Origin of the sequence: Verrucomicrobium sp. BvORR034 (assembly GCF_000739635.1) — a bacterium.
GTDB lineage: Bacteria > Verrucomicrobiota > Verrucomicrobiia > Verrucomicrobiales > Verrucomicrobiaceae > Verrucomicrobium.
The window spans coordinates 57,672-103,382 of sequence record NZ_BATQ01000012.1 but is presented as its reverse complement, the minus strand read 5'-3'; the positions used below and the strand labels follow the sequence as shown (position 1 = coordinate 103,382).

General features: G+C 61.0%; 43 protein-coding genes (1 of these 43 cut by a window edge). 32 read left to right on the top strand and 11 right to left on the bottom strand.

Translation table 11 applies throughout. The features are described from left to right. A partial coding sequence (locus tag BV034_RS02820; protein ID WP_265592549.1) for a peptidoglycan-binding protein occupies positions 1-672 on the top strand: 672 nt, incomplete at its 5' end. A 343-nt stretch (positions 673-1,015) separates the two neighbouring features. On the opposite strand, the gene BV034_RS02815 is transcribed toward BV034_RS02820, so the two are convergent. From BV034_RS02815 to BV034_RS02800, 4 genes are all read right to left on the bottom strand, one after another. Next, positions 1,016-1,585: a pseudouridine synthase gene (locus BV034_RS02815; RefSeq protein ID WP_050023920.1), complete on the bottom strand. Its 570-nt coding sequence runs from the start codon at positions 1,583-1,585 to the stop codon at positions 1,016-1,018. Beyond that, positions 1,579-2,673 (bottom strand): hypothetical protein, encoded by a 1,095-nt coding sequence (locus tag BV034_RS02810; protein ID WP_050023918.1) that lies wholly within the window; start codon positions 2,671-2,673, stop codon positions 1,579-1,581. Before BV034_RS02810 ends, BV034_RS02815 begins: the two co-directional genes overlap by 7 nt. A 5-nt stretch (positions 2,674-2,678) precedes the next feature. Beyond that, positions 2,679-3,167, bottom strand: a complete 489-nt coding sequence (locus BV034_RS02805) for a hypothetical protein (RefSeq protein WP_050023916.1) — start codon at positions 3,165-3,167, stop codon at positions 2,679-2,681. Positions 3,168-3,245: 78 nt separating this feature from the next. Continuing rightward, positions 3,246-3,992: an FKBP-type peptidyl-prolyl cis-trans isomerase gene (locus BV034_RS02800; RefSeq protein WP_050023914.1), complete on the bottom strand. Its 747-nt coding sequence runs from the start codon at positions 3,990-3,992 to the stop codon at positions 3,246-3,248. 252 nt (positions 3,993-4,244) lie between these two features. Here BV034_RS02800 and ilvC point away from each other — a divergent pair, with 252 nt between their 5' ends. Continuing rightward, on the top strand, positions 4,245-5,273 hold the full coding sequence (ilvC, locus tag BV034_RS02795) for a ketol-acid reductoisomerase (protein ID WP_050023912.1): 1,029 nt from the start codon (positions 4,245-4,247) through the stop codon (positions 5,271-5,273). Between the two features lie 121 nt (positions 5,274-5,394). On the opposite strand, the gene BV034_RS02790 is transcribed toward ilvC, so the two are convergent. The 3 genes from BV034_RS02790 to BV034_RS35565 all read right to left on the bottom strand — a co-directional run bounded on the left by BV034_RS02790 (position 5,395) and on the right by BV034_RS35565 (position 7,624). After that, a complete protein-coding gene (locus tag BV034_RS02790) occupies positions 5,395-6,117 on the bottom strand; it encodes a hypothetical protein (protein ID WP_050023910.1) in 723 nt (240 codons plus the stop codon). A gap of 127 nt (positions 6,118-6,244) precedes the next feature. Further along, entirely contained in the window at positions 6,245-7,159 is a 915-nt protein-coding gene (locus BV034_RS02785) for a DMT family transporter (RefSeq protein ID WP_050023908.1), read from the bottom strand. Positions 7,160-7,411: 252 nt separating this feature from the next. After that, positions 7,412-7,624 carry a hypothetical protein gene (locus tag BV034_RS35565; protein ID WP_265592548.1) on the bottom strand — a complete coding sequence of 71 codons (213 nt, stop codon included), beginning with the start codon at positions 7,622-7,624 and terminating at the stop codon, positions 7,412-7,414. 294 nt (positions 7,625-7,918) lie between these two features. Here BV034_RS35565 and BV034_RS02780 point away from each other — a divergent pair, with 294 nt between their 5' ends. The 6 genes from BV034_RS02780 (at position 7,919) to BV034_RS02755 (ending at position 14,226) form a co-directional block, all read left to right on the top strand. After that, positions 7,919-8,470 (top strand): GNAT family N-acetyltransferase, encoded by a 552-nt coding sequence (locus BV034_RS02780; protein WP_050023906.1) that lies wholly within the window; start codon positions 7,919-7,921, stop codon positions 8,468-8,470. A gap of 19 nt (positions 8,471-8,489) precedes the next feature. Beyond that, positions 8,490-8,969: a hypothetical protein gene (locus tag BV034_RS02775; RefSeq protein ID WP_050023905.1), complete on the top strand. Its 480-nt coding sequence runs from the start codon at positions 8,490-8,492 to the stop codon at positions 8,967-8,969. Between the two features lie 139 nt (positions 8,970-9,108). Beyond that, positions 9,109-10,380, top strand: a complete 1,272-nt coding sequence (locus BV034_RS02770; protein WP_050023903.1) for a DUF1552 domain-containing protein — start codon at positions 9,109-9,111, stop codon at positions 10,378-10,380. Continuing rightward, a complete protein-coding gene (locus BV034_RS02765; protein ID WP_050023901.1) occupies positions 10,377-12,995 on the top strand; it encodes a DUF1592 domain-containing protein in 2,619 nt (872 codons plus the stop codon). The genes BV034_RS02770 and BV034_RS02765 overlap by 4 nt, the downstream gene beginning before the upstream one ends. A 26-nt stretch (positions 12,996-13,021) precedes the next feature. Further along, positions 13,022-13,561, top strand: coding sequence for a heavy metal-associated domain-containing protein (locus tag BV034_RS02760; protein WP_050023899.1), 540 nt, complete (start codon positions 13,022-13,024; stop codon positions 13,559-13,561). Further along, entirely contained in the window at positions 13,558-14,226 is a 669-nt protein-coding gene (locus tag BV034_RS02755; protein WP_050023897.1) for a hypothetical protein, read from the top strand. The genes BV034_RS02760 and BV034_RS02755 overlap by 4 nt, the downstream gene beginning before the upstream one ends. A gap of 54 nt (positions 14,227-14,280) precedes the next feature. On the opposite strand, the gene BV034_RS02750 is transcribed toward BV034_RS02755, so the two are convergent. The 3 genes from BV034_RS02750 to BV034_RS02740 form a co-directional block, all read right to left on the bottom strand. After that, entirely contained in the window at positions 14,281-14,583 is a 303-nt protein-coding gene (locus BV034_RS02750; RefSeq protein ID WP_050023895.1) for a hypothetical protein, read from the bottom strand. 528 nt (positions 14,584-15,111) lie between these two features. Continuing rightward, entirely contained in the window at positions 15,112-15,642 is a 531-nt protein-coding gene (locus BV034_RS02745; RefSeq protein ID WP_050023893.1) for a hypothetical protein, read from the bottom strand. A 13-nt stretch (positions 15,643-15,655) separates the two neighbouring features. Continuing rightward, entirely contained in the window at positions 15,656-16,864 is a 1,209-nt protein-coding gene (locus BV034_RS02740; RefSeq protein ID WP_265592547.1) for a glycosyltransferase, read from the bottom strand. A 199-nt stretch (positions 16,865-17,063) separates the two neighbouring features. On the opposite strand from BV034_RS02740, the gene BV034_RS02735 reads away from it, so the two are divergent. The 6 genes from BV034_RS02735 (at position 17,064) to BV034_RS02710 (ending at position 25,165) form a co-directional block, all read left to right on the top strand. Then, positions 17,064-18,029 (top strand): MoxR family ATPase, encoded by a 966-nt coding sequence (locus BV034_RS02735; protein ID WP_050023888.1) that lies wholly within the window; start codon positions 17,064-17,066, stop codon positions 18,027-18,029. Between the two features lie 66 nt (positions 18,030-18,095). Then, complete coding sequence (locus BV034_RS02730) at positions 18,096-19,454, top strand: DUF58 domain-containing protein (protein ID WP_050023887.1); 1,359 nt, start codon at positions 18,096-18,098, stop codon at positions 19,452-19,454. A gap of 30 nt (positions 19,455-19,484) precedes the next feature. Beyond that, positions 19,485-20,504 (top strand): stage II sporulation protein M, encoded by a 1,020-nt coding sequence (locus BV034_RS02725; protein WP_050023885.1) that lies wholly within the window; start codon positions 19,485-19,487, stop codon positions 20,502-20,504. Between the two features lie 44 nt (positions 20,505-20,548). Then, positions 20,549-21,325 carry an RDD family protein gene (locus tag BV034_RS02720; protein ID WP_050023883.1) on the top strand — a complete coding sequence of 259 codons (777 nt, stop codon included), beginning with the start codon at positions 20,549-20,551 and terminating at the stop codon, positions 21,323-21,325. 217 nt (positions 21,326-21,542) lie between these two features. Next, positions 21,543-24,164: a PVC-type heme-binding CxxCH protein gene (locus BV034_RS02715; RefSeq protein WP_050023881.1), complete on the top strand. Its 2,622-nt coding sequence runs from the start codon at positions 21,543-21,545 to the stop codon at positions 24,162-24,164. Positions 24,165-24,370: 206 nt separating this feature from the next. Beyond that, positions 24,371-25,165, top strand: a complete 795-nt coding sequence (locus BV034_RS02710) for a dienelactone hydrolase family protein (protein WP_050023879.1) — start codon at positions 24,371-24,373, stop codon at positions 25,163-25,165. A gap of 786 nt (positions 25,166-25,951) precedes the next feature. Here BV034_RS02710 and BV034_RS02705 read toward each other — a convergent pair. Further along, positions 25,952-27,955 carry a type II and III secretion system protein gene (locus BV034_RS02705; RefSeq protein WP_050023877.1) on the bottom strand — a complete coding sequence of 668 codons (2,004 nt, stop codon included), beginning with the start codon at positions 27,953-27,955 and terminating at the stop codon, positions 25,952-25,954. Between the two features lie 346 nt (positions 27,956-28,301). Here BV034_RS02705 and BV034_RS02700 point away from each other — a divergent pair, with 346 nt between their 5' ends. From BV034_RS02700 to BV034_RS02615, 18 genes are all read left to right on the top strand, one after another. Beyond that, a complete protein-coding gene (locus tag BV034_RS02700; RefSeq protein WP_050023875.1) occupies positions 28,302-29,969 on the top strand; it encodes a choice-of-anchor K domain-containing protein in 1,668 nt (555 codons plus the stop codon). 27 nt (positions 29,970-29,996) lie between these two features. After that, complete coding sequence (locus BV034_RS02695) at positions 29,997-31,070, top strand: ATPase, T2SS/T4P/T4SS family (protein ID WP_050023874.1); 1,074 nt, start codon at positions 29,997-29,999, stop codon at positions 31,068-31,070. Next, on the top strand, positions 31,057-31,926 hold the full coding sequence (locus tag BV034_RS02690; RefSeq protein ID WP_050023873.1) for a hypothetical protein: 870 nt from the start codon (positions 31,057-31,059) through the stop codon (positions 31,924-31,926). The genes BV034_RS02695 and BV034_RS02690 overlap by 14 nt, the downstream gene beginning before the upstream one ends. A gap of 29 nt (positions 31,927-31,955) precedes the next feature. Then, complete coding sequence (locus BV034_RS02685; protein ID WP_050023872.1) at positions 31,956-32,504, top strand: hypothetical protein; 549 nt, start codon at positions 31,956-31,958, stop codon at positions 32,502-32,504. Between the two features lie 32 nt (positions 32,505-32,536). Beyond that, positions 32,537-33,097, top strand: coding sequence for a hypothetical protein (locus tag BV034_RS02680; RefSeq protein ID WP_050023870.1), 561 nt, complete (start codon positions 32,537-32,539; stop codon positions 33,095-33,097). Next, positions 33,094-33,972 carry a hypothetical protein gene (locus BV034_RS02675; RefSeq protein ID WP_050023868.1) on the top strand — a complete coding sequence of 293 codons (879 nt, stop codon included), beginning with the start codon at positions 33,094-33,096 and terminating at the stop codon, positions 33,970-33,972. Before BV034_RS02680 ends, BV034_RS02675 begins: the two co-directional genes overlap by 4 nt. A gap of 1 nt (position 33,973) precedes the next feature. Continuing rightward, positions 33,974-34,930, top strand: a complete 957-nt coding sequence (locus tag BV034_RS02670; protein WP_050023866.1) for a hypothetical protein — start codon at positions 33,974-33,976, stop codon at positions 34,928-34,930. A 7-nt stretch (positions 34,931-34,937) separates the two neighbouring features. Next, positions 34,938-36,431: a hypothetical protein gene (locus tag BV034_RS02665; RefSeq protein WP_050023864.1), complete on the top strand. Its 1,494-nt coding sequence runs from the start codon at positions 34,938-34,940 to the stop codon at positions 36,429-36,431. Next, positions 36,428-36,868, top strand: coding sequence for a type II secretion system protein (locus BV034_RS02660; RefSeq protein WP_050023862.1), 441 nt, complete (start codon positions 36,428-36,430; stop codon positions 36,866-36,868). The genes BV034_RS02665 and BV034_RS02660 overlap by 4 nt, the downstream gene beginning before the upstream one ends. 23 nt (positions 36,869-36,891) lie before the next feature. Further along, on the top strand, positions 36,892-38,121 hold the full coding sequence (locus BV034_RS02655; protein WP_050023860.1) for a type II secretion system F family protein: 1,230 nt from the start codon (positions 36,892-36,894) through the stop codon (positions 38,119-38,121). Positions 38,122-38,314: 193 nt separating this feature from the next. Beyond that, a complete protein-coding gene (locus tag BV034_RS02650; protein ID WP_050023858.1) occupies positions 38,315-38,707 on the top strand; it encodes a type II secretion system protein in 393 nt (130 codons plus the stop codon). 90 nt (positions 38,708-38,797) lie between these two features. After that, positions 38,798-39,268: a type II secretion system protein gene (locus BV034_RS02645; protein WP_050023856.1), complete on the top strand. Its 471-nt coding sequence runs from the start codon at positions 38,798-38,800 to the stop codon at positions 39,266-39,268. 14 nt (positions 39,269-39,282) lie between these two features. After that, a complete protein-coding gene (locus BV034_RS02640; RefSeq protein WP_050023854.1) occupies positions 39,283-39,690 on the top strand; it encodes a prepilin-type N-terminal cleavage/methylation domain-containing protein in 408 nt (135 codons plus the stop codon). 25 nt (positions 39,691-39,715) lie between these two features. Further along, a complete protein-coding gene (locus BV034_RS02635; RefSeq protein ID WP_050023852.1) occupies positions 39,716-40,219 on the top strand; it encodes a hypothetical protein in 504 nt (167 codons plus the stop codon). Positions 40,220-40,258: 39 nt separating this feature from the next. Beyond that, positions 40,259-42,412: a GspE/PulE family protein gene (locus tag BV034_RS02630; protein WP_050023850.1), complete on the top strand. Its 2,154-nt coding sequence runs from the start codon at positions 40,259-40,261 to the stop codon at positions 42,410-42,412. Positions 42,413-42,422: 10 nt separating this feature from the next. Then, complete coding sequence (locus tag BV034_RS02625; protein WP_050023849.1) at positions 42,423-42,881, top strand: response regulator; 459 nt, start codon at positions 42,423-42,425, stop codon at positions 42,879-42,881. Between the two features lie 51 nt (positions 42,882-42,932). Continuing rightward, positions 42,933-45,443, top strand: a complete 2,511-nt coding sequence (locus tag BV034_RS02620; RefSeq protein ID WP_081887534.1) for a hybrid sensor histidine kinase/response regulator — start codon at positions 42,933-42,935, stop codon at positions 45,441-45,443. A gap of 100 nt (positions 45,444-45,543) precedes the next feature. Then, positions 45,544-45,711: the beginning of a DUF2721 domain-containing protein gene (locus tag BV034_RS02615; protein ID WP_050023846.1), read on the top strand. The gene runs 228 nt beyond the window's last position; 168 of the gene's 396 nt are visible here — the first part of the coding sequence; it begins with the start codon at positions 45,544-45,546; the stop codon falls past the right edge of the window.

The following is a 45,711-nucleotide window of genomic DNA, read 5'->3' as shown; positions in this document are numbered from 1 at the left end:
GCCGCGTCGCATTCCGGCCCTGCGGGAACTGCCAGCCCCAGCACCACGGCCCCTGTCGCGTCCGCGCCGACACCGGGAACGATGAGCCCGACCGCCCCCGCCGCGACGCCACCTCCTCTTCAAGATCTCACCTCGACGGGTTCCGTAACTCCTCAGGCCCCTGGCACCACCGCAGCCCCCGGCTCGGCCACTGCCATGCCTACGCCGGTGCTCTCCAGCCCGCTCGCGTACGGGACGCAACCGCCTTCCCATCCGGCACCGACCCTGCCACCGGATGGCTATTGGAATCTTGACCAGATCTTTACGGGTTCCTCGTTCAATGCCTATTCCAAGAATGGACGCGCCTACCTTCTCTTTGAAGCCCAGGCCGCGCTCAAACAGAAGAGCCACTACAAGGCCCCAGTGGACGGCAAAGTGGGTCAGGGCACGCACAAAGCCATTGTGAGTTTTCAGTCGGCCAATGGCCTCCAGCCCAATGGTCAGCTCGACAGTCCCACCGTTGCAGCCCTTGGCTTGAGCGGCATGGACGACAAGTCCGACTGGTCCGCCCCAGCCCGCAAACGCTCCTCCCGGAGCAGCGGCGGCGGTCAGAGCAGCGACGGCGACGACGATGAGCCCAACTGGTGGCGCACCAACGTAGCTGATCCGTTTAAGCGTGCGTTCCGCCGTTGAGTTGGATGCATCGTGTTGATTGTGGGTAGCCGGAAGGGCGTTGCGCATGGCAGATCGCCACACGTCCAATGGTGCCTTGCAAAAGCCAACCTCGCCCCTGACGCTGTAGGGCAAGCGCTCCGCTTGCCACGCTCCACCCCTGACTGAGGCAACCGAGGCGGTCGCCCTACAACCCAAGGCGGTTGGCCGCATGTTCGCAAATAGAGCATCCCAAGACCTTCGGTCGTTCAACTCCGCCCCTGACTCCCTGTAGCTTGCCTCGCCCCACCCCTGACTTGAGGCAACCGAGGCGACCGGTCGCGGGTTCTGGCACAGACCATTTACAGGACCCTGACACACTCCATCACGCTAGCAGAAGCTTGATCTGCCCCGCAGTCAGTTCCCGCCACTGCCCAGGCTCAAGATCCAACCTTGCCAATTCCAGCTTGCCCATGGCCGCCCGGATGAGGCGCAGGGTGGGATACCCTACGGCGGCGGTCATGCGGCGCACTTGGCGATTTTTGCCCTCCACCAGTTTCATGGCCAGCCAGGAGGTGGGGATGGATTTGCGCTCACGAATGGGCGGCACACGTGGTGGATACGGCGGCGTGGGCTCCAGCAACTGCACCTTGCAGGGCAGGGTGTGAAAGTCCGGCAACTGGACGCCCCGGGTGAGACGGGTGATCGCCTCCGGGGCGGGGATGCCCTCTACCTGCACATGATAGGTCCGCTCATGCCCTTTGGTGGGGTGAAGCAATTGCTGGTTCCACCGACCCTCATCACTGAGCAGAAGCAGGCCTTCAGAATCGGAATCCAACCGGCCAATGGGATACACACTGGCTGGCAACCCAAGCTCTGCGAGGGTCCGATGGGAGGGATGCTCTTTCGTGAACTGGGAGAGCACCCCGTAGGGCTTGTTGATGGCAATCAGCATGACTCCGCCGCAGAAAGGGACTTGGCAGAGCCAACCGAGCCAGTCCCCGGGCCAAAACGACGTCGCACCCAGTCCCCTGCCATCCACGCCCAGAACACCGGGTTTACGAACAGCACCAGAAGGAGCTGCTTGTGATAGAGGAAGCCCAGATTCATGACCTCCGTAACGGTCTGGTGGAAGGTGATGAGAGCCAGCCCGTACACCAGGGCAATGCGCCGGTTGAGCAATGCGAAGAACGCGAACAGCTCCAGCGGAAGCCCGGCCCCGAGAGCTATCTGGGCCACGAGAGGGTGGTCCACAAAATACTGCGCCAGCCAGACGGCATTGTCCGCCGGGACAAGATGCGTGTAGTACGCCATGTCCGTGGATTTGGCGATCTGCAGCCCGAAGTAGGGCGTGTCTGCCATCCAGTTGCCACCGCTCTCATACACCTTGGTCAGAGCGGAAGCTACATAGGTGGCCATGACCGACTGGCGGGCCCAGTCGAGCTCCATCTGGTCCTGACGCAGGCCATGGGGCCGTCGCCAGCCGAACACCTGACACAGATGTCCCCACACCGCCGCCAGCCAGATGGCCAGGAGAGTCACGGAAACAATCTGCGTAGTGTGACCAATGGCCCCCTGGGAGTTTCCAAGAACCCCATGCGCCACGCTCGCCACCAGGGCGGGGACAATGGTGATGACCGGAAACACGCCGAGAGCGTACAGCACCAGAGACAGCGCCCAGAACGTGAGCATGGTGACATCCCAGGCAGGAAGGCCCGGGAGGTCGAGCGTGAAGAGCGTGCCCTTGATGAGCTTTTCACTCCCGATCCACGTGAAGTCCAAGCCGGGAAGGATGCGGGTGAGGAAACTGCCCCCGTCTGCCGCCGTAAAATTCCACCCTGGCGCTGCCATGCCGTGCGGCACCGGCTGGCTGGTGAAGCGGGAGGTGCCACCGATGGTGGGCCAGACAATGAGCGCCACGCCCACCCGCATGAGGAAGGTCTCCCACCAGTGGTGCCGCATGGGCTCGTACCCAAACCAGTAGCGACGCAGCCTCTGCCATAGGCTGGCGGTCTCCGGGACGGTGTTCAGTCTCGCTTCCATGCCGTTCAGTTCTGCCCCACGAGGCTGGTTTCCTTCACAATCTTCCCGTGGTCATCGAGGGTGATGTCCACCTTGTAGAGCCGGAAGCCGGCGTGCTTCTTCACCTCGTCCGGATAGCGGCCGGTCTCAATGAGTTGTTTCAAAGTGGCGTCCCCGGCCGGGCGGGTTTCCTCGGCCGTAAGCTTCTTGGAGGGCTTCTTCAGTGTCTTGGCCTCAGCCTTGAAGTAGTTGTCGAAGATTTTCTTCACCCCGGACGTCCAGTTCCCAAAGGTGGGGTAGAGGGCCACGGGCCGGTCTTCAAGATCCGTGACGTACACGTAGTACGCCTGCTTCTCGAAGGAGGAGTACATCGGAAAGTTCGAGAACGGATACCACTCCCCGGGCTTGGCCGCATCCCGCGTAAGCCAGGGGATGAGCAGCGCCGTCAGGAGCACAAAAAACCAGTGGACCTTGTGGGGCAACCACAGGATCCACTGGTGAACTTTTTTGATCATGGGGAGGAATACACGCGCCATGCGTCTCTTCCAACCCTTCATCGTGAGCAATTCTTGCCGGACAAAGGATGCCGCAGCTTACTGCTCGGCACCGATCTTCAGGAGCTCCACTTCAAAGATGAGTGTGGAGTTTGGCCCAATGGCGCGGGGGGAACCCTGCTCACCATAAGCCAGCTTGGAGGGAACGAAGAGCTTGTACTTGGAACCCACGGTCATGAGTTGCAGACCTTCCGTCCAGCCAGCGATCACCTGGTTGAGGGGGAAGTTGGCCGGCTCACCGCGCTTGACGGAGCTGTCGAACTCGGTGCCGTTGATGAGCGTGCCCACATAGTGCACGGTCACGACGTCTTCTGCCTTGGGCTTGGCGCCTTCGGCTTTCTTGATCACTTCATACTGCAGGCCGCTGGCGGTGGTCGTCACACCGGGGCGCTTGCCGTTCTCGGCGAGGAATTTTTCACCTTCCTGGCTGTTCTTGCTGGCGGCCTCGCCCATTTCCTTCTGGATCTTGGCGTTCATGGCCTGCTCGAACTGGCCCATGGTGGCCATCAGTTCTTCACGGGAATACTTGGGTTCCTTCTTGTCGATGGCGTCTTTCACACCAGCGGCCAGGGAGTCCACGTTGATCTGCACACCCATTTCTTGGAACTGGCCACCCATCTGGGTGCCATAGAAATAGCTGACTTTTTCGAGGAGGGCGGCGTCAATCACAGGTGCAGGTGCGGCGGCAGTTTCGGCAGGTTTGGCTTCAGTGGATTTCGTTTCCTGAGCCCGAAGCGGAGCGGCCAAGGAAAGAGCGATGAGGGGCAACAGGAGGGAAACCTTCATAAGAGCGGAGAGCCTACGCTGGGCGGTGCCGGGGCGTCAAAGAGAAAGGGCACCGGGCGTGCAAATGTTTCGCATGTCGGTCGTCATCCGGGCCTCTCTGGGGCTGTTTTTGGTCAATTTTCGCGCAAGACTCCACCCCCTCCACCTCGATTCCCTGCCAAAAGCCCCTGTTTTCAGATCTGCCTTTCCGTTTGACGCCCCGCCTAGCATGCCGCAGACTACGCGCCCTTCTAATCCAAAACCACGACCATCATGGCAGCTAAAATCTACACGGAATCCGACGCCAGTCTTGAGCCGCTCAAGGGCAAGACCTGCGCCGTCATCGGCTTCGGCTCCCAAGGCCACGCCCACGCCCTCAACCTCAAGGAAAGCGGCGTCAATGTCATCGTGGGCCTCTATCCTGGCTCCAAGTCCCGCGCCGTGGCGGAACAGCGTGGTTTCAAGGTGGTTGACACCGCAGAAGCCGTGAAGGAAGCGGACGTCATCATGATCGCCGTGCCGGACACCGTGATTCCGAAGGTGTACAACGCCGACGTGGCTCCGAACCTGACCGAAGGCAAGACGCTGCTTTTCAGCCACGGTTTCGCCGTTCATTTCAAGACCATCACTCCTCCTGAGAACGTGAACGTGATCATGGTGGCTCCCAAGGGCCCTGGTCACCTCGTGCGCCGTCAGTACACGGAAGGCAAAGGCGTTCCTACGCTGATCGCCATCTATCAGGACAAGTCCGGCAATGCCACGGAAATCGCGCTCGCCTGGGCCAAGGGCATCGGCGGCACCCGCGGTGGTGTGTTCGAGACGACCTTCAAGGAAGAAACCGAAACCGACCTCTTCGGTGAGCAGGTTGTGCTTTGCGGCGGTACCACCGCCCTGGTGAAGGCTGGCTTTGAGACCCTGGTGGAAGCCGGTTATCAGCCGGAAATGGCCTACTTCGAGTGCTTGCACGAGTTGAAGCTCATTGTGGACCTCATGTTCGAGTCCGGCATCGCCGGCATGCGCTTCTCCATCTCCGAAACCGCCGAGTACGGCGACGTGTCGGTGGGTCCGAAGATCATCGACGAGCACGTGAAGGAAAACATGCGCGCCCAGCTCAAGCGCATCCAGAGCGGCGAGTTCGCCAAGGAGTGGACCGACGAATACAACGCCGGCCAGCCCAACTTCAACCGTCTGCGCAAAGAAGGCGAAGCCCACCAGATCGAAGAAGTCGGTGGCCGTCTCCGCAGCCTGATGAGCTGGGTGAAGAAGCGCGAAATCGGCGGTTCCCAGGCCAGCTACGAGTAAGAAGTGGGATCGGCCCGCCCGATCGCCCCTCTCTCTCACAAGACTCTCATTCATTGTTCAGCGCGAATCCGGCAACGGGTTCGCGCTTTTTCTTTGTCTCAGGAAGATCCGCCTGGCGAAGTCACTCGTCCTCACCTGCCGGGAAGGCTGAGGTCACACCGAGTTCTGCCTCGATCACCCGTACTTTCTGGAAGTCCACCACCAGCATGTCCCGGTCGCCATCCCAGATGATGGCCTCTTCCTGGACACAGGCGCGCAGGAAATTCAGATAGGACACCAGGCTGGGATAGAACTGCGCCCCATTCCAACCCCGCTCTGAGGAGGCCACCACCGCCCCGTACAGCGGGCTCTCCGCATCGCACTCCACGCTCACCGTTGCCACCAGGCCCGAGACCGGGACAAGCTGGCTCCCCTCGAAACCGGGCGCCCCAAGCAGCTCGGTTGACGTCTGCTTGGCAAGGTCCCGGACTCCTGCTCTTGAAAGGAATGCGGCCCCTGGCGGAAACTCCAAGGGACGTCGTACTTTTTCCGGCAAACCCAGGCCATCCATCCAGACGAACCAGCTGTGCACGGAAGGGTGAACGGGGCGTTGCAGGAGGGTCTCGATCGCCACCTCCCGGGGGGTGCTCACCAAAGCATCTCGCAGAGGGATGCCTGCGGCGTCACAGGAATCGAGCAACGCCGTCGCCGAGTCAGTCACCTCCTCGGGAGCCGGCTGGCTGATGCGATAGCGGTGAGCACTGCCGGGGCCTGAACCCGCGCCGCTGGCCCCGGAAGAATCCCGGCACCCCACCCCGCATGCGGACAGCATAGTCAGAGTGAGGATGCGGAGCAGGAACTTCATTTTATCCAGGGGCTTCCCCCACGCTGTGACTCGCACCCCGTCTCGTCAATCCTACATTGGCTGGAGAAATTTCTTTGCCAATGAAACAATTGGTTCGACGGGGCTGCGAATCGAACGCCGAGAAGGGTCAGGCATCTTCCATTCGACGGCGTGAAAGGCCCTTGTTGGCCGGTTTCGAAGCCAGGGACGGGGCACGAAACACGAGCACGAGGGCCACTAATATGGCCGCCAGCCCGGCCACAGCCCGCATCGGCATGCGGTTGCCCAGGATCAAGAAGTCCAACAGCGCCGTCGTGGCGGGCACGAGGTAGAAGAGGCTGGTGACATTGACCAGACTCCCCCGTTGAATCAGCCGGAACAGCAGCAACTGGGCCCCGATGGAGATGACCAGCGACAGCCAGAGAAGCGCCACCCACAGCTGCGGCGTGAACTCCACACGGACGGGCTGGAAAGGCAGCACGGCGGCACAAAGCACCAGACTACAGCCATATTGCAACGGCAGCACCTCCAGCGGAGCCTGATGAATCCTCTTCTGCAAGATCGAACCAGCCGTGATGCTCACCAGTGCGCCGAGGGCGTAGAACAGCCCGGTGCGGGACAGGCTGGCCGCATGCCAGCCTTGAGACACGACCAGAGTCAGCCCGGCAAAGGCCAGCAGCAATCCGACCACGCGCGCTCCAGAAAAGCCCCGCCTTTCCAGGAGGATCAACGTCAGAAGCGGCTGCACCCCCAACACGGTGGCGAGCACGCCCGGCGTCACGCCATGGGCCAGGGCGAGCAGGTAGCAGGCCGCATAACCACCGATCATGAGGAGTCCCGCAACGCCTGCCCGCTGCCGTGTCCCCGGCTGAGGCAACCAGCGCCCGCGGCAGGAACCGACGATCAACAAAACTCCCAGCGCCAGGGCGAACCGTAGCAGGAGGAACATGAAGGGCGAGGCATGCTCAAGCCCCAACCGTGAGAAAATGGCACCGCTGCTCCATAACAGCACAAAGAGGGTGGTGGAGCCGAAGGCGGCCCATTGTTGTCTGGCGAAATTCATGGATGTAATGCATCTGTCTAGGAAATAATCTTACCCCGCAGACAGGGAGCGGCCACGACGTGGCCCTGCGTCCCTGCTGACGGGAGTGGTTCTGGCCGGGCAGGCCCGCAAGTGAGGGACGCGAATCCGACGGACACGCCGTCAGGCTCCCCAACTCAGGCCCGCACTGCGGCCACTGGAGGCGAAATACCCGCCACCACGACAATCGGGGGCGGTGCGACAGATGCGATCACTGCCACCATGCCGACATCCTCACTCCACCCAGTCCGCCAATGCGGTCGAGGTCGGGAAAGAGAATGTGAAGCAGATGACATGAATGATGATCAGCACGATCAGGAAACGTGGGTGGATAACTCGAAGACGAAGAATTGTCAAGATGCGGCCAAAGCATCCAATCCCAAGATCCATCAGCACCGCTGCTTGCAAATGATCGCGAATCGGCGATAAGACGACATCGTCAACCAACTTCGATGAAGCGCCTCTGCACAGCCAGGCTCACGCCGCATCCGACCCGTTCGGAGCAGGTGTGTCATGCCCGCGTGCACGCGGCCGTGGTTGTCCCGGCCCTTCGTGATGGCCATGCCCATGCCGGGCCCGTCGCCATCAGCGCCTGACCGGCGGATGTCCGGGGCTTGAGCCCCACCCCATCCCCCCAAGCGCTTCGAGGCTGACCATCGCCTTCCCAGATCTCCGCCGAGGGGCCATCATGCCCCCGTGCGGCCATACCCAACAAAAAAATACCGTGCCAGTTGCTCCAACATGAACACGCCATCCCCCGCACTTGAATCCACCGCGTCATACACCTTTGCTCCGTTGTCCCCGGCTGACCGGGAGCCGGTGCTGGCCATCTTCAACCACTACATCGCGAACAGCATGGCAGCCTATGCTGAACAAGAGCTCCCACCGGAAGCCTTCGACGGCGTCTTGAAAATGTGCGCTGGTTACCCGGCAGTCGCCGCCCGGGATGAGACTGGAAACCTGGCTGGCTTCGCCATGCTGCGACCCTTCCACCCGCTGCCGACTTTCTCAGGCACAGCGGAGATCACCTATTTCCTACAACCCGAGGCCACCGGACGGGGCCTGGGCAGGCTGTTGCTGGATCAAATGATCACAGGTGCCCGGGAAAAGGGGCTGCGCACCCTGCTCGCGAGCATCTCCTCCCTGAATGAAGGCAGCCTCCGTTTCCACCTGCGCAATGGGTTCGAGGAATGTGGACGCCTGCGCCGGGTCGGCCTCAAACAGGGCCGCGAGTTCGATATCATCTACTGCCAGTTCATGCTCAACCCTGAAGACTCCGGTCCTCACACATAACACATAACTTCCACCTCGCATGCCCCTGCTCCCTTCCGGGCTCCGCTTCGCCCTTGACCCCACGCCTCTCTCCGACCTCATCCGGGCCGCCGATGGCACAGCCATCGTTCACCCCGTCATGGCCATCGAGCACGTCGAAGACCTGTGCGAACACATTCAGGTCCTCTACTTCCGCCCGCCCGGCGGCTCCGGCTCCGCCACCTTGCGTGAATTCGATGAGAACTCCGTGGATGCTCCCACCGACCTTGTGCCCTACGACAGCGGTCTCACCTTCCTGGACTTCCTGCAACAGACCGAAAGTCTGAGCGAGGAGGACCAGGACGCAATGGCGGCATTCCTGGAAGAACCCAGGACGGCCGCGTTTCTGGACGGGCAGCTGGATCTGGTCAAGCACGCCCAGGAGGCGCTGCTGGCGCATCCCCATCCGCAGACCCGAATGTTCGCCACCATGTGGCAGGCCCGCTGCCATCCCCTCCAGGAAGGCGGCACCTCCGGGTGAAGCGCGGGCGATGAGTTCGATGCACTAACGCGGCATCAAAAACCTCCCCGCCCTGATCCCACGGGTGTCCGGGTGAAATTTCGATGTGAGCTGGAGCGTACTTCCCTGCGCTCCCGTTCTCTCCTGCCAACGCGTCACCATGCACCCTCCGCGCCTAGCCCGCCGTTCCGGTCTCTCTCGCCGCGCTTTCCTGCGCGGGACGGGATTTTCACTCTCCCTGCCGTTTCTGGAGGCTATGCAACCGGCCTTCGCCCGAGCGGCAGAAACGGCTCCGGTCGGCGCCCCCCGACGCATGGTCTGCATCCAGACGAACATGGGCATCATGCCCCAGTTGTTTTTCCCCAGCGAAGCAGGCATAAGCTACACGGCCACGCCCTATCTGGACACGCTCGCCGCCCACCGCCAGCAGATGACGGTCTTCTCCGGCGTCAGCCATCCGGGAGTGACCGGGGGCCATGCCGCCGAGAGGTGTTTCCTGACCGGCACGCCGCACCCAGAACGCGGCGGATTCCGCAACTGGATCTCTCTGGACCAGCTCGCAGCGGAACAGGTGGGCAACCAGACGCGCTACCCTTCTTTGACCCTGGCCATGAGCGGCGAGGGCAATGCCACGCTCTCCTACACACGCAGCGGGGCGCCCATCCCCTCGGACAAGAGCCCCAAAAAGCTCTTCCAAAAGCTCTTCGTCCAGGGGCGGCCGGAAGAAGTGGCCGCCAGCGTGGAAGCCCTGCGCCAGGGACAGAGCACGCTGGACTTCCTGGGGGCCCAGAGCCGCCGCCTGAACCGGCTGCTGCCCAAGGCGGACCAGGATCGCATGGACCAGTACTTCACCTCCGTGCGGGAGCTGGAGCAGCGCCTGCACAGCTCCGAGGCCTGGGAGCAGAGGCCCAAGCCAGCCGTGGACGCGAAGGCCCCCGAGGACATTGATGACCAGCGCGAATTCGTCGCGAGGACCAAACTGATGTTCGAGGTCATGAAACTGGCCCTGGAGACCGACTCCACCCGCATCATCTCCTTCTTCATCGACACCACGGTGATCCACAACATCACCCACCACGGTCACCGGCCGGAGGTGATTGCCGAGCTGCAGGCCAAAGAGACGGCGCAGTTCGAAGCGCTCAACGATTTTCTCACCGCCCTGACCGGCACCAAGGAGCAGGACACCACGTTGTTAGACCGAACCATGGTGCTCTACGGCACGCCCATGGGAAGCGCCAACTCCCACTCCAATGTGAACCTGCCCGTGCTGCTCGCCGGCGGCGGATTCAAGCACGGCCAGCACCTGGCGTTCGACCAGCAGAACAACTACCCGCTGACGAACCTCTACCGCACCATGCTGCACCGGCTGGGCATCGCGGACGAGTCCTTCTCCACCTCCAACGGAACCCTGCGCGGACTGGAGATGGCATGAGGTTGCAACTGCCCCTCTGCCTGCTCGCTGGCACCACCCTGCCCGCCCTGTTGCATGCCGCAGCCCCTGCGCCGCTGGGTGCTTTCCTTGAATCCCACTGCCACGAGTGCCACGATGCGGATGTGCACAAGGGCGATCTGGATCTGACGGCCCTTGCCATGGACTTCAACCGTCCAGAGACCTTTGCCCGGTGGGTGAAGGTCTTTGACCGCGTACAATCCGGCGAGATGCCGCCGGCCAAGAAAGCGCGGCCTTCCCTAAAGCAGATGGAAGGTGCCCAGCTATGGCTCAAAGAGCAGCTCCTCACCGCTGATCGCACCCACCTGCAGAATCTCGCCCGTACCGGCGTGCGCCGTCTCACCCGGGCAGAGTATGAGAACACGGTGCGGGATCTCTTTGACATGCCGGGCATCGCCCTGGCGGGTGAGCTCCCCGCGGACGGTTCCGCACATGGGTTCGACAAGAACAGCGATGCGCTGGACATCTCCCACGTGAATCTGGCCAAGTACCTGGAGGCTGCGGACCATACGCTGGACCTCGCCATTGCCACCCGACCGGAACCGCCCACGGTGCAGAAACGTCGCATCTCCCTGGCCAACCGCGGAGGCTTTGTCGCCCACATCATCATGAATGGCGACGGGGTGCTGCTGAAGGACAAGAAGCCGGACCCAGACTTCCCGCCTGCCGGAGAGCAGGCCCATCTAGACCAGGGCGCGCATGAACGGATGGGCTCCTTCACCAACGGCTCCAGCGTGGGTCTGTTCCGGCATGAGGACGAATCGGTGAGCCCCTACTTCATGGAGCATGTCACCATCTACCCGGGGCTCTACCGGCTGCGCACCTCTCTGTGGAGTTTTCAATGGGACAAGGGAGTGGTGCTGCCCGCACCCGGCACCGGAGCCGCCCGGCTCTCTGTGGTGCAGCTCACGGGAGATGGCCGCGGTGGCCAGCATCCCAGCTATGTGCTTGGGTACTATGATGCCCCGTCGATGGACTCCCAGGTTCATGAGTTAACCACGTGGTTGAACCACAACGAGATCATCGGCTTCAACCCGGCCTCCCTCGCCCCGGTGGCCATCTACAGCCGCAAAGGCCGCGCCATGGCCTTCACCGGCCCCGGCATTGCCGTGGACTGGCTGGAGGTGGAGGGGCCGATCCACCCCCAATGGCCACCTGCGGCACATCAGGTGCTCTTTGACAACCTGCCGCTCACGGAATGGATTCCCGCTGAGCACGAGGGGAAGCGGGCTCCGGTGCGGAAAAAGATCCGGCAAATTGGTGCCGGCATGAACCGCCCGGATGCGGACAAGGGCCTCTGGACCGTCAGCAGCAAGGACCCGCTCCAGGATGCCGACCGCCTCCTGGCCCGCTTTCTCCCCAAAGCCTTCCGCCGCCCGGTGGAGCCGGAGGTGCGCCAGGAGTACCTCGCCCGGGTGGAGGCCCGTCTCAAGGCGGGGGATTCTTTCGAGTCCGCCATGCGCTACGCCTACCAGGCCGCCTTATGCTCGCCGGACTTTGTGTATCTCCTTGAACCACCCGGCCCGCTGGATGATTTTGCGACCGCCTCACGGCTTTCCTACTTCCTGTGGAACTCCCAACCGGATGACCGGCTGAGGGAACTCGCGAGCAAGGGTCAGCTGCGTCAGCCGGAAGTCCTGCGGAAGGAAGTGGAACGCCTCATCCAGAGCCCCCGGTTCGAGCGCTTCATCGAGGACTTCACCGGCCAATGGCTGAAGCTGCGATCCATCGCCGCGAACGATCCAGACAAGAAATTGTACCCGGAGTTCAGCCCCTATCTTCAGGACTGCATGGTCGCGGAAACAAGATCCTATTTCCATGAACTCATCAGAAGCAACCTGGATGCGGGGCATCTGGTGAAGTCGGACTTTGCCATGCTGAACCAGAAACTGGCGACGCACTACGGCATTCCCGGAGTGACGGGAACCCAGATGCGCAAGGTGGCGCTCCCCGCAGACAGTCCTCGGGGTGGCTTCCTCACTCAGGCGGCCATTCTGAAAGTAACTGCGAACGGCACCACCACCTCACCGGTACCGCGGGGCGCCTTTGTCATGGCCCGCCTGCTGGGGCAGCCTCCTGATCCCCCACCGCCCAACACGCCGGCGGTGGAACCGGACGTGCGCGGAGCCAGCACCATTCGCGAGCAACTGGACAAGCACCGTCACGAGACGTCCTGCGCCTCCTGTCACGCCCGCATTGATCCTCCGGGCTTCGCCTTGGAGGCCTTCGACGTCATCGGTGGTTTCCGATCCCGCTACCGCTCCATTGGCGAAGGCGACAACGCGCCACGCGGGGCCATCGATCCCCTCATCGGCATCTCCTTCAAACTCGGCCCCGCTGTGGATGCCTCCGGTGAGTTGCCGGACGGGAGAAAGTTCCAGGACATCCGTGAATTTCAATCCCTGCTGGTCACTCAGAAGGATCTGCTGCTGCGCAATCTGGCCCAGCAACTGGCCATCTATGCCACCGGCCGCGACCTCGCCTTCAGCGACCGCCCTGCACTGGAACTGATCGTCCAGCGCACCCAAGCCCAAGGCGGCGGCATCCGCACGCTGCTGCACGAGCTGGTGCAAAGCCCTTTGTTTCAGACCCGATGAAAGCCCCTGTCCGCCTTCTAGCTTGCATGCTGTCCGCCACGCTGATGCTGGACGGTGGTTCACTATGCGCCGACGAAGCCGCCCCAACTTTCAAGCATCGCGTCACGGGTCTTTTCTCGCCTGATCGCGAACAGGACTTGCGGGGCGTGCTGGAGCAACTGCCCGGCATCACCTTGCAGAGTCTGGACTACGCCCACGCAGAGGCCGTGTTTCAGTATGATCCGGCCGTCGTGTTCAAGGGCACGAAGCCGGAGGACATTGCCAAGCGGTTCGATGAAAAGATCCGCGCGGCTTCCAGCAACACCTTCGGCATCCAGCCCCTGTACCTGGTTCCGCATGACCAGTTGAAATCGGTAGAGATCGCGGTGGTCGGCCTGGATTGCAAAGCCTGCTCCCTCGCCGCCTATGAAACCGTGGCCAAGATCGAGGGTGTGACCCAGGCCACTGCCAGCTTCAGGGAAGGCAAAGTCACCGCGTTGATCGATCCTGCCAGAACGAATCAGGCAGCGCTGGAAAAAGCGCTGAAGAAGAAGCAGGTATCGATCCCATCCACCTCAAAGCCTTGAGCAAGAAATTCAGCCCGGTAGGTTGTGTCTTCAAACTGGCCGTCGGCATCCTGTTCGTCGGACTGCTCATGGGGCTGTCGTTGTATGCCACCAGCAGATTCCTGCCTGTCTCCTGGCAAATGCCGTGGGTCATAGGAATCGTCGGCTGCGCCGCCCTGGTCCTCGGGGTGGAACTGGCCACTGTGATCCTGAGCCCTGGAAACAGCACCCCCTTTGGTCTGCTTGGCCCGAAGCCAAAGGACCTTGATCTGCCCGTCTTGAAGTCCCGCGGACTGCTGGCTTCCACCCACCACCGCGCCCGGCGGGCATTTGAGGTGAGCGAAAGAGCAGATGAAGGACCAGGGTACTTCATCGAACTCGAGGACGGCCGCGTGCTCTTCCTGCAGGGACAGCACCTGTACGACTACGGTCCGATCGAAGACGAGGAAGAACCAGAGTCCAGCCAGGAACGGATGTTTCCCTGCACCGAGTTCATCCTGCATCATCACAAGAAATACCGCACCTTGCTTGGCATCGAGTGCATTGGAACGGCGCTGGAACCAGAGTGCATCGTGCCACCGTTCTCAAACGACCAGATGAAGCAGGGACTGGCACCTGAAGACGAAGACATCATCACCGATCAGAGCTACGACGAGATCAAGGCGAGGTTGCAGCGGGAAGAGTGAACCAGGTCGCGGGAAGGTGTTACCCCGCGGACCAGAAACCACTCTCCAGCACCATCAACTGCTCACGCCCGTCTTGTCGTCCTTGCTCCTGCCGAACTTGCTCCGCGCTCCGCACCACCACAACACCGCCGGCATCCAAACCAGCAACCCGCCCGCAAGATAGATGCAGGAGAACAACATCTGTTGCGAGTTCTCGGCAACAATGAGCTGGGAAAAGAAGATGTGCCCGAACCGCGCGGCGATAAGATAGAAGAACAGCCAGCCAAAATACCACATCCACGCTGGCCGGCGCATCAGCCCATAGCACAACACAAAGGCGACCAGGGAAAAACCAAGCAAGTAGGGGGTGAAGACCATGCCTAGAATGTGATCGGGAGATCAGCTCCTGCAATCAGCATTGCATGCCCAAAAATGACCCTTGGCGGTGGTTTGGCGTTGCTCATGGGAAAGTACCACGCCACGCCAACGGCGTGATACACATCTGCCGAAACCAGGTGCCCTCGGCGAGAAGGCGAGGCTCACAGACGCTTCAGCTAGTGCCTCCTCACGTCGACAACTACAGGGGCGCTGGGCGTTGGGCGTTGGGCGATCAAACACCAGTGGGTGGGAGTTGATGCGTGAGCCATCGGGGTGGATGCGGATACAGAAGGTGTTTGAGGAAGCCTTCTGCCGCGCGACCGCCAACACCGGCCGTAGTTGTCGACGTGAGGAGAACGGACCAACCGCGCGCGTTTTGGGGTGGCCGCCAAGGAACCGGTGCCATCCACTCGCTCAGTCAGAGCTCTTCCTCGAAGAAGATGCGGCCACCTGACTCTCTTGCCGGCGCAAAAACGAACCTGGCATCAGCATCTCTTCATTCCCCGCCTCCCACAAGGAGGGAAGGGATCATGAAACAACTGCAATCTTCAATCGCAACCCACATCCGGCACAAAATCGCCGTAACACTTCTTCCGGCAAAGGATGTCCCGATCCCTGCATGAGCACCACCGGTAATGGAGAATCCTGAAGAACCAACTCCACCTTAAACCCAGGAACTCCCTGCCGCATCCAAGTCTCGGCTCGAACCTCCTTCACGGCGGCCTTCGTCCAAGTCGATTCCCCTAGAAATACCCGGGCCTGATCCGCCTCGATCAGCAATCCAGACCCCCGACGAGATCTCTGAAACAACCTCCACACCCAGAAGACGACCAGGGAAACAAATCCGCAGACGACCCAGCTTCGCGCCGGATCCGGCAGGGCCGTCATGAGAACCAACGCCAGAGACAAAACCAAGAATCCGACGGCACCAAAGGCAAACAGGGCATCCTGCATCGTGTCTGCCGCCCCTCCCGTCTCCAACCGCCAGCGTCCCGCTACGGAGACACACTCCACGTTGGCTGTGGCTGGCAGATCGCGAGAGGGAGACGGGGGCTTCATTCTCTGTTCAACATCACCGCTTGTTGCCGAAGATTATTTCCATTAACCTCCGAAGCCGGCCACCTTCCGCATTCGTCGCCGCTGCCTTCCGTTGTTGTTGCTTCATTTCCTTCAACTCCCCTGCCAGCGCCTCCCGCTTCCGTTTGGTTTCCTCCCAGCCCGCCTTGAGCCTCGCGGTTTCCCGACGGTTCTCCGCCAAGGCCGAGGCGGCGACTTTCAAGGCAGCATGCAAGGCGGCCTGATCCCGCTCTGGATCTGGCGCAGGAACGGGCTCACTGACGACCTCCCGATACAAAACTTCGAGCCGGTCCAAGGCCACGCTCAAGGCATGCTCGCTGCGGATCTGCTCGATCAGGCCGGTTGCTGCACCGTCTGAATCTGCGGCAGCAGCCGTCTGCAACGCCCCCACCACGGCCGCCTCATAGAGCTCACCGTGCTCCGGCACGCTGGCAAAGTTCACGGCCAGGGCAGCTTCGTAGGTTTCAGGGGTCAACACCGGCGAAAGGCGGCCTTCTCCCACGATGACGACCCGGCACCCACAGGCCAGAGCCTCCAGCGCGGACCTGCCGGAGGTGAAGACAACCTCATAGCGGGGCAGCAACAATTCAGGCGCATCCGTGCCGCCACCAAACGCCGAGCCTACCGCGTCAAAACTCCAACCCGCCTCCCGACACCCCTGTTGAAGGATCTCGACCTCTGCCCCGCGACGCAGGTTGGTGTGATAGAGCAGAGCGTGCCGCCTCCCCTGCTCCCGGTCCGCCGATCGCCGAAATTTTGCGGTGTCCACAAAGTTGGGGGCCAGAACGAACTGTTCCTTGGGAATGCCAAACTCCTTGGCAAACCAGCCCTGAAATCTCGGTGAAGGTGCCAGCCAGCGCCGCACGTGGGGATGCACCGGTGGACGCTCTTCCAGCGGACCATAGCCATGGCAGTAGTACACTACCCGCACGGTGGGAAAGGCCAGCAGGGCCAGGGTGGTGGGGAGCAGGTGCTGCCCGTGAATAACGTCCGGCACCCAAGGGGCGTCCTCTGGCTTCGATACCACCGGGATGCCCGTCTCCTCCAGGAACCGCTCGCCCAGCGGTCCAATCTCGGGGGTGTACACGGCCACCTCGTGCCCGCGCTGTCGCAGGCCCGTGGCCAGATCCACCGTCACGCACTCTGAGCCCGTCCGCTCTGCCAGCCGGAAGTTCGTAAGCAGGATCTTGAGCGGGGCTTCCACGAGCAGGAGTGTGCTAGCGTCAAAACGCCTCCGCAAGCGCGGCCCGCAGCCCTGGCGAAATTTGCACTCGCGCATTGCACCTTTAGTTGACCGATGTGGTGACACGGAGAAACTGGGCGGGCTGAGCGACTTGTGCTTGTCATCCGGCAGGCATGAAGTCACCCTGCCAGCGGTCCGCCCTCAGGTCTGAATTTTCGCCATGACTGAAACCCTCGAAACCGTGAAGGCCGCGCTCTCTGATGCGCGTGCCGAGATCGCCAAAGTCATCATTGGCCAGCAGAACGTCATTGATCACGCCCTGATCGCCATCTTCACCGGTCACCATGTGCTGGTGGAAGGGGTGCCCGGCGTGGGCAAGACGCTCCTGGTGCGCACCCTGGCCCGCGTGCTGGGGGGCGAGTTCGCCCGCATCCAGTTCACCCCGGACCTCATGCCGGCGGACATCACGGGTACCAGCGTCTTCAACCTCAAGGACAACGCCTTCGTCCTGGTAAAGGGCCCGGTGTTCACCAGCTTCCTGCTGGCGGATGAAATCAACCGCGCCCCGGCCAAGACCCAATCCGCCCTGCTGCAAGCCATGCAGGAGCGTCTGGTGACGATCGACAATGAGACGCACACCCTCCCCTCCAGCTTCACAGTGTTTGCCACGCAGAACCCGGTGGAATACGAGGGCACCTACCCGCTGCCCGAGGCGCAGAAGGACCGTTTCATGTTCAAGGTGCAGGTAACGTACCCCACCCGGAATGAGGAGCTGGATCTCGCCACCCGCATGCTGGGGAATGAGTCTCCGGAGTCGGTGCTGGAGAGCGGTGCCGTGCGTCAGGTGCTCACCGCCGACCGCATCGCCACCCTGCGGGCCGCTCTGCACCATATTGTGGTGCGAGAGGATCTCATCGCTTACATCGTGGACCTCGTCCGCGCCACCCGCGACCACGAGGCGGTCCTGGTGGGAGCCGGTCCCCGCGCCACCCAGTCCCTCCTGCTCGCGAGCCGGGCCCGTGCTGCGCTGGACATGCGGGACTTCGTGACGCCCGACGACGTCCGCGCCCTGGCCGCCCCGGTTCTGGGGCACCGTATGGTGCTGCGTCCGGAGTTCGAGATCGAAGGCCTCACCCTTGAGGAACTGATCGGCCGGGTGCTGGAAGCCGTTCCCGTGCCGCGCTAAGGTTTGGCTTTCTCCTCATGCCTGCTTCGCACTGGTGTGTGTGCTGAGTTGACCTGAACCGCCCCCATGCTCGTCCCTTCCAACCGCCTGCTTCTTTACACCGGGATTCTGGGCATCCCGCTCTTTGCCCTGCTGGGTCTTGCCGAGGCCCCGGTGGCGGCAATGCTGGGCGTGGCCGTGTTGCTGTTGCTTCTGGTGGCCCTGGATGCCCCCAGTGCCGCCGCCTCTCTGCAGATGCTGAAAGTGAAGCTCCCCGAGACCATCCGCACCTCGAAGGGACGCGAGCTGGTGCTGGAAGCCACCCTCACCAATCCCGGTGGCCGCTGCCGGTGGCTGCGCGTTGGTCTGGGGTTCCCGGAGGGGTTGGACTGTGAACGCCCCATCCTCAATCCCACGCTGAAGAAGGATCTGGAAAACACCCGCCTGACCTGGAATCTGAAGGCGGTGGAGCGCGGAAATTACCTCATCAAACGGGTGCACCTGGAGGGGCGCTCGCGCCTGGGACTCTGGCATGCCCGCCGCTCGCTGCCCTGCCAGACGGAGTTCCGCGTGTACCCCGACCTGACAAGGGAGCGCAATGTGCTGGCTCCCCTCTTTTTCCGCAGGGGGGTCATCGGCATCCACCATGTGCGTCAGATCGGCAAGGGGCGTGAGTTCGAGCAGCTGCGTGAGTATGCCCCGGGCGACAGCTACGATGACATCTTCTGGCGGGGCACGGCCAAGCGCCGCTTCCCCGTGACCAAGATGTTCCAGCTGGAGCGCACCCAGGAGGTGTATGTCGCCATTGATGCCTCCCGCCGCAGCGCCCGACGACTGGACCATCTGGCAGAGCATCAGGAGGCAGGCTTTCTGGCCAAGACGCATCTCGAGCGTTTCATTCAGGCCACCTTGGTGCTAGCTCTGGCCGCCGAGCAGCAGACGGACAAGTTTGGCCTCATCGTCTTCTCCGATCGTGTGCAGCGCATCATCCCTGCCGGGGGCGGCCGCAGCCACTACAACACCATCCGGGACGTGCTCTACACCCTGCAGGCCGATCCCGTGAGCCCGGACTACGAGGATGTCTTCATCCACATCGGCAACCGCCTGCGTCACCGTTCCTTGATGATCTTCCTCACGGATCTGGGCGAGCCCTGGCTGTCCGAACAGTTTGTAGAAGGCGTGAGTCTGGTGGCGCGTCGACACGTGGTGCTCACCCACATGCTGGGGCAGAAGGAGATCGCCCCCCTCTTCGGCAAGGGTGATGAAATCAAGAACGACGAGGAGCTCTACGGCCGCCTGGCGGGCCAGCTGCTCTGGAATGATCTTCAGGAAACCACGCGGGTGCTCAAGCAGCGCGGAGTGCACCTGACCTCCTCCCTCCAGGAGAATCTGGTGGCGGATGTGGTGAATGAATACCTGCGCGTGAAGAAGCGCCAGCTCATCTAGTTCCAGAGACACCGGACCGCAACGCACCCCATGATCGCTGATCTCAAGACCTTCATCGAACGGGAACGCCCTGTCTGGCAGGAGCTGGAGCGGGAGCTGGGCCGGGTGCGCGAAGGGCTGGCCTCCCTCTCAGACCTCAAATACTCCCGCCATCTCCTGGCGCTCTACCAGCGGGCCTCGGCCGATCTGGCCCGCATCCAGGGATACTCCGCCGAGCCCGAGCTGAAAGCCTACCTGGAGAACCTGGTGGGCACCGGCTACGCAGAGATCCACTCCGCCACGCGAAACTCCCGCCACTTCAAGCCCTGGCACTGGCTCACCCGCACGTTTCCTGACACCTTCCGCCGCCAGATCTGGGGTTTTAATATGGCCGTCATCCTCACGTTCGTGGGGGCGATGCTGGGTGGGATTCTCGTCCTTCATGGCAATGAGGGTCGTGAGGCGATCTTCCCTTCCCAGTTCGGCCATCTTGTGGAGCAGACACCCAGTCAGCGTGTCGCCCGTGAGGAGCGGCCCACCGAGTTCGACCGTATGTCCGGGCACAAGGCCCGCTTCTCCGCGGAGTTGATGCAGAACAACATCACCGTCTCCCTACGGGCCCTGGCCTTTGGTATCACCTTCGGGATTCTCACCGTCGTGTTGCTGTTTTACAACGGTGTCATTCTGGGTGCCGTGGCGGTGGACTATGTCATGGACGGGCAGATTGTATTCCTCTTTGGCTGGCTGCTGCCGCATGGATCCATTGAAATCCCCGCCATCCTGGTGGCCGGGCAGGGCGGGCTGGTGCTGGGACGCGCCCTCATCGGCTGGGGCACACCTCACAGTTTGCGGAAGCGACTTCGATTGATCACCCCGGATCTGGCCACCCTGGCGGGCGGCGCTGCCGTGATGCTGATCTGGGCAGGTATTGTGGAGGCCTTTTTCTCCCAGTATCACGCACCGGTTCTGCCTTACTGGGTGAAGATCACCTTCGGAACCGTGGAGCTGGTCGGATTGATCGCCTTTCTCTTCCTCTGCGGTCGTCGCGCCCCATCGGAACCAGCCCCCTGATCTCGCGCCTTTGCGACCCCCTTTCTCCTGACGCCGTCCTGCCCATGAACGCCAGCCGCACCGCCACGCTGCAGATCGCCACTCCAGAGGGCGTGTCCTTTTCCCTGCCCCTGGCCGGCCCCTTCACCCGGGCGGTGGCGTTCTTCATCGATTTCGTGGCCATCATGGCCGCCATGAATGTCATCGCCCCAATCCTGCGCGCCATGCAGCTCCTCGGGGGCGACACAGGCGTGGGGCTGGCCATTCTGATCCAGTTCGTGTGCATGGAGGGGGCCCGGATGGCGATGGAACTGCTCTGGCGAGGTCAGACCCTGGGAAAAAAGGTCATGGGCCTCCGCGTCATGGATGAAAGCGGGCTCAAGCTGCGCCCCTCCCAGGTGGTGGTGCGCAATCTCCTGCGTTTCGTGGACATGCTGCCATTGTTCTACGCCGTGGGCGGTCTCGTGTCATTGTTCAATTCCCGCTCCCAACGCCTGGGCGACCTAGCGGCAGGCACGGTGGTGGTGCGCACCATCAAGACCACGCCACCGGATGTGGCCTCCGTCCTGGCGGGCAAGTACAACTCCCTGCGCGACCACCCGCATCTGGAAGCCCGACTTCGCCAGAAGGTGGGACCGGAGGAGGCGCAGGTGGCGCTCAATGCTCTGGTCCGTCGGGAGGAACTCACCCCCCAAGCACGAATCACCCTTTTCGAAAACCTGGCCACTCACTTCCGCGAACTGGTCAAATTTCCTGAGGAGACCATTCATGGCCTGAGCGACGAGCAATACGTTCGCAATGTGGTAGAGACCATCTTCCGCCGCCGTAAAGGCACAGACTGACCGACAAAAGCAGCCAAATCTGGCAAGCCCGGCTCATTTCTTGCGATCCGGCTGAAACAGCGGGAATATGGCGACCGATAAGTGAGCCGTGCCGTCCCAACCGCCTCTGGGCGGGCCTGCAGAAGGATTGGCTTGTCCAATTCCAGCCCCCTCACGCTGTTCACTGGTCCCAAAACTGCCCGCCATTGCCATTGCCGTTGTTATCTGATCCATCCAAATGAGCATCCGTTCCCTTGCCCTGCCCTTGACCGGGATCGCCCTGTCGCTGGCCACACTCTCCTCACCAGCCCAGGAGGCTGCCAAGCCCACTCCTCCCCCGGCGGCCCCCAAGGAAGATCGCACCAAGAATCGCGGGCCGGAGTCCGTGGAACTGAAGTTCAAGCTTCCTCCTCCGCCAGTGTTGAGCCCGGAAGAGGCCGTGAAGGCGCTGAAAGTGGCCAAGGGCTTCAAGGTGCAACTCGTGGCGGCTGAGCCGATGGTGGAGGCACCCGTGGCCATGAGCTGGGACGACCAAGGTCGCCTGTATGTCGTGGAGATGCGCGGCTACATGAATGACGTGAACGGTGCCGGAGAGGACCAGCCGATCGGTCGTATCAAGCGGCTCGAAGACACCGACGGGGATGGCAAGATGGACAAGGCCGCCGTCTTTGTGGACAAGCTGCTCATGCCCCGCGGGGTGATGGCGCTGGGGGACGGTGCCGTGGTGGCGGAACCACCGAATCTCACCTTCTACCATGACACCGACGGCGATGGCGTGGCTGACAAACAGGAAGTCATCGGCGGTAGCTATGGCAGTGCGGGCGGGCAGCCAGAGCACATGGCCAACTCCCCCACCTGGTGCATGGACAACCTCATCTGGAGCGCCGGCTACGGCCAGCGCATCCGCTACAGCCAGGGCAAGTTCACCTCTGAGCCGACCAAGAGTGGCGGCCAGTGGGGTCTGACGCAAGACGACTGGGGTCGGCGCTACTTCAACTACAACAGCGATCTCCTGCGCAGCGACCTGCTCCCGCCAGCGGTGTATGAGCGCAACCCGAACCTGACCGACCGTCTGGCGCTGAACTACCAGGTGATGAAGGACCAGACCACCTGGCCAGCCGTGCCCACCCCCGGCGTGAACCGCGGCTACACGGAGAAGCAACTGCGCCCCGATGGCCGTCTGGCCACCGTCACGGGCACCTGCGGTGCCGGCATCTATCGCGGTGACCTCTTCCCCAAGGAGTTCCGGGGCAACGCGTTCATTCCTGAACCCTGCGGCTACCTGGTGAAGCGGCTCGTGCTGAGTGAAAGCGGTGGCGTCTTGAGCGCGAAAAACGCCTACACCGAGACGGAGTTCCTCACCTCCACCGACGAACGTTTCCGCCCGGTGAATGCCTACAACGGCCCGGACGGTGCCCTCTACATCGTGGACATGGCGCGCGGCATCGTGCAGCACAAGTTCTTCCTCACCCACTACCTGGTGGCCAACATCGAGGCCCGCAAGCTGGAGCAGCCCGTCAATTTGGGCCGCATCTACCGCATTGTCCCAGAGGACAAACCGGCTCCTGCGACCGTGAAGCTGCCCAAGGATTCGGCAGGCATCGTGGCGCTTCTGGCCCATGCGAACGGCCATGTGCGCGACACTGCCCAGCGCGTGCTCGTGGAGCGCGGCGACGCCTCGGTGGTGCCCGCCATCGCAGAAATCGCTGCCAAAGCGGAACTGCCCCAAGCCCGCGTCCAGGCACTTTGGACGCTGGATGGGCTCAAGGCCCTGACCCCGGAGGTACTCACCGCCGCCCTCAAAGACTCCCATGAAAAGGTGCGCGTGGCTGGCGTGCGTCTGGCAAACCTCTTGGTGATGCCAGAGCTCTACAAGATGCTCGATGACTCCAGCGCCGAGGTGCGGGTGCAACTGGCCCTGCAACTCAGCGCCCAACCGGGGCCGGACGCGATGAAATCTGTGCTCACGCTTCTGAAGAAAGGCGGCAGCCCGCTGCTCAACGACGCCATCACCTCCGGCCTGCGCGGCCGCGAGCTGGAGTTCCTGCAAGCGCTCCTCGCCGAACCTGCTGGCAAGACGGACACTCTCGTGGCCAGCGGTCTTGTCCAGGTGCTGGCGAACTGCATCACCACCGAACGCAAATCCGCCCGCGTCAGCGGCCTGCTGGAAGTGGTGGCCGCCCAGGCCACCAACAGCCCACGCCAACTGGCCCTCCTGAACGGCATGGCCGGCACCCCGCTGGACAAGAAGGCCAAAGCCCAGCCGCGCAAGCTCCTCTACCTTGAGGCCCAGCCTGCCGCTCTGACCGCGCTGTCCGCCAAGCTCGCAAGCAACAAGGCTGCCAACACCCTGCTCACCACGGTGGACAAGGCACTCGCCTGGCCGGGCAAACCCGGTGTGCCCCCGCCGCCAGTGGTGAAGCCCCTCACGGTCGATCAACAGGCCCAGTTTGAGAAGGGCAAGCTCATCTACGCCGGACTCTGTGCCGCCTGCCACCAACCCGGTGGCACGGGCCTGGAAGGCCTGGCACCGCCAGTGGTGGATTCCGAGTGGGTCATCGGTGCGGTGGATCGCCCCGCCCGCATCATCATGCATGGCCTCAGTGGCCCTGTCACCGTGAGTGGTCGCACCTGGCATCTGGAGATGCCTCCGCTGCCCCACCTGACGGACGATGACATTGCCAATGTCCTCACCTACATGCGCCGCGAGTGGGATCACACGGCCTCTCCGGTCTCGACCAAGGAGATCAATGCCATCCGTACCGCCAACGCGGGCCGCACCAAAGCCTGGACGGCGGATGAGCTGAGGAAGACCGTGAAACCCGCCGCGAAGGAGTCTCCCAAGGCAGCCGCCAAATAGACCGCCGTCCGGAAAGTTGCTTCCTGAAACCGCACTTTCCACCAGGCCGGTGTTCCCTGTGAACACCGGCCTTTTTACTGCCTGCGTGCGACGGCGACGCGTACGACCGGGGATGTTAGATTGGATGTCGGGACGGTGAAAATTTAGTCTCGGCGGCGTGGTGTAAGTTGCTTGCCATCGCCTCCAGATGCCGCCTTGGTATCAGGATGAAAACCTTGCCTCTCTCCGGCCTGCTGGCCGCCCTGTGCACTGTCTTCGCGATGACTCCGACGAACACCCAGGCTGGAATCAAAGAAACCGCGGTGGAATACACCTCTGCAGGCGCCACCTGCGAGGGTTGGCACGTCTATGACGACGCCAAAACCGGCAAACTCCCTGCCGTGCTGATCGTGCACCAGTGGACCGGCCCCAGCGACTACGAAAAAATGCGTGCCCGCATGCTCGCTGAGCTGGGCTACAATGTCTTCGTCGCCGACATCTACGGCAAAGGCATCCGCCCCCAGCCGCCCGAGGCCGGCAAGGAAGCAGGCAAGTACAAGAACGACCGCAAGCTCTATCGCGAACGCCTCACGTCCGCGTTCAATGTGCTCGCACAGAATGAGCATACCGATGCCAGCAAGGTGGCCGTGATCGGCTACTGCTTTGGCGGTACCGGCGCCCTCGAACTGGCCCGCAGCGGCGCCCCGGTGAAGGCCGTGGTGAGCTTCCACGGCAGCCTCAGCTCCCCCACCCCGGAAGATGCCAAGAGCATCAAGGGCCAGGTTCTCGTCTGTCATGGCGAGGACGACCCCTTCGTTCCCGGCGCCGAGGTCGAAGCCTTTCACAGTGAGATGAGAGTGGCCGGCGTGAAGTACAAGTTCGTGGCCTATCCCGGCGCCGTGCATTCCTTCACCCAGAAGCACGCCGGTGATGATGTCAGCAAAGGCTCCGCCTACAACGCCGATGCCGACGCCAAGTCCTGGGAGGCCATGAAGGAACTCTTCGCCGAAACGTTGAAGTAAGAGGAGTCAACAGATCCGATGGTTTCATGAGAAGCGCCGCAGATGCGGCGCTTCTTTTTTGGTGGGAAGGAGATCGACTGCGTCCCGAAATCGAATGGCCAAGGTTCGATGTCACAACACGTCTGCAAGGCCGCGAGCCCTCCGATTCCCGAGACTCCTTGTAGCTGCATTTGTAAAAATGCGGTCAGTCCGCCCAGCCTCTGACGCATCATCGCCATTCAACCCGTCATCGCCTGCACTCCCTCCGCGTTCTCACGAACGCAGCTACTTGTGCAGTTCCAGGAAGTTCGTGGATGCATTCGTAAGAATGCGTTCCAGCCGCCTGCCCCTGACGCATCATCGCCATTCAACCCGTCATCGCCCACACGCCCTCCGCGTTCTCACGAACGAAGCTACTTGTGCAGTTCCAAGATGTTCGTGGATGCATTCGTAAGAATGCGTTCCGGCCGCCTGCCCCTGACGCATCATCGCCATTCAACCCGTCATCGCCCACACGCCCTCCGCGTTCTCACGAACGAAGCTACTTGTGCAGTTCCAAGAAGTTCGTGGATGCATTCGTAAGAATGCGTTCCAGCCGCCTGCCCCTGACGCATCATCGCCATTCAACCCGCCATCGCCTGCATACCCTTCGCGTTCTCACGAACGCAGCTACTTGCGCTGAGCCCCTTCTCCAGACATCTGTTCCAAAAAACGTCCGCCGGACTGTGCTGCACCCGCAGCACGGTCCGGCGGAACCACCACTCCTGGCCCACTCGACCAGGAAATCTGTTTGGAAGAAACTACTGCTCAGTAATAGCTCTTCTTGAAAAGCGCCCGGCGATGCTTTTTCACATCATCCAGCAGGCCGGCGAGCTGCCACTTGTACTTGTTGAGCTCCTCCCACTTGTCTGGCTGCGCGGCAAGGTACTGGTCCACTTCGGTGCCAAGCTTCTTCACGGCAGCCTCAAGTTCATCCACACGGGCATAGTCCTCCTTGGTGCCGCGGGCCTCCAGAATCGTCTGCTTGATCTCATCGCTGCTGCGTTGCAGGAAGAGAATGCCTCCGGGGATGGCGTTGATTCCTCCAACCAGTCCGCCGTCTTCTCCAATGCGTGGAGTCTTGGGCATGAGTTCCTCCGGCTTGCGAGGCAGCACCGACTGCGGCTTCTCCGGAAGACCGCCATTGCGCACATCGATGAGCGAGGGCGTGATGAAGATCATGAGGTTCTTGTGATTCTTCGCCTTGCCCTTGGTTTTGAATGCGTACCCGAGAATGGGGATTTTACCCAGAACGGGAATACCCTGTTCGCCTTCCTGTTCACGGGCTTCGTCCAAGCCACCCACTGCGACCGTGTAACCGTTGTTCAACTCCACCGGGGCGCTGTACACACGGCTCGAAGCAACGGGATACGGATTGCCTTGGATCACCTCGGTGCCGATGATGCTAGAGACGGTGATGGCGAGGTTCAAGTTGATCTTGTCATCCATCATCCGCTTGGGCAGGATGTTGATGACCGTGCCGATGGGGAGGTAGCTGATGGACGATGTCGTCGTTGAACCGGTACCCAGGCTGGTCGATGCAGATCCTCCCAACACCGGCTGGTTCACCACGCTGCGGATCACCACCTCACGGTTGTTCGTCGTCACCATGCGCGGGTAGCTCACCGTCCTGGTTTCCTGGTCCTTGAGCATGGCGCGCAGTTTGATGTTCACATCCTGGGCGCTCAGCACTGCGGTGGAAGGAGCCAGAAAGGCCTTGGCTTCATTCAGGTTCCCAAGGGAAAGCAGGTTTGAGAGGTCCGTGCGGTATCCGCCTTCTGTCTGGGGAATGTTTGTGGTGCTAACGACTGAGTTACCGGTTTCTGGATTGGTCACCACGTTGTCCACCTGCCGGAAAAGCCCACTCTGCCCAAAGGTGCCAGACCAGTCCACGCCGAACTCCTTGCTCGGGTCGCGGCTTGTTTCAAAGAACTTCACCTCGATGGCGATCTGCGCTTGCGGCTTGTCGGCCGCCGCCAGATAGCCTTCCACCCACATGTGCTGCAAACGGGTCGCCACCACGTAGAGCATGTTGGAGTCAGACTTCCAAAGCACCTTGGGTTTGCGCACGTTTCCGTAGATGTCCAGCGGCACTCCGTTGGCGGCAGGACCTGTGGGCGCTGCCGCGGTGGGCTCAGAGAAACTAGCCCCCGCAAGCGCCACCAGACCTCCACCTCCGCTACTGCCGTTCTCCGGCCCCAGATCGAGAATGGCGCGAATGTCATTGATGAGTTCGCTGCGTTCCGTCCGGAAAGTTTCGCGCGCCCCTTGGAGATCCACCCCTCCCGACGTCACGCTGCCAGATCCGCTGTCGCCATCGCTGCTGCTCCCATTCGAGCCCGACTGCGGCATGCTGATGGCGCTGCCCCCCCCTGCTGAGACCTTTGACACCTTCTCCATGGAGTTGTGCTTCACCATGTAGGCTTTGCCAATCAACTCCTTGTCATCTGCTGAACGCACGTACCAGATGCCCCCGTCGGGCACGAGGGCCAGGCCATTGGCTTTGCACAGCGTCTCCAAGGCCTGAAACGGGCTCGCATTCAACGTGAAGGTGATGAGCCTATCCGCTTCGGGACTGCCATCTGGGAGCGAAAAGAAGGACATGCCGGCGTCGGTAGCCAAAAACCGGATGACATCTCCCAGCATCGCCTTCGAAAACTCGTAGGGCCGGGGCGGAAGTGACCGGAGCTTGGCGGCCTCGGTCTCATACTGGGGCGAGGTCAGCCGCATGAGGCTGACATCCTGCCCCGTGGCAGGAAGCAGAGAGCCCATGAGTAGGAGGCTACAGCAGAGCCATGAGCGGTAGAAGGGTTGCATAGTGGTGGTGTTAGCTATGGGAATTATGGATTCGACGGTCAATTTGTAAAGAGTTTTTAATATTAGCCGTAAATAATCTAATTTTTGCGAGGACGTCACGCCCGAATGTCGCTCCCACCCTCACCCAATTGCGGGTGTTTCCTTAGCAGAACCCTTCGATTAGGCTCGGTTTGGGACTCTAGATGATTGAGAAACACATTTTTTCAAAAAACCAAAAGGTCGAATTCTCTAAAAATACAAATACCATAAAATGTTTATCAAAAAGCTTGAAATTTCATATTGATTGTCAATATTGGGAATCATGGCGCTCGCTTATTATCGACATAAAAATCAGCAACGCTCCGGCTTTACGCTGGTAGAGCTGATTCTGGCGATTGCCGTTACTTCCGTGCTGGCCGCAGTCGTTGTGGTCAATCTGGTGGGCACAAAGGCCGCCGTGGAGGAGACGAAGCTCCAGGTGGACATAAACAAGTTGAATAATCTTATTTCTCTGTACCAGGCGGATGGGGGCACTTTGACTGGTCTGACGAATCCTCAAAGCGTCGTCGACAAACTGAAAACTGTCCGAACCAACTCGGACGCCAAGCTTCAAGCCGGAGCTCTGACCGGCCGTTACGTGGATGTGCGGCTGGCCACTAAGATGCAGGACAGCACCCAAGCGGCCTCCACAAGTCCGCGGGCTGTCTGGAATCCCACCACCCAGCGCTTCGACATCAGCACCAGCCCTGGGGTGGCCGGAGTTTCCGACTTTGTGCTGGATGACGACCTCGCCGAAAACCTCTACCCTACCGAAACGCGGACGCGCACGGCCATGCAGTACAACGGGGCCAACGGCTGGGTTTGGTCCATCGACGCTACCAACCGCAACAACGCCTTTCTGACCCCGGCGAACGCCACGCTGAATATTCAGGACAACGTCTTCGATCCCACCACTGTTCCGCCCACGGAGACGACTACGACCGGCAGTACGACCAGTGGAAGTACCACCTCAGGCAGCACCACTTCTGGAAGCACGACCAGCGGGAGTACCACTTCCGGCAGCACCACCTCTGGAAGCACGACTTCAGGCAGCACCACCAGCGGGGGAACCACTAGCGGCGGAACGACGGGCATCCTCACCCCCACGACGCTGCCCAAGCCCATCAACCAGCCCAACGGCGCGACTTATAGCGAAGCAGCCTTCCCCACCACTGTGACCATCAACAAAAACGGTGCCCCGCTGTTGGGCAGCGTGTTGCGCTACCGGAAAAACAGCGGTGCCTGGACGGACTATACCGGGCCGATCTCGATCACCTCCGGCGACAAGATCGAATCGAAAAACTTCACGACGGACGCGCTGTTGTACACCGACAGCAGCTCCGACTCCGACACCTATTACAAGCTGGTCGCCAGCTTCACCGGCAGCCACAGTCCCACCTGGACGAGCGTCGCCGGTGGCAGCAATCTCAAATACACGACGGACAACTCCGATCCCGACGGCATCACGGTGAGTCACGGTGACACCCGTCTCGATCTAGGCGGGGGACAGTATCTGGACGCCGGGGTGGAGAACCGCATGGATTTCACCCGTTCCGCCTTCAACGGCGCGGGTGCCAATACCGACTTCAATCTCGGTGAACTCATGATCTTGAACGGCACCACGTTCAACGACTCCGAGGCGACCAGTGCCACGCTGCGGCTCACTCTGGCCCTCACTCAGCCAGTCACCCAGAGCGGCACGGTCAACATCAACTACACCATGGTGAGTACGCCCAATACCAGCGACCGCCTGGCCAGTGCTGACACCGTGACGGTGCAGAACCCCACCACCAGCTTCACGGTCACCACCGGCGGTGTCACGTACACGCTGCAAGTCCGGCTCGTCAGCCTGGATGCAGACTCCGGCGTGGTCTCGGGAAACACCTTCTACATCTATGAGGGCTCCTCCGCCCGGGCCGCCCTGATGGGCAAGTTTGTGAGCAACAAGTAGTCCTACTCCTCCCTCCCCTTTTTCTGCATGACTCCGCAAGACGACATTCATGAGCGCAGCATCCTGGGACAGCGCATCCTGCAAATCTCCCAGAACTCAGGGATCAGCGATTTTTACATCACCCCCTGGGAGCCGCTCGTGTACCGGCTCAACGGCAAACTCTACTATGACGCCTACACCTATGAGCCCACGATGGCACTCGAGGCGAAGGCTGGCACTCAGGACTACGCGGTCAGCATGGGAGGCCGTCGTTACCGTGTGAACCGCCTCTCTACTCGCGGTCGCTCCCGCTGGGTGCTCCGCCTTCTGCCAGAAAACATCCCCACGCTGGAGAACATCTATCTTCCGCCGCCGGCCATCAAGTCCTTCCTGGAAGCCAAGAACGGTCTCTTCCTGGTCTGCGGTGCCACGGGCAGCGGTAAATCCACCACTATTGCCGCCTTGGTGCTGGAGCGGGCCAAGCGCCGTCAGGAACATGTGATCACCTTCGAAGATCCCATTGAGTATCTCTACCCCCAAGGGCTGCCGTCCCTCATCTCCCAGCGCGAAATCGGGACTGACGAACTCGACTTCGGCAAATCGCTGCGGGCCGCCTTGCGCCAGGCTCCCGATGTGATTGTGGTGGGGGAAATTCGCGATGGGGAGACTGCCGAAATCGCCCTTCAGGCGGCTGAAACCGGTCACCTTGTGGTCGCCACGCTCCACACCTCCAGCGCCGCCCAGACGGTGCAGCGCTACCTCAAGCTCATCCCCTCCGACCGGCTGGAGAATGCCATGCTCTCCTTTGCCGACTGCTTCCGCGGCATCCTCTGCCAACGCCTGCTGGCCGATGACCAGAAGCAACGTCGTTTCGCCATTCACGAACTCCTCCTGCCCTACGACTCGGTCTGTGGCGTCATCCGCCGTGGCGAGTTCAAGAAGCTCGATCACGAGCTCGAAGCTGGCATGACACGCGGGATGATCAGCTTCGACCGCAGCCTCCAGCAGCGTGAGTACGAGGGCTGGAAGCCCGCGTTCAACCGCCCCACGGGCTTCACCGAAAACGAGGTGTTCGACTACCTCCAGAAAGAACAACTTCTCTCTTCCTATGCCGCTGCTTGATGACATCAAAAGTGTGCTGTCCTTCGGCGCCTTCCGGCCTGAGCCGGATGATGCCGAAGTGTCTTGGAACAAAAGATTCCTGGGGCGTCGCAGCCTGCTGCTCAACGTGAGCCGCGGTCATGTCTCCTGGCGGGGCTTGACCAAAAAGGGCCGCTTCCAGGATGCCGGCAACAGCGAGGGCGAGTTTGCCGAAGTCGCACCTCAACGTGCAGAAGAATGGCGCACCCTGACAGAGGGCGGCTGGGTCAACGTGTCCATCAACAACCGATTCATCATCTCGCTTGAGAACAACCTCAGCAGGCGGGAGAACAGCGGCGAACTGCTCCGCTCCAATCCGCGCGCGGTTATTGGAGCCAAATTCGACCGCGGCAAGCGATACGCGCTGTTCCATCATCCGCACTCCACGGCCTCCCTCCTCATGGCGTGCGATGACTCCATGGTGAAAACCACGGAGGAAGTGCTTCGCGCCAATGGCCTCAAAGCCGGACGTATCTGCTGTGGTCTGTTCGCCCTTCTGGAGCAGAAACTCACGGAGCTCTGCGGTGCCAAACAGGACCCTAACGCCAGCTTTGTCATCATCTCGTGCTGTGAAGGGTCCATCGCCGCACTCGTTCAACAGGCCGGGCAATGGACCGACCTCCGCTGCCGCAGCGGCATCGGTTCGGAAAGTCTGGACGCGATGATCCAGATCATCGCCCCCCTCGTTCAGAAGGCCCAGCCCGGCACCCCTGTGTACTTCGTCCATGACGGCAACGATCCCAAGTTTGCCGCCGCCATGATGGAGCAGCTTTCCAAGGTCGGCGGCAAGGATGTCACCGCCGAGGACCAGCTCTGGTCCGCCATCGGCCTGAACTAGGCCACAAGATTTTCCACCCCTTTTCCCTCATGAGCCACCTCTGCCACGATTTCAAAAGTCCGCGACCGGACAGCTCCCAGCGCCTGCCCCAGATCTACATGCTGGTGCCGGCTCTGTTTTACTTGGTGCTGCTGGGAGGCTCGTACTTGGGGATCACCTCTTACCTGGGCTACCGGGAGGCTCTCAAGAGCCGTGACTCCTGGGTGCAACAGCAGGCAGACTTCGACACGAACCGCATGAAATATGAGACCGAGCTCACCGAGGTGACGAAGGAGAAATTCAAGGCGGAAAAACTCGCCCAATGGGTGGAGGGAACCCGGAGCCTCCAACCCATAAGCGTGGCAATTGCCCGCGCCCTGCCTCCTGAAATCACCATCGCAGAACTTTCCCTGGAACGCAGTCCGGAGCTTCCCCAGCAGGTGGGGCTGACGGTCCTGATCAACAACGGCACGCTGGAGGATGTGAATCGCATCCAGTCGGCCGTCGGGCTTCTGAACTACCGCCCGTTCAACAGCCAGCAGAGCAAGGCTGGAGAGGCGCTTGAATACAAGTCCATGCTGGTCTGGCAGCAGTTCTGATCCCCCCTTTCACCCACCCACCCCGAAACCCCATGAACGGCAAGAAAATAGCCTGTGTGGTCTTGATGATGATCCTGGCGGGCATCACCTACGGCTCACAGATGCTGCAGAAACGGGCCAAGGCCATGCGCGAGGAGTCCGAAAGCGCAGAAGCCTCCTATGCCAACGCCAAGATGATGTGCGAGGTGCAGGAGAACACGCTCATCAAAACCAAATACGATAATCGCGATTTGCGTGAGTTCCTGAAAGAGTGGGACCCGGAGTTGCAAAAGGTGCAGACCGGGCAGGAAGCCGAACAGGCTCTCCTCAGCATCGTGCGCAACAGCCGTATTCTTACCGTCTCGCAGAAGTTCGAGGTCAAGGACAACAGAACCAACCCGGTGGTTCCGAAGAGCCTGCAAGGCACGCTGGTGGTGCAGGATGACTATGCCAAGACGATGAACTGGCTGGCAGAACTCGAACGGCGGCTTCCGCTGACCTGCATTTCTGTCTGCCGCATGCGGCAGGGCGAAAACGGCCGCCAGCTCAATCTGGAGATCCATTTCGACATCCCGTTGGTGAACCTCAAGGCTGACATGGAGGTGAAGCGATGAACCCGCCCTGGAATCATTTCATAGATCCGCGATCGGTGCAGGCCGGAGCGCTGGCCGCGTGCCTGATCGTCTGCTCTTACGCCGGCGCCCAGGAGAACTTCCTGCCTGACGGCACCGTGGCCCCGGCAGCTCCGGAAAGCGTCAAATACACATTGATCAGACCTGGCGACAAGACTTCCGAGAACGTGAAGGAGAGTGAACGCAACCCTTTCACCAAGGGGGACAAGCTGGTACAAAGCCTGGATCAAAACGGCACGACCGAGGAAAACGACATTCGCGAGCGGCTCTCCAAACTCAGAGTAGTGGGAGTCTCTCCTGGGGCACGTGGTCTCAGGGTCATGCTGGGTGACATGGTGCTCGAACCCGGTGAGGATGTGCCTCAGGTGCTGCCCGAACAATCGATCTCGCTTCGCGTGGGAAACATCTCTCCACGCGCTATCGAGCTCGTCTGGGTCGAAAAAAAGCCCTCCGGACTCCCTCCACGGGTGCTGACCATCCCGGTGGACCTCCGCCCGTATGTGCGGTCCATCCTCAAAGGCCAGGCGAACAGCGTCAACCAATGGGAAAAAGAGAAGCCGGAAACGGCCCGCGGCGTGGTGGCCACTGACTTCCCTGACGTGGCGCAGACCTCCGCCCAAAACCCGACGCAGCTTGCGCAAAATGACCGCTCTGCCCCCAAACCTCCTGCGGCTTCCGCAGCGGCCGGACAAAGCACCTCTCATCAGACACCTGCACAGCCCGCCCAACCTTCCACAGATGGCAGAGACGCGACTGAAACGCCGCACTTCACACTGCCCGCAATCCCCGAGCTGGAAGAAGCCATGAGCCTGCTCAAAAAGCTCGTGCCGCTGAGTGGTGGCGGAGAGAAGAAATAACATGAAGCCGACCCCTGCACAACCTGCCGGCTTCACGGCTGCAGAGATGCTCGTGGCCACGATGATCGGGGCCGTGGTCATCGGCGCTGCCGCGCTGGCCTATGCAACCTTTGTGCGGGCCCAACAGCGTTTCAGTGACGTCGCCACGGTCCGGCTCCCCACCAATGCCAAGAGCAATTTTTATCCTGGCCAGACGGGCACGGACATCTCCACCTACATGGCGCCCAACTACGGCAGTCTGGCGCGCGCCGAAGCCCTGCGGGAGAAGTTCATCACTGACACCGCGCAATCTGTGGCCGTGTACTGCCTCTATCGCGGGACCAACGTCTTCAATACCGTCCGGCCTGCCAGCATCGCCTCCCCGCCCTCGGGCACGCGCATGGACACTCCTGAGGCCTTCCGCACCTATCTCTCCACGGCCATTTCTGGCGCTGGCTCCATCTTTACCAGCTATCGCAACACCGGCGTCACCCCGAATTATTCCGTCTTCTTCCTCGGGTTCTCCCAGACTGCCTCCACCATCCCCGTACTGGCCGTTTATGACGTGGATTTTGTCGAAGCCAAGAACCCCAGCGCCACCAGCACGATTCTAGGAACCTACGCCAGCGTGCGCCGCTACGTGAACGGCGGCCTGACCGCCTACTACGATGTCATCTACCGCGTCAGCGGGGAGACGGAGTCCTTTGTTCCGCCGGTGGTCGCCTTCGAACGCCGTTCACTGAAGGCGATCGCCGAGGGGGCCTCCACGATCGACCGCTTCAAACTCGCGGCCGAGCAGCCGTTCTACTTCATCTTCTGGCCAGATCCTGCGGTGGACTCCCTCGCTCTTCCCGGAAACGTGAACACCGGCGGCGTGCTCAATGGCAGCTACGGCACCACAGACCCAAGGAGGGCCTACAACCACATGGCAGGGCGCACCTCCTTCATGTTCACCACCCCGATGTTCCCCTCCACCTAGCCGATCCATGCACCTCCCCGTTTCCAGCAGCAAGTTTCGCCATTATCGCGGTGCCGCGATGATGTTCGCGCTGGCCATGGTGATGGTCGGCACCATCGCCGTCACGGGGATGATGTATGTGCTGGGTGCCCGCTTGCAGCAGTCGGAGCGCATGGCCTCCGCCAGCCAGCGACGCCTCGCCTGGTTGAACACGGACGCCGCCAATCGCCAGTACGGATACGTGTACAGCTTCCGCGACACCGTTACTCGCGCTGCGAGCAGCGCCTCCCTCGCCACCAACTGGGGCGGACTCCAGGCCTCCGCCTACTCCAACCTCTCTGCGTATGAGACTACGCAGCGCCCCTCCGCTCCAGTGGTGTCCTACCCTTTCAACAACGTTCAAGTGCCGCCCACAGAGGACTCCGGTTATTTCTATGAACGCACGGTGGCCGACTCCAACACCAACCAGGCGGAGCACGTCAGCATGTTCAACTACCTGAAGTCCTATCCCGCACTGCTCCAGGGGGATCTTCTGATTCTGCACAAGAAGGCTGCGAACGCCACGGGGGACTACTACATCACGAACAACATCCGGGTGGATGGTCGGGTGGTCATCTATGACGGAACCGCGCAGACCGCGGACCTTCGGGCCAACAGCTACATTCACATGAAGCCAACCTTCACGAACACCGTGAAGAACAATGCCGGAACCGCCGCGCAGCTCCCGGAAAACTACGCCATCACGCCCACCGCCACCGCAGGATATGGCGGCACAAGCACGCCCACTGCGGTGACCAATGGGACGCTGAAGATGATCAACAACACGGACTTCACCCCCGGCTCCATCTACCACCTTGGGCAGGCCACTGGCACGTGGTCCACGTACAGCTCCACCACCGCCAGCGGGAGCGCCAGCACAGCTGTGCAGATCGTGCAAGAAAACAGCCCCACCTATGCGCCGCCCACCACCTCGCCCTACAACACGACCTACAGCGGCAAGTTCAAGGTCCTCAAGATCCGCCTCAAAAACACCGGCCTCACGCATTGCCGTATCACCGGCGCCTATGACCAGGTGGTGATTGAGGGTCAGACCACAACGACCGAATATTCCACCGCAGACACCCTCTCACCCATCATCGTCTGGCTGGATCCCACCAGCACGGTGCGGGACGTTCGCTTCGTGGGGGAGAACAACCGTCGGTTCATCCTCGCCGCAGGCCCAGGCACCGGCACCGGAGCCGGGACGACTCTTTTCCTCGGCTACCAGAGCAGCAGCATCGTGTCAGGTGGTCCTTTGCGCTGGCGCATGAATTTGATTACCGAGTTCCGCCCCACCTACATCAACCTTCCGACTTCGGTCACTCTTCAGATGACCGGCGGCGTCCGCACCGACTGGGTGCTCAACTGCACCGACTCTGGCACCTCTGTGCGCATCATTTTGCAACGCGAGACCGACCCGGAGAATCTTGAAAAGCTGCTCCCTCGCGACGCCTGGATGGAAACCTACTTTTTGGTTCGATGAACACGCACCGCAACAGCCGGAAAAGCGGCTACACCATTCTCGAAGTGATGATTGCCTCTGCCCTGATCGGAGCAGTGATTGGGGGTGCCGTTTCCCTGGCAGGCACGATGAACCTCCAGGGGGAAACCGCCGAAGTCACGGCCGTGGCGCTCAACTATCAAGACAATGCCGCGCGTCTCTGGCAACTGGGTCTGACTCCGGCTGAAGTTCTGGCCGTGCTGCCCCATGGGACCAACAACAGCATGCTGGAGTCCGCTGTCGTTCCCTATGGCACCGCCCCGGGCACCCAGGTGAGTTTCACCAGCGAAGGCACCGTTGCCCTGGCCAACTCCATGGGCACGCTGGAGGATGTCACCTGCTCTGTGACCATCCGGAACCCCCTCTCTACCGCCCATCAAGCTGTCGCAGTGGAAGTCTACCGCCCCAGCATTCGCTGAGATTCCATCCTCCTTAGATACCCATGCTCAAGAAAGTCCTCATCACGAATATCCATACTGGCGGCACACACGAGTCGTTCGTGGAGACGGACACGCACGAAAAGGCACTCATCGGGTCCGGCATGTCAGGGGCCGAAACTGCCACCATCGAGGACATTGTGGGCCTGGATGAGACGGTTCACAAGATGACCCTGCCGAGGGAAAACCTGGATGACCGGGTGGTATTCTTCAACGGCCTGGCCCGCTGTCTGGAGCGAAACATCGGCATGATCAAGAGCCTGCAACTCCAGGCGAACCGTGTGAAGTCGCCCAGGTACCGCGGGGTGATTGCGGAACTGGTCTATGATCTGTCCATTGGGGAGAAGTTCAGTGACGCCATTGCCAAGCATCCCTCCGTTTTCCCCAAGGAGCTGCTGAGCCTCATCATCGCCGGTGAGGAAGCGGGTCAGCTTTCCACCGTCTGCCGACGAATCGGATCAGCCCAGAAGAAGACTGCGCGAATCATCAAAAAGCTGAAATCTGGGATGATCTATCCTGGAGTGGTGGTCACTTTGGGAATTGGGGTCATCATCATCATGAGCTACACGCTGGTTCCAGCGATGCAGAAGCTCTACACCTCCCTTAAAGTACCGCTTCCCCTTGGCACCAAGGCGCTCGTGTTCATGTCCGAGACGCTGATTCATCAGCCTTGGACGCTAGCCATCCCCATCGGCGGGCTGGTCATGTTCTTCAAGAACTGGGGACGCATGACGAGCACGCGAACCGCCCAAACGCTCTTCCTCAAGCTACCTATCATTTCCAACTTGGTCCGGAAGTCCGCGTCTGCCGTCAGTTTCCGCTGTTTGGCCATGTTGCTGGAGGCAAACGTCCGGCTTTCAAACGCTCTGGCCATCACCGCCGAAGCCTCCTGGCATTGGCACTACCGCGAATTTTTCGAGCGTCTGGCGGGCCACATCAACGTCGGACGCACGATGCACGAATCATTCCTCATTGAGTCACATTGGCTGGGCGACGATGGGCGCACCATCTGCGGCCTCATCGAGCTCGCCTCGGAAACAGGTGCCGGCACGGAGATGCTCAACGAGATCGCCGACGACTACGAGGACGAACTCGATACCCTCGCCAACCAAGTCGACAAGATTATCGAACCCCTCACGATGATGATCCTCGGCCTGATGGTGGGATTTCTCGTGTACGCCATCTATGGGCCGATCTTCAACCTAGGTGACGCCATCCTTCCCGGTCGAAAATGAGAATCAAATGGACCGAAACTTATTGTTCACACAGCCAGATTGCCAAATTTTACCAAACTCACTGCAACAATTATAATTTTGAGTTGACGATTATCTAAGAAATGATAGAATTCCCACTGTTATCATAAATGATCGATCTGGCTAAACACTTTCCTCAGTACTCCCTAAACAAGAAACTCAGACAACCCTACCTATGAAAAACACAGCGCCAAAAAACATCATTGCCAAGGGCTTCAGCCTTATCGAAATGCTCGTCGTTATCGCCGTTATCGGTGTGATCGCCGCCATCGCCATCCCCAGCATCAGCGGCATCAACGATGCGGCTGACAAGACCAAGAGCCAGCGCAATGCGCAGAACATCATCTCGGTGTATCAAGCTGGCATTGCTGCCGGTATCGACTGGAAGGCAGCAAGTGAAACGGATCTGGTTTCCAAGGTCGTTAAAGGCGACAAGGTAACAGCCGGTGCCTTCAAAGACAAAGTCTTCCAAGTTCCCGGCCTCAGCGCAACGGAGCAAACTGCCGCCGTGGCTTACATCAAGAAAGACGCCACCACTGGGGTTTACGGCTATGTGAAGGGTGACTAAGGTCGCGCCTGAGTTTGCACACAGCGCGGGCTCGCTGGTCAATCCATTGAGCCCGCCTCATTTTGAGTTGGTTGATCCGTTAGGGTAGCCATGAACACACACTTCCGCCACTCACGGTCCGGTTTCACCCTGGTTGAAGCGTTGGTAACGATTGCCATCCTATCGATCATGGCAGGGGTGTTGATCAGTGCTTTTTCCAGCGCTACGACCGACACCAGCCGCACCATTGCCCGTCAGCAGCAAGCAGCCATCCAAAATGCTGTTAATGCCTGGGTCAATGGAGATACCAACCGGGTGAATGTCATCAATGCCGCCACAGGCAGCGCAAAACTCCGGACCGTCGAAGAAATTCGCACGGACTACAACAGTCGCACCACGTCTCTGGCCCGGCTTAATCTGGTCGCTAGCTATCTTGACGACCCCACGAAGAATCACTTCTTCAACACCACGACCAACTCGGACAAGATCAAGAGCGAGGCACTCACTGCGACCAAGCAGTACATCACCCTGCCCACCTGGGCATCAGGCAGCTATCCGCAGGTGCTCCTCACTGCCGAGTAACCGAAATCCGGCTTATGCAAAGCAACCTTTCCCTCCGGCGTCACGGTCAATGGCAACCCGCCTTTTCGCTCGTCGAGATGCTGGCAGCAGTGGCAATCATCGGCATCATTGCCTTCCTGGCCATCCCGAACTTGATTAAGATGCGAGGTGACAGCGAGCGCAACGTCGCCATCGCCCGCGCGGAGTCAATCAACATGGGCATGGCCACTTTCATCCAGGTGCGCGGACGCACTCAGGCCGTGGCCGACTGGACTGCCGCAACTACTGACCAGCTCAAGTACGCCAAGATCGCCCCCTACATCTCCTTCTCCGAGACGAACCTGACTGATTTCATCCCCAACGGTTACTCGATTACGTTCCGAACGATCGACCCCCTCGCCAAAGTCACACTTAAGCAGGGCACCACAGTTATCAGTTACTAGGATCAATTTGACCTCGAACGCTGCCATGAAGGGAACACGGACATCGGCAAGGGACAAACGAGGGAAAGCTGGCATCAGCATTATCGAGCTCATCATCGTCATCGCTGTGATTGCTGTGATCGCGGCAGTCGCCATTCCAAGGTTCAGCGACATGACGGAAAGCTCTCGCGCTGCCATCGCCAAGAACGCACTCGAAACGCTGAACACGGCCGTACACCGGTTCAACATGAGCAACTATGAATTGCTCTTCACTGGCGTGGCCCCCTCCGGACAGGATGAAATCCTCATCCTGCGGACCATGCAATATCGCAACCCGGACAATCCCAAGCCAGGCTCCCCCTACATGCGCAATGACTGGAATCCCGATATTTCCAGCAGCGCTGATGACTATCGGTTGATGTGGACAGGCACCATCTACAAGATGATCCCACCTGGCGAGGCAGGCACCGGACTGAAGGTTAACTTCGACGGCTCTGATCTCGGCACGGCCTTTGTTTTTCCGCCAAACTTCACGATGGCCGGAAAGTAGCTCACAGCATCTCTATTCTCCGATTTCCCGAGCCTCCTCATGTCCGTCGCCCCGCAGTCGTCACCTCTCAGTTTTGCCACCAGTGCCTCCGCTCCAGGTACGGAGCCTGTAGGCGTGAAGGAATCGCTGGTGATGACCATCGAAGGGGTGGCATTGCAAAACGGTCTGGTGCCGGTGAACCTGTTGCGCGAGAGTTGTCCCCCGGAGGCGGAACGCATTCTCAGAAAGCTGGGCCGGATGCCGTACACGGCAGATCCCTGGCTGCCAGTGGCGACGCTCGGACCGTTGCTGATCATGGCCCATTTCAACCCCAAGGCCACGGACAACTGGGGCGTGCCTCCCACCCTCACGGTGCGGGTCCTTATTTCCAAAGATCAGTATCAGAAGACGCGGCAGGATTTTGCCAACCGCTGCCAGCAGAATCCCATTCCTCAGGAGAACCCTTTGGAAAAGCTGGAGGTACCCCGCCTGAGTGAGGGGGGCCTGGATGCGGCGTTCGAATGGCTGCTCAAGAATTATCCTTACGAACCCTCGGATGCAACTCGCCTGCGCGGCTACTACGCCGTGCTCAGAGACAAGAAGCAGGCGCCTGGCGTTGCCGACTTCAACGGACTACAGCGCAATCTGGGAGTGGCGCTCCGCTACCTGACCACGGACGGCAAGGCGCAGGTTTACAACGCCCAGGAAGCACCCCGGCAGCAGTTGTTCCCCCATCACCTGCTGGAGCGCTTCAACGTGTATCCGCTCTATGCAGGGCGGCATTGCATCTACCTGCTGAGCGAAACTCCGGACAACTATGCCTTTGAGGACGAGTGGCTCTCCCTTGGCAATGAATCCGGCAAGATCATCCCCGTGCTGGCTGATCCAGCCGCCATCCGGGAGGCCATCGGCAGGGCCGCCGCCAACTTCGACCCCAACTCGGTCGCCAAGGTGGAGGAAACGAATCTGGCAGAGCGGGAGGAGAGTGATGTGGTGGAGATCAGCGCCGAGGATATGGCGCGAGTCAATCCACAGAACCCAAACCACTCGGCTGAGGAGCTCATGCACTGGGCGCTTTTCACCTCCATCCGATGCCGGGCCAGTGACCTTCACATTGAGAAGTTTCACAACGTGACCCGGTTCCGGGCCCGTATCGACGGCAACCTCAAGGTCATTCTCACAGCTTCCGAGGAGCTGCTCTCCCGGTTCGTTGCACTGGTCAAAAACTATTCCAACATGAGCCAGACGCGGCAGGAGGCGCAGGACGGCCGCTTTGCCATGCGCCTCGGCCGACGTCGCCTGGATGTTCGTGTGGCCGCCATTCCGACGCGACGGGAGTTCCAGAAGGTCATCATGCGTTTCCTGGACAAGCAGGACGGCGTGCGTCACCTCAGCGACTTTAACCTCAGCCAGCGCCAGCAGGACATCTTTACCCGCGTGATGCGCCGGGACCAGGGCCTGGTGCTGGTGACCGGCCCTACCGGTTCAGGTAAAACGACCACCCTCTATGCGCTGCTCAACAGCGTGAACGAGGTAGACGTCAATATCCAGACGATCGAAGATCCGATCGAGTATGAGGTGGAGGGTATCAACCAGACGCAGACCAACCCTGTGTACGGCCTGGACTTTGCCAACGGCCTCCGGGCTCTGCTGCGGGCTGACCCTGACATCATCCTGATTGGGGAATCCCGTGACACCGAGACCGCCCAGGCGGCGGTGAACGCCTCTCTCACCGGCCACCTCGTGCTGACCACCCTGCACGCGAACGATTCCCTGCGGGCTGTCTCCCGCCTTCTCTCCATGGGTGTGGAGAAGTATTTGCTCGCCGATTCTCTTGCGCTCAGTCAGGCCCAGCGGCTGGTGCGAAAACTCTGTGGATACTGCAAACGTCCGGTCGCCGCCTCGCGCGAGATCCAGGAGCACCTGTTCAAACAGGGAGCCATCACGCACGCGCTCACCCAACCGGTGTATGAAAAGGTGGGCTGCGACGAGTGCCATGGCACCGGCTACAGCGGTCGAATTGCCCTCATGGAACTCTGCGAAGTAAGCGACGAGATCCGCGATCTGGTGGAGGCCGCCGCCCCGCTTTCCGCCTTGCGCGCCGCTGCACTCACCCAAGGTTTCCGCACACTTTATCAGGAGGGTCTGTTGCAGTTCCTTGCTGGCAACACGACATTGGACGAAATCCGCTGCCTCTCCTACACCGCCATTTAAGACCCTGCCCATGAGCTTAGCTGCCCCCATTCCTGAAAACCCTGAGCCCCAGGCGACCATGCCGGCGTTCAGAGGGCGCATCCTGCTGGTGGACGATGAACCGGTGCTCCGTGCCCTGGCCAGCACGATCCTCACTTCCCACCGCTGGGAGGTCCTGAGTGCCAGCAGCGCCGAGGAGGCCGCGCAGATTCTCAGATACTGTGTCCTGCACCACACTAAAATTGATCTGTTGATCCTCGATCTGGTGCTCCCCGGAGGCATGTCCGGCATGGAGGCACTTGAGGCGCTCCGCATCATCCAGCCGGGCATCCCCGTCATCGCCTGCAGCGGTTTCTTTGTTGATGAGGAGAGCATCGCAAGCTGCCGGCGTATGGGATTTGATGACGTGCTTCCCAAGCCCTACACTCCCCGCGCGCTCGCGGAGATGGTGCTTCGCATTTTGCCAAACGCCGTCCTCCCGTTTCAGTGACCGAATTCCAGGTTAACAACTCGTACCGACAGATAGCCGTCAGGTGATTTCATGGCTCCCCGTATCAAAGCACTGTTGTTGAGCACAAGGTTGTTGTTCCTCACCTTGATTGCCCTCGTTCTGGCCGTTGCCGCGGCCGGGACCGGCTTTGTATGGCATGAGCTGGATTCCGCCCGCTCCGCACAGCGCACCTATCTCCTCGGCCTTGCATTCACCGGTGCTGCCGAAGTCAAACGCGTCCTTGGAGCAGATGCGAATGCCGTCATCCCAGAGCAGATTCCCTGGCAGACGGAAGAAAACCTGCGCCGTGAGTTGATGGACCTGCAGGGCCCCCATTCCCTCACCAGCCTCGGCACTTTTGTTGAAGTGGTGCGCCACATTCCCAACGAGGCTTCTGGGGACAAGAAGTTCCGCACCACTTCCAAATTCACGCTCACAGGGTCGGATAAGCTGGCCTCGCCAGGTGACGCTGAAGTCGGCGTGATGGAAGCCCTCACACTGGTCTCGGCAGGTCTGCCCTATGCGGCTTCCTCCCGCTTCATTCGCAACAAGGAGGGCGACATCGCCACCGCGGAGTGGATCGTGGCTGCTGTCCCCATCAACCGCGCCGACGGCACCTTGATGGGCACGATGGTGGTGGAGCAGCCCATGTACAGTGTGAAGCACCTGCTCGCGTCGCCCAAGCTGGTGGCGGTGCTCTCCATTGCAGGAGGAGCGGGTCTCCTTCCCGGCCTCTTCCTCTCCCTCTACATGGGACGTCGCCTGGGCAGACGGGTGCGGGACATCACCGAGGGTCTGCTGGCCCTGCGCCAGGGCCTGCTGACCCACCGCCTGCCCCAGAAGGGGATCGATGAAATCGCCGAGGCCCTCCAGGTCTTCAATGAGACGGTGGAGCACCTTCAAATTGAGGAGGAGCGCAAGCAGAAGGTCATCAGCGACTCCCTCGCCGCGAAGCGCCAGGCGGAGTCCGGCATGGCCGCCAAGGCGGACTTCCTGGCCAACATGAGCCACGAGATCCGCACTCCGATGAACGGCATCATCGGCACCACCTCCCTGCTGCTGGACTCCCGGCTGGACAACGAGCAGATGGAACTGGTGCGCATGATCCGCACCAGCGGCGAGAGCCTGCTGCACCTCATCAATGACATCCTGGACTTCTCCAAGCTGGAATCCGCCCGCATGGTTCTGGAACGGCTCCCGGTCAGCCTCGAAAGATTGTTTCATGAGACCATGGGCATCTTCGCCTTCAAGGCGGCGGAGAAGGGCGTGGAGCTCAACTACCACGTCAGCGAGAACATCCCGCGCCACATCACGGGCGACTTCCAGCGCCTGAAGCAGGTGCTGGTGAATCTGGTGGCCAATGCCGTCAAGTTCACCGAGCGCGGCGAGATCCTCGTCGTGGCCCAGCCGATCGTGCGCAAGCTGCCGGATGGCGGCGAGTACACGCTGCTGCAGGTGTCGGTGCGGGACACCGGCATCGGCATTGCCAAGGACAAGCTTCCGCTGCTCTTCCAGGCCTTCACACAGGCCGACACCTCCACCACCCGCAAGTACGGCGGCACCGGCCTGGGCCTGGCCATCTGCCGGAAGCTCTGCCGTCTCATGGGCGGGGAGATCAGCGTCACCAGCGAGCTGGGCGGTGGCTCCAACTTCTTCTTTGAAGTGCCCATGACGACCGCCCAGGATGATGCCGAGGCCCTGGAGGAGGAAACCCGCTGGGTGCACACGCTGCGCGGCCGTCCGGTGCTCGTTCTTTCCCAGAACCAGACCACCGCCAGCATCCTCACCCACAGCTGCCGCCTCTTTGGCATGACCGCACAGGCCCGGGCACTGGACCCTGCTGCCAATGCTGACGATCTGCTCAACGGCGCACCACCGCTGATCATCCTGGACCTCGTCACTCCCGTGCGTCATCTGGTGGAGAAGATCGCCAAACGCGCCTGCGCCCTGAACATCACCACCCTGGGCCTCGTGTCCCTGGGTCATGAGCAGGTGAAACAGACGCTCCAGTCCGCCGCCGGCCCCCGCTCCCTCTTCATCCACAAGCCAGCAGGCCGTCGGGAGCTCCTCAAGGCCCTGGCCCAGGTCACCGGCATCGACGTCAAGCCGTCTGTGCTGAACCTGCCGGAAAGCCCTGCCGCCCCCGAGCGCCAGACCTTTGCCCAGGATCACCCCGCCCGTATCTTGCTGGTGGAAGACCAGCCCATGAACCAGAAGCTGGCGAAGATGATGCTCAACAAGCTGGGGTATCTGAATGTGGACATCGCCCAGAACGGTCGCGAAGCCGTGGACATGGTGGTGGACGCGTCTTACGATCTGGTCTTTATGGACCTCCAGATGCCCATCATGGGCGGCGAGGACGCCACCCGGGAGATCCGGGCGAACTTCCACGTCAAACACCAGCCGGTGATCGTCGCCATGACGGGGCACACCCTGAGCGGGGTGAAGGAGTCCTGTATGGAGGCCGGGATGAATGGATTCCTCTGCAAGCCCGTGAGCCTTGAAGACCTCCGCAATGCCATTGCCGGGAACCTCAACAGCGGCATGGCCCTGCGGAGCTGACCGGTCCGAGCGGGAAACCGGCATTGAGGCACGATTCCCGCTGGCGTAAGCTGTGCGGCAGCTGGTTCTGACCAGATCTCAGCCGCCCGTGCCTCATGTTATGACGCTCACCACCCCCGCTCTCATCTTCCCGGCCATCTCCCTCCTCCTGCTGGCCTACACCAACCGGTTCCTCGGCCTCGCCAGCGTGGTCCGTGCTCTGCACGCCAGCTACAAGACGTCCGCAGACCCCATCTACCTGAAGCAGATCCACAATCTGCGCCGCCGG

Coding starts and splice junctions, on each gene's coding strand:
- BV034_RS02675 (WP_050023868.1), top strand. CDS start 33,094: ATGAACCCGCCCTGGAATCATTTCATAGATCCGCGATCGGTGCAGGCC.
- BV034_RS02680 (WP_050023870.1), top strand. CDS start 32,537: ATGAACGGCAAGAAAATAGCCTGTGTGGTCTTGATGATGATCCTGGCG.
- BV034_RS02775 (WP_050023905.1), top strand. CDS start 8,490: ATGCCCCTGCTCCCTTCCGGGCTCCGCTTCGCCCTTGACCCCACGCCT.
- BV034_RS02660 (WP_050023862.1), top strand. CDS start 36,428: ATGAACACGCACCGCAACAGCCGGAAAAGCGGCTACACCATTCTCGAA.
- BV034_RS02695 (WP_050023874.1), top strand. CDS start 29,997: ATGACTCCGCAAGACGACATTCATGAGCGCAGCATCCTGGGACAGCGC.
- BV034_RS02700 (WP_050023875.1), top strand. CDS start 28,302: ATGGCGCTCGCTTATTATCGACATAAAAATCAGCAACGCTCCGGCTTT.
- BV034_RS02720 (WP_050023883.1), top strand. CDS start 20,549: ATGAACGCCAGCCGCACCGCCACGCTGCAGATCGCCACTCCAGAGGGC.
- BV034_RS02785 (WP_050023908.1), bottom strand. CDS start 7,159: ATGAATTTCGCCAGACAACAATGGGCCGCCTTCGGCTCCACCACCCTC.
- BV034_RS02635 (WP_050023852.1), top strand. CDS start 39,716: ATGAAGGGAACACGGACATCGGCAAGGGACAAACGAGGGAAAGCTGGC.
- BV034_RS02730 (WP_050023887.1), top strand. CDS start 18,096: ATGCTCGTCCCTTCCAACCGCCTGCTTCTTTACACCGGGATTCTGGGC.
- BV034_RS02710 (WP_050023879.1), top strand. CDS start 24,371: ATGAAAACCTTGCCTCTCTCCGGCCTGCTGGCCGCCCTGTGCACTGTC.
- BV034_RS02750 (WP_050023895.1), bottom strand. CDS start 14,583: ATGGTCTTCACCCCCTACTTGCTTGGTTTTTCCCTGGTCGCCTTTGTG.
- BV034_RS02815 (WP_050023920.1), bottom strand. CDS start 1,585: ATGCTGATTGCCATCAACAAGCCCTACGGGGTGCTCTCCCAGTTCACG.
- BV034_RS02765 (WP_050023901.1), top strand. CDS start 10,377: ATGAGGTTGCAACTGCCCCTCTGCCTGCTCGCTGGCACCACCCTGCCC.
- BV034_RS02625 (WP_050023849.1), top strand. CDS start 42,423: ATGAGCTTAGCTGCCCCCATTCCTGAAAACCCTGAGCCCCAGGCGACC.
- BV034_RS02770 (WP_050023903.1), top strand. CDS start 9,109: ATGCACCCTCCGCGCCTAGCCCGCCGTTCCGGTCTCTCTCGCCGCGCT.
- BV034_RS02640 (WP_050023854.1), top strand. CDS start 39,283: ATGCAAAGCAACCTTTCCCTCCGGCGTCACGGTCAATGGCAACCCGCC.
- BV034_RS02735 (WP_050023888.1), top strand. CDS start 17,064: ATGACTGAAACCCTCGAAACCGTGAAGGCCGCGCTCTCTGATGCGCGT.
- BV034_RS02790 (WP_050023910.1), bottom strand. CDS start 6,117: ATGAAGTTCCTGCTCCGCATCCTCACTCTGACTATGCTGTCCGCATGC.
- BV034_RS02655 (WP_050023860.1), top strand. CDS start 36,892: ATGCTCAAGAAAGTCCTCATCACGAATATCCATACTGGCGGCACACAC.
- BV034_RS02805 (WP_050023916.1), bottom strand. CDS start 3,167: ATGATCAAAAAAGTTCACCAGTGGATCCTGTGGTTGCCCCACAAGGTC.
- ilvC (WP_050023912.1), top strand. CDS start 4,245: ATGGCAGCTAAAATCTACACGGAATCCGACGCCAGTCTTGAGCCGCTC.
- BV034_RS02690 (WP_050023873.1), top strand. CDS start 31,057: ATGCCGCTGCTTGATGACATCAAAAGTGTGCTGTCCTTCGGCGCCTTC.
- BV034_RS02745 (WP_050023893.1), bottom strand. CDS start 15,642: ATGAAGCCCCCGTCTCCCTCTCGCGATCTGCCAGCCACAGCCAACGTG.
- BV034_RS02630 (WP_050023850.1), top strand. CDS start 40,259: ATGTCCGTCGCCCCGCAGTCGTCACCTCTCAGTTTTGCCACCAGTGCC.
- BV034_RS02650 (WP_050023858.1), top strand. CDS start 38,315: ATGAAAAACACAGCGCCAAAAAACATCATTGCCAAGGGCTTCAGCCTT.
- BV034_RS02810 (WP_050023918.1), bottom strand. CDS start 2,673: ATGGAAGCGAGACTGAACACCGTCCCGGAGACCGCCAGCCTATGGCAG.
- BV034_RS02780 (WP_050023906.1), top strand. CDS start 7,919: ATGAACACGCCATCCCCCGCACTTGAATCCACCGCGTCATACACCTTT.
- BV034_RS02760 (WP_050023899.1), top strand. CDS start 13,022: ATGCTGTCCGCCACGCTGATGCTGGACGGTGGTTCACTATGCGCCGAC.
- BV034_RS02800 (WP_050023914.1), bottom strand. CDS start 3,992: ATGAAGGTTTCCCTCCTGTTGCCCCTCATCGCTCTTTCCTTGGCCGCT.
- BV034_RS02705 (WP_050023877.1), bottom strand. CDS start 27,955: ATGGGCTCTCTGCTTCCTGCCACGGGGCAGGATGTCAGCCTCATGCGG.
- BV034_RS02645 (WP_050023856.1), top strand. CDS start 38,798: ATGAACACACACTTCCGCCACTCACGGTCCGGTTTCACCCTGGTTGAA.
- BV034_RS02725 (WP_050023885.1), top strand. CDS start 19,485: ATGATCGCTGATCTCAAGACCTTCATCGAACGGGAACGCCCTGTCTGG.
- BV034_RS02620 (WP_081887534.1), top strand. CDS start 42,933: ATGGCTCCCCGTATCAAAGCACTGTTGTTGAGCACAAGGTTGTTGTTC.
- BV034_RS02715 (WP_050023881.1), top strand. CDS start 21,543: ATGAGCATCCGTTCCCTTGCCCTGCCCTTGACCGGGATCGCCCTGTCG.
- BV034_RS02665 (WP_050023864.1), top strand. CDS start 34,938: ATGCACCTCCCCGTTTCCAGCAGCAAGTTTCGCCATTATCGCGGTGCC.
- BV034_RS02685 (WP_050023872.1), top strand. CDS start 31,956: ATGAGCCACCTCTGCCACGATTTCAAAAGTCCGCGACCGGACAGCTCC.
- BV034_RS02670 (WP_050023866.1), top strand. CDS start 33,974: ATGAAGCCGACCCCTGCACAACCTGCCGGCTTCACGGCTGCAGAGATG.